General features: G+C 71.0%; 51 protein-coding genes (2 of these 51 only partly in view). 25 read left to right on the top strand and 26 right to left on the bottom strand.

The window, feature by feature from the left end:
- The 4 genes from nirB to ACIOHP_RS09430 all read left to right on the top strand — a co-directional run.
- Window positions 1-1986, top strand: partial view of a nitrite reductase large subunit NirB gene (gene nirB, locus ACIOHP_RS09415; RefSeq protein ID WP_401884967.1) — the 3' portion only. 621 nt of this gene lie to the left of the window's left edge; the window shows 1986 of its 2607 coding nt (coding positions 622-2607); its start codon lies off the left edge, out of view; its stop codon occupies window positions 1984-1986.
- The gene (gene nirD, locus ACIOHP_RS09420) at window positions 1983-2333 is read left to right on the top strand and encodes a nitrite reductase small subunit NirD (protein WP_046260233.1); all 351 of its coding nucleotides are present in this window, start codon (window positions 1983-1985) and stop codon (window positions 2331-2333) included. The genes nirB and nirD overlap by 4 nt, the downstream gene beginning before the upstream one ends.
- A gap of 59 nt (window positions 2334-2392) precedes the next feature.
- Entirely contained in the window at window positions 2393-2974 is a 582-nt protein-coding gene (locus ACIOHP_RS09425; protein WP_401884969.1) for a TetR/AcrR family transcriptional regulator, read from the top strand.
- 77 nt (window positions 2975-3051) lie between these two features.
- Window positions 3052-3819, top strand: coding sequence for an SDR family NAD(P)-dependent oxidoreductase (locus ACIOHP_RS09430; RefSeq protein WP_401884972.1), 768 nt, complete (start codon window positions 3052-3054; stop codon window positions 3817-3819).
- 28 nt (window positions 3820-3847) lie between these two features.
- Here ACIOHP_RS09430 and ACIOHP_RS09435 read toward each other — a convergent pair whose 3' ends face one another.
- Together ACIOHP_RS09435 and ACIOHP_RS09440 are read right to left on the bottom strand one after the other, a co-directional pair.
- On the bottom strand, window positions 3848-4291 hold the full coding sequence (locus ACIOHP_RS09435; protein WP_401884974.1) for a hypothetical protein: 444 nt from the start codon (window positions 4289-4291) through the stop codon (window positions 3848-3850).
- Between the two features lie 11 nt (window positions 4292-4302).
- A complete protein-coding gene (locus ACIOHP_RS09440; protein WP_401884976.1) occupies window positions 4303-5232 on the bottom strand; it encodes an oxidoreductase in 930 nt (309 codons plus the stop codon).
- 212 nt (window positions 5233-5444) lie between these two features.
- On the opposite strand from ACIOHP_RS09440, the gene ACIOHP_RS09445 reads away from it, so the two are divergent.
- Both ACIOHP_RS09445 and ACIOHP_RS09450 read left to right on the top strand, forming a co-directional pair.
- The gene (locus ACIOHP_RS09445; protein WP_401884979.1) at window positions 5445-6605 is read left to right on the top strand and encodes an alkaline phosphatase PhoX; all 1161 of its coding nucleotides are present in this window, start codon (window positions 5445-5447) and stop codon (window positions 6603-6605) included.
- A 390-nt stretch (window positions 6606-6995) separates the two neighbouring features.
- A complete protein-coding gene (locus tag ACIOHP_RS09450) occupies window positions 6996-7388 on the top strand; it encodes an excalibur calcium-binding domain-containing protein (protein WP_401884981.1) in 393 nt (130 codons plus the stop codon).
- Between the two features lie 127 nt (window positions 7389-7515).
- On the opposite strand, the gene ppdK is transcribed toward ACIOHP_RS09450, so the two are convergent.
- Together ppdK and ACIOHP_RS09460 are read right to left on the bottom strand one after the other, a co-directional pair.
- Window positions 7516-10236, bottom strand: a complete 2721-nt coding sequence (gene ppdK, locus ACIOHP_RS09455; protein WP_401884985.1) for a pyruvate, phosphate dikinase — start codon at window positions 10234-10236, stop codon at window positions 7516-7518.
- Between the two features lie 406 nt (window positions 10237-10642).
- On the bottom strand, window positions 10643-11839 hold the full coding sequence (locus ACIOHP_RS09460) for an ROK family protein (protein WP_361540496.1): 1197 nt from the start codon (window positions 11837-11839) through the stop codon (window positions 10643-10645).
- 120 nt (window positions 11840-11959) lie between these two features.
- Between ACIOHP_RS09460 and ACIOHP_RS09465 the strand changes: the two genes are divergently transcribed.
- From ACIOHP_RS09465 to ACIOHP_RS09475, 3 genes are all read left to right on the top strand, one after another.
- Window positions 11960-13369, top strand: a complete 1410-nt coding sequence (locus ACIOHP_RS09465) for an MGH1-like glycoside hydrolase domain-containing protein (RefSeq protein WP_401884988.1) — start codon at window positions 11960-11962, stop codon at window positions 13367-13369.
- Window positions 13366-15309: a glycogen debranching N-terminal domain-containing protein gene (locus ACIOHP_RS09470; protein WP_361540502.1), complete on the top strand. Its 1944-nt coding sequence runs from the start codon at window positions 13366-13368 to the stop codon at window positions 15307-15309. Before ACIOHP_RS09465 ends, ACIOHP_RS09470 begins: the two co-directional genes overlap by 4 nt.
- Before the next feature lie 203 nt (window positions 15310-15512).
- Window positions 15513-17168 (top strand): CDP-alcohol phosphatidyltransferase, encoded by a 1656-nt coding sequence (locus tag ACIOHP_RS09475; RefSeq protein WP_401885271.1) that lies wholly within the window; start codon window positions 15513-15515, stop codon window positions 17166-17168.
- A 215-nt stretch (window positions 17169-17383) separates the two neighbouring features.
- Here ACIOHP_RS09475 and ACIOHP_RS09480 read toward each other — a convergent pair whose 3' ends face one another.
- Both ACIOHP_RS09480 and dusB read right to left on the bottom strand, forming a co-directional pair.
- Complete coding sequence (locus ACIOHP_RS09480) at window positions 17384-18112, bottom strand: helix-turn-helix domain-containing protein (RefSeq protein ID WP_401884991.1); 729 nt, start codon at window positions 18110-18112, stop codon at window positions 17384-17386.
- Between the two features lie 142 nt (window positions 18113-18254).
- Window positions 18255-19409 carry a tRNA dihydrouridine synthase DusB gene (gene dusB, locus ACIOHP_RS09485; protein WP_401884993.1) on the bottom strand — a complete coding sequence of 385 codons (1155 nt, stop codon included), beginning with the start codon at window positions 19407-19409 and terminating at the stop codon, window positions 18255-18257.
- 97 nt (window positions 19410-19506) lie between these two features.
- Between dusB and ACIOHP_RS09490 the strand changes: the two genes are divergently transcribed.
- Window positions 19507-20952 carry an MFS transporter gene (locus tag ACIOHP_RS09490; protein ID WP_401884996.1) on the top strand — a complete coding sequence of 482 codons (1446 nt, stop codon included), beginning with the start codon at window positions 19507-19509 and terminating at the stop codon, window positions 20950-20952.
- 178 nt (window positions 20953-21130) lie between these two features.
- On the opposite strand, the gene ACIOHP_RS09495 is transcribed toward ACIOHP_RS09490, so the two are convergent.
- Window positions 21131-22009, bottom strand: coding sequence for a helix-turn-helix transcriptional regulator (locus ACIOHP_RS09495; protein ID WP_401884998.1), 879 nt, complete (start codon window positions 22007-22009; stop codon window positions 21131-21133).
- Window positions 22010-22110: 101 nt separating this feature from the next.
- Here ACIOHP_RS09495 and ACIOHP_RS09500 point away from each other — a divergent pair, with 101 nt between their 5' ends.
- Both ACIOHP_RS09500 and ACIOHP_RS09505 read left to right on the top strand, forming a co-directional pair.
- On the top strand, window positions 22111-23541 hold the full coding sequence (locus ACIOHP_RS09500; RefSeq protein WP_361540514.1) for an MFS transporter: 1431 nt from the start codon (window positions 22111-22113) through the stop codon (window positions 23539-23541).
- Between the two features lie 85 nt (window positions 23542-23626).
- Window positions 23627-23833 (top strand): hypothetical protein, encoded by a 207-nt coding sequence (locus tag ACIOHP_RS09505; protein ID WP_361540517.1) that lies wholly within the window; start codon window positions 23627-23629, stop codon window positions 23831-23833.
- Between the two features lie 410 nt (window positions 23834-24243).
- On the opposite strand, the gene ACIOHP_RS09510 is transcribed toward ACIOHP_RS09505, so the two are convergent.
- The 5 genes from ACIOHP_RS09510 to ACIOHP_RS09530 form a co-directional block, all read right to left on the bottom strand.
- Window positions 24244-24834: a TetR family transcriptional regulator gene (locus ACIOHP_RS09510; RefSeq protein WP_361540520.1), complete on the bottom strand. Its 591-nt coding sequence runs from the start codon at window positions 24832-24834 to the stop codon at window positions 24244-24246.
- Window positions 24835-24859: 25 nt separating this feature from the next.
- A complete protein-coding gene (locus ACIOHP_RS09515; protein ID WP_401885001.1) occupies window positions 24860-25873 on the bottom strand; it encodes an aldo/keto reductase in 1014 nt (337 codons plus the stop codon).
- 56 nt (window positions 25874-25929) lie between these two features.
- Window positions 25930-26541 carry a LysE family translocator gene (locus ACIOHP_RS09520; RefSeq protein ID WP_401885003.1) on the bottom strand — a complete coding sequence of 204 codons (612 nt, stop codon included), beginning with the start codon at window positions 26539-26541 and terminating at the stop codon, window positions 25930-25932.
- A 67-nt stretch (window positions 26542-26608) separates the two neighbouring features.
- A complete protein-coding gene (locus ACIOHP_RS09525) occupies window positions 26609-27520 on the bottom strand; it encodes a DUF4394 domain-containing protein (protein ID WP_401885007.1) in 912 nt (303 codons plus the stop codon).
- Between the two features lie 140 nt (window positions 27521-27660).
- Window positions 27661-29043, bottom strand: a complete 1383-nt coding sequence (locus tag ACIOHP_RS09530; RefSeq protein WP_361540532.1) for a glycine--tRNA ligase — start codon at window positions 29041-29043, stop codon at window positions 27661-27663.
- 186 nt (window positions 29044-29229) lie between these two features.
- On the opposite strand from ACIOHP_RS09530, the gene ACIOHP_RS09535 reads away from it, so the two are divergent.
- The 4 genes from ACIOHP_RS09535 to ACIOHP_RS09550 are packed head-to-tail and all read left to right on the top strand — an operon-like array spanning window position 29230 to window position 32364.
- Window positions 29230-30189, top strand: a complete 960-nt coding sequence (locus ACIOHP_RS09535; RefSeq protein ID WP_361540535.1) for a zinc ABC transporter substrate-binding protein — start codon at window positions 29230-29232, stop codon at window positions 30187-30189.
- Entirely contained in the window at window positions 30186-30986 is an 801-nt protein-coding gene (locus ACIOHP_RS09540) for a metal ABC transporter ATP-binding protein (RefSeq protein ID WP_361478050.1), read from the top strand. The genes ACIOHP_RS09535 and ACIOHP_RS09540 overlap by 4 nt, the downstream gene beginning before the upstream one ends.
- Window positions 30986-31888, top strand: a complete 903-nt coding sequence (locus tag ACIOHP_RS09545; RefSeq protein ID WP_401885012.1) for a metal ABC transporter permease — start codon at window positions 30986-30988, stop codon at window positions 31886-31888. The genes ACIOHP_RS09540 and ACIOHP_RS09545 overlap by 1 nt, the downstream gene beginning before the upstream one ends.
- 59 nt (window positions 31889-31947) lie before the next feature.
- Complete coding sequence (locus ACIOHP_RS09550) at window positions 31948-32364, top strand: Fur family transcriptional regulator (RefSeq protein ID WP_266892635.1); 417 nt, start codon at window positions 31948-31950, stop codon at window positions 32362-32364.
- A gap of 128 nt (window positions 32365-32492) precedes the next feature.
- Here ACIOHP_RS09550 and ACIOHP_RS09555 read toward each other — a convergent pair whose 3' ends face one another.
- From ACIOHP_RS09555 to ACIOHP_RS09575, 5 genes are all read right to left on the bottom strand, one after another.
- Window positions 32493-33344 carry an isoprenyl transferase gene (locus tag ACIOHP_RS09555; protein WP_361478058.1) on the bottom strand — a complete coding sequence of 284 codons (852 nt, stop codon included), beginning with the start codon at window positions 33342-33344 and terminating at the stop codon, window positions 32493-32495.
- Between the two features lie 70 nt (window positions 33345-33414).
- Window positions 33415-34164, bottom strand: coding sequence for a DNA repair protein RecO (recO, locus tag ACIOHP_RS09560; protein ID WP_361540543.1), 750 nt, complete (start codon window positions 34162-34164; stop codon window positions 33415-33417).
- Window positions 34165-34301: 137 nt separating this feature from the next.
- Window positions 34302-34928, bottom strand: coding sequence for a DUF1266 domain-containing protein (locus ACIOHP_RS09565; RefSeq protein ID WP_361540546.1), 627 nt, complete (start codon window positions 34926-34928; stop codon window positions 34302-34304).
- A 25-nt stretch (window positions 34929-34953) separates the two neighbouring features.
- Window positions 34954-35169: a hypothetical protein gene (locus ACIOHP_RS09570; RefSeq protein ID WP_361540549.1), complete on the bottom strand. Its 216-nt coding sequence runs from the start codon at window positions 35167-35169 to the stop codon at window positions 34954-34956.
- Between the two features lie 336 nt (window positions 35170-35505).
- A complete protein-coding gene (locus tag ACIOHP_RS09575; protein WP_401885017.1) occupies window positions 35506-36393 on the bottom strand; it encodes a hypothetical protein in 888 nt (295 codons plus the stop codon).
- 151 nt (window positions 36394-36544) lie between these two features.
- On the opposite strand from ACIOHP_RS09575, the gene ACIOHP_RS09580 reads away from it, so the two are divergent.
- Window positions 36545-38020, top strand: coding sequence for an alpha/beta hydrolase (locus ACIOHP_RS09580; protein WP_401885021.1), 1476 nt, complete (start codon window positions 36545-36547; stop codon window positions 38018-38020).
- Here the strand turns inward: ACIOHP_RS09580 and ACIOHP_RS09585 are convergent.
- Window positions 38008-39156, bottom strand: a complete 1149-nt coding sequence (locus ACIOHP_RS09585; protein ID WP_401885023.1) for an abortive phage infection protein — start codon at window positions 39154-39156, stop codon at window positions 38008-38010. The genes ACIOHP_RS09580 and ACIOHP_RS09585 overlap by 13 nt on opposite strands.
- Window positions 39157-39306: 150 nt before the next feature.
- Between ACIOHP_RS09585 and bla the strand changes: the two genes are divergently transcribed.
- Complete coding sequence (gene bla, locus ACIOHP_RS09590; RefSeq protein WP_401885274.1) at window positions 39307-40173, top strand: class A beta-lactamase; 867 nt, start codon at window positions 39307-39309, stop codon at window positions 40171-40173.
- A 92-nt stretch (window positions 40174-40265) separates the two neighbouring features.
- Here the strand turns inward: bla and ACIOHP_RS09595 are convergent, their stop codons facing one another.
- Complete coding sequence (locus ACIOHP_RS09595) at window positions 40266-40715, bottom strand: protein-tyrosine phosphatase family protein (RefSeq protein ID WP_401885026.1); 450 nt, start codon at window positions 40713-40715, stop codon at window positions 40266-40268.
- Window positions 40716-40816: 101 nt separating this feature from the next.
- Here ACIOHP_RS09595 and ACIOHP_RS09600 point away from each other — a divergent pair, with 101 nt between their 5' ends.
- Window positions 40817-41752 carry a dihydrodipicolinate synthase family protein gene (locus ACIOHP_RS09600; protein ID WP_401885028.1) on the top strand — a complete coding sequence of 312 codons (936 nt, stop codon included), beginning with the start codon at window positions 40817-40819 and terminating at the stop codon, window positions 41750-41752.
- Between the two features lie 15 nt (window positions 41753-41767).
- Here ACIOHP_RS09600 and ACIOHP_RS09605 read toward each other — a convergent pair whose 3' ends face one another.
- The 5 genes from ACIOHP_RS09605 to leuA form a co-directional block, all read right to left on the bottom strand.
- A complete protein-coding gene (locus ACIOHP_RS09605) occupies window positions 41768-42448 on the bottom strand; it encodes a response regulator transcription factor (RefSeq protein WP_361540570.1) in 681 nt (226 codons plus the stop codon).
- On the bottom strand, window positions 42445-43647 hold the full coding sequence (locus tag ACIOHP_RS09610) for a sensor histidine kinase (RefSeq protein ID WP_401885032.1): 1203 nt from the start codon (window positions 43645-43647) through the stop codon (window positions 42445-42447). The genes ACIOHP_RS09605 and ACIOHP_RS09610 overlap by 4 nt, the downstream gene beginning before the upstream one ends.
- A gap of 85 nt (window positions 43648-43732) precedes the next feature.
- Window positions 43733-45820 (bottom strand): MMPL family transporter, encoded by a 2088-nt coding sequence (locus ACIOHP_RS09615; RefSeq protein ID WP_401885034.1) that lies wholly within the window; start codon window positions 45818-45820, stop codon window positions 43733-43735.
- A 175-nt stretch (window positions 45821-45995) separates the two neighbouring features.
- Entirely contained in the window at window positions 45996-46691 is a 696-nt protein-coding gene (locus ACIOHP_RS09620; RefSeq protein WP_401885037.1) for a TerB family tellurite resistance protein, read from the bottom strand.
- 262 nt (window positions 46692-46953) lie between these two features.
- Window positions 46954-48675, bottom strand: a complete 1722-nt coding sequence (gene leuA, locus ACIOHP_RS09625; protein ID WP_307030839.1) for a 2-isopropylmalate synthase — start codon at window positions 48673-48675, stop codon at window positions 46954-46956.
- Window positions 48676-48994: 319 nt separating this feature from the next.
- On the opposite strand from leuA, the gene ACIOHP_RS09630 reads away from it, so the two are divergent.
- From ACIOHP_RS09630 to ACIOHP_RS09645, 4 genes are read left to right on the top strand one after another with little or no spacing between them, the layout of a single operon-like run.
- The gene (locus ACIOHP_RS09630; protein WP_361540584.1) at window positions 48995-50065 is read left to right on the top strand and encodes a M4 family metallopeptidase; all 1071 of its coding nucleotides are present in this window, start codon (window positions 48995-48997) and stop codon (window positions 50063-50065) included.
- Window positions 50066-50086: 21 nt separating this feature from the next.
- Window positions 50087-50353 carry a protealysin inhibitor emfourin gene (locus ACIOHP_RS09635; RefSeq protein WP_401885040.1) on the top strand — a complete coding sequence of 89 codons (267 nt, stop codon included), beginning with the start codon at window positions 50087-50089 and terminating at the stop codon, window positions 50351-50353.
- A gap of 60 nt (window positions 50354-50413) precedes the next feature.
- The gene (locus ACIOHP_RS09640; RefSeq protein ID WP_401885042.1) at window positions 50414-51748 is read left to right on the top strand and encodes a GH1 family beta-glucosidase; all 1335 of its coding nucleotides are present in this window, start codon (window positions 50414-50416) and stop codon (window positions 51746-51748) included.
- Entirely contained in the window at window positions 51745-52983 is a 1239-nt protein-coding gene (locus ACIOHP_RS09645) for an MFS transporter (protein ID WP_401885044.1), read from the top strand. Before ACIOHP_RS09640 ends, ACIOHP_RS09645 begins: the two co-directional genes overlap by 4 nt.
- A gap of 65 nt (window positions 52984-53048) precedes the next feature.
- Here the strand turns inward: ACIOHP_RS09645 and ACIOHP_RS09650 are convergent, their stop codons facing one another.
- Complete coding sequence (locus ACIOHP_RS09650; RefSeq protein ID WP_401885048.1) at window positions 53049-53903, bottom strand: NAD-dependent epimerase/dehydratase family protein; 855 nt, start codon at window positions 53901-53903, stop codon at window positions 53049-53051.
- A 118-nt stretch (window positions 53904-54021) separates the two neighbouring features.
- On the opposite strand from ACIOHP_RS09650, the gene ACIOHP_RS09655 reads away from it, so the two are divergent.
- Complete coding sequence (locus ACIOHP_RS09655; protein WP_401885052.1) at window positions 54022-54882, top strand: helix-turn-helix transcriptional regulator; 861 nt, start codon at window positions 54022-54024, stop codon at window positions 54880-54882.
- 13 nt (window positions 54883-54895) lie between these two features.
- On the opposite strand, the gene era is transcribed toward ACIOHP_RS09655, so the two are convergent.
- Complete coding sequence (gene era / locus ACIOHP_RS09660; RefSeq protein ID WP_307030828.1) at window positions 54896-55858, bottom strand: GTPase Era; 963 nt, start codon at window positions 55856-55858, stop codon at window positions 54896-54898.
- Between the two features lie 164 nt (window positions 55859-56022).
- Here era and ACIOHP_RS09665 point away from each other — a divergent pair, with 164 nt between their 5' ends.
- Window positions 56023-56467: the beginning of an ammonium transporter gene (locus ACIOHP_RS09665; RefSeq protein WP_401885055.1), read on the top strand. 878 nt of this gene lie beyond the right edge of the window; only the first 445 of its 1323 coding nucleotides appear in the window; the start codon lies at window positions 56023-56025; its stop codon lies off the right edge, out of view.

Here is a 56467-nt window from a genome sequence, read left to right on the forward strand (position 1 = left end):
AGCGTCCACACGGGCGTCGGCACGCAGGAGATCGTGGTCGACTCCGAGGGTGCCGTCACCGGCATGAAGCTCTCCGACGGCTCCGAACTCGCCACCGATCTGGTGGTGTTCTCCGCCGGTGTCCGCCCCCGCGACCAGCTGGCCCGCGACTGCGGCCTCACGGTCGGCGAGCGCGGCGGCATCACCGTCGACGAGCAGTGCCGCACGGTCGCCGACCCGCACGTCTTCGCGATCGGCGAGTGCGCGCTGGCCGCCGACGGCCGGGTGTACGGCCTGGTCGCCCCCGGTTACGAGCAGGCCGAGACGGTCGCGGCGACCATCGCCTCGGACGAGGCCTCGTTCCTCGGCGCCGACCTCTCCACCAAGTTGAAGCTGCTCGGCGTGGACGTGGCCTCCTTCGGTGACGCGCACGGCGCGACCGAGGACTGCCTCGACGTCGTCTACTCCGACTCCCGCTCGGGCCTGTACAAGAAGCTCGTCATCGGCCGCGACGGCACACTGCTGGGCGGCATCCTGGTCGGCGACGCCGAGGCGTACGGCACGCTGAAGGCCTTCACGGGTTCGGTCCCGCCGGTCTCGCCCGAGTCGCTCGTGCTGCCCGCCGGCGCCGGGGAGTCCGTCCAGCTCGGCCCGAGCGCCCTGCCGGACGACGCGATCATCTGTTCCTGCAACAACGTCCGCAAGGGCACCATCCGCGGCGCGGTCACCGAGCACAACTGCACCACCGTGCCCGAGGTGAAGAAGTGCACCAAGGCCGGTACGACCTGCGGCAGTTGTGTCAAGGTCCTCGGCCAGCTGGTCACCGCCGAGCTGGAGGCGTCCGGCGTCGTCGTCGACAAGGGCCTGTGCGGCTGCTTCTCGCAGACCCGCGAGGAGCTCTACGAGATCGTCCTCGCCCTGCGCATCAACACCTACCAGGACCTGCTGGACCGCTACGGCCGCGAGGGCGCCCGGGGCGGCGACGGCTGCGAGACCTGCAAGCCGGCCGTGGCCTCGATCATCGCCTCCCTCGCCTCGACCATCGGGGCCGACGTCTACGTCCTGGACGGCGAGCAGGCCGCGCTGCAGGACACCAACGACCACTTCCTGGCCAACCTCCAGAAGAACGGCTCGTACTCGGTCGTCCCGCGTATCCCCGGCGGTGAGATCACCCCGGAGGGCCTGATCGTCATCGGCGAGATCGCCCGCGACTTCGGCCTCTACACGAAGATCACCGGCGGTCAGCGGATCGACATGTTCGGCGCCCGCGTCGAACAGCTCCCCCTGATCTGGACCCGGCTGGTGGACGCGGGCTTCGAGTCCGGCCACGCGTACGGGAAGTCGCTGCGTACGGTCAAGTCCTGCGTGGGCCAGACCTGGTGCCGCTACGGCGTCCAGGACTCGGTGCGCATGGCGATCGACCTGGAGCTGCGCTACCGGGGCCTGCGCTCCCCGCACAAGCTGAAGTCGGCGGTGTCGGGCTGCGCCCGCGAGTGCGCCGAGGCCCAGTCCAAGGACTTCGGGATCATCGCGACCTCGGGCGGCTGGAACCTGTACGTCGGCGGCAACGGCGGCGCCACCCCGCGCCACGCGGACCTGCTGGCCCAGGACCTCAGCGACGCCGAACTGATCAGGCTGATCGACCGGTTCCTGATGTTCTACATCCGCACCGCCGACCGGCTGGAGCGCACCTCCACCTGGCTGGAGCGGATCCCCGGCGGCCTGGACCACGTCCGGGACGTGGTGGTGGAGGACTCCCTCGGCATCTGCGAGGAGCTGGAGTCGCTGATGACCTCGCACGTCGCCCACTACCGCGACGAGTGGTCCGACACCATCAACGACCCCGAGAAGCTCTCCCGGTTCGTGTCCTTCGTGAACGCGCCGGACACCCCCGACCCGGTCGTCGGCTTCGTCCCCGAGCGCGACCAGATCAAGCCCGACCTGCCCCTGCTGTCCATCGGCATGCGCCCCGCTGAAGACGTCCTGGAAGGAAGCGCCCAGCGATGACCCTGGCACCCGAGACGACCGCCCTGAAGATCCAACTGCGCCTCGACGACAGCTGGTTCACGGTCTGCGACCTGAACGTCCTGCTGCCGGGCCGCGGCGTGGCGGCCCTGCTGCCCGACGGCCGGCAGGCGGCCCTCTTCCGTGACCGCGCGGGCGAGCTGTACGCCATCGACAACCGCGACCCGTTCGGTGGCGCGGCGGTCCTCTCCCGCGGACTGACCGGCACCCACGAGGGCCGGCCGTTCGTCGCCTCGCCCCTGCTGAAGCAGCGCTTCGACCTGCTGTCGGGGCAGTGCCTGGACGACGAGACGGTACGGATCCCGACGTACCAGGTCCGGGTGTCGTGACCCGCTCGCGGACCACCCTTTCTTGACCGACCGTTCTCATTGGATCTAGGCTGCGACACGTGGCCAGGACCAAGGCGTTCGATCCGGAGGCCGCGCTGCAGGCAGCCCTGGAGCTGTTCTGGCGGCGCGGCTACGAGGCGACGTCCATGTCCGACCTCGTCGAGCACCTCGGCATCGGCCGCGCCAGCCTCTACGCGACCTTCGGCAACAAGCACGAGCTGTATCTGAAGGCGCTGGAGCGCTACCAGGAACAGCTCCCGGACCTGCTCGGGGAGCTGTCCCGGCCGGGTCCGGTGCTGCCCGCGGTACGGGCGCTCGTACGGCGTTACGCGGACGAGGCCACCGCCGAGAACCTGCGCCTGAACGGCTGTTTCATCACCAACACGGCGACCGAGCTCGCCCCGCACGACCCGGCCGCCGCGCGGCAGGTCGAGCGGAACTGGGACCACGTGGAGACAGTGCTGCACTCGGCGCTGGTCCGCGCCGGGGCCCAGGGCGAGCTCGGGGCGGGCCGCGATCCGCTCGCCCTCGCCCGCATGCTGCTGGTGCTGCTCCAGGGCCTCAAGGTGGTGGGCAAGGCGTCGCCGGACCCGGCGCGGGTGCGGGACGCGGCGGAACAGGCTCTGACACTGCTGGACTGAGGGCCGTCGCTCACCGAGGGCGGCCGTTTTTTATTTGGCGCGATACTGAACCGTTCGGTCAAGAATAAGGGGAGATCATGACCAGCACGCGTTTCCAGGACAGGACCGTTCTCGTGACCGGCGCCGGCTCCGGCATCGGCCGTGCCGTCGCGCTGGCGTTCGCCGCCGAGGGGGCGCAGGTCGTCGTGGCCGGGCGGCGGCGGGAACCCCTCGACGACACGGCGGCCCTGATCGAGGAGGCGGGCGGCAAGGCGCTGGCGCTCACCGCCGACGTGTCCCGTGCCCCCGACGTCCGGGCCGTCGTGGCCGCCGCCGTGGACCGCTTCGGCTCCCTCGACGTGGCGGTCAACAACGCGGGCGTCTTCCGGGGCGGGCAGCCCCTGGCCGACCTGTCGGAGTCCGACTGGACCGAGCAGCTCGACATCAACGTCACCGGTGTCTTCCACGCCCTCCGGGCCGAGGTCCGCCAGATGCGGACCCAGCCCTCCGGCGGCGCGATCGTCAACATCGCCTCCATTTTCGGCGTCCACGCCCGCCACCCCGGCGCCACCGCGTACGCCGCCACCAAGGCCGCCGTCTCCGTCCTCACCCGGGGCGCCGCACGCGACCACATCGGCGACGGGGTCCGTATCAACGCGGTCAGCCCCGGTCCCGTGGAGACGGAGATGTCCCTGCTCCCCGGCGAGACGGAGGCCGAGCGCGCCGAGCGCATGGAGAACTCGGTGCCGCTCGGCCGCGCCTCCGCCACGGCGGAGATCGCCGCCGCGGTCCTCTATCTGGCCTCGGACGACGCCTCGTCCGTGGTGGGCGCGGACCTGGTGGTGGACAGCGGCAAGACGGCGTGACGCTTCGCCGGAAGTGCCGCACACCCGGCTAGGACATGAGGTCCCGGGTGTGGGACAACGCTTGCTCGATGGCCATCAGGAGCCTGTGATCTCCCTCGACGATGCGCAGGTCGCTCTGCCAGGCATCGACGGCCCACCATCCGTGGCCGGTGAGCTCGGGGACCGGCCGGCGGCCCTCCTTGAGGTCGGCCGGCGGCTCGGGCAGGCGCATCAGCAGGGTGCCCGTCCCCTGGGCGGCGACGGCCGCGACGCCCTTGTGGGCCAGGAGCGGAATGCCATAGGCGGCGTTCAGGGGCACGCCCGGAGCCAACTCCGCCAGCCGGTCCAACAGATCGGGGTGCGCGTGCAGCTGCCACTCACCCAACGTGTAGTCGTCCGGGCGGCTCGGTGGAGCACCCTGTGCCCGCAGGTAGTCCAGCAGCGGGGTGTTGAGGTGGTGCTTCGGCAGACGTGCCGGAAGGTCCGGTCGCATGGCGGGTGACCCTAGGCCTTGAGGGCGTCGTACGACACTCCCGTGAGCCGCTCGGACGCGGCCCAAAGCCGTTCGCCCGCCTGGTCGTTGCGGGTCCAGGGCGCTCGCCAGGACGGCCCCGGCGATCCGCGCCAGCCCGCGAGGGACGGGCCGGTGAAGGAGTCGGGAGACACCTCGGGAGCGGTGGCGGCATGGAGGGTGGGGAGGGCGCCCGCCTGCGCCGACTGGGCGAAGAACCTGTTGCCGACGGCCATGAAGCGCTCGGTGAAGCGGCGGCCCGCCATTCGGGGTCCGGCCGCCTGGAGGTTGGTCGCCGCGTATCCCGGGTGGGCGGCCGCCGCGACGACGTCCGAACCGTGCGCGGCGAGCCTGCGCGCCAGTTCGTGGGTGAAGAGCAGGTTGGCGGTCTTGGAGCGGGCGTAGGCGACCCAACGGCGGTACCGCCGCTCGCTGTTGAGGTCGTCGATGTCGATGTTGGCCAGGGCGTGCGTCGTGCTGGAGACGGTCACCACCCGGGCGCCCGGGGTGTCGAGCAGCGTGGGCAGCAGCAGCCCGGTGAGTGCGAAGTGGCCGAGGTGGTTGACGCCGAACTGGGTCTCGAAGCCGTCCGCCGTGGTGCCGTACGGCAGGGCCATCACGCCCGCGTTGTTGATGAGCAGGTCGAGTCGGTCGTACGGCAGTGTCCGCGCGAACTCCCTCACGGAGGCGAGGTCTCCGAGGTCGAGCCTCGCGAACTCCACCTGGGCACCCGGCACTTCGGTGACCAGCCGGTCCCCCGCCTCGGTCCCGCGCGCCTCGCTCCGGCAGGCGAGCACCACCCGGGCGCCCTTGCGTGCCAGTTCGCGCGCGGTGACGTAGCCGATGCCGCTGTTGGCACCGGTGACGACGGCGGTGCGGCCGTGCTGTTCGGGGATGTGCTGCTCGTTCCAGCCGGAGGACATGCCCGGGCTCCTTCCCGCCGCGTCGGCGCTTGCCGCCAGCCTGCCCCCGATGAGGCACGCCGTCGACAGGACGCCGCGAAACCTTGGACTCGCCATGGAGCACGCGTTCATGGCCTGTCCATGACACGGCTACCAAGTTCCCCTAGGTTCCCACCCGCACGCTCCCGCCCCCGACCGGTGGCGGGACGGTCACGGCACCTCTTGGAGCGACAGTGGAACGTCGTACCTTCCTCCGTGCGACCGCCATCGGCGGCACCTCCGCCGTCTTCGGCGGCACCCTGTGGCGCGGCGCCGCGTACGCCGCACCGGCCCAGCCCGGCACGGGCCCCTACGGGGCGCTCGGCTCCCCGGACGCCAACGGCATCAGACTCCCGTCGGGCTTCACCAGCCGGGTCATCGCCCGCTCGGGCCAGACGGTCACCGGAACGTCGTACACCTGGCACAACGCCCCGGACGGCGGCGCCTGTTACGCGGACGGCACGGGCTGGATCTACGTCTCCAACTCGGAGATCAATCCCTCCGGCGGCGCGAGCGCGGTGCGGTTCTCGTCGAGCGGCGCGATCACCTCGGCGTACCGCATCCTGTCCGGCACCCGGCAGAACTGCGCGGGCGGCAGGACCCCGTGGAACACCTGGCTGTCCTGCGAGGAGGTCGACCGGGGGTACGTCTACGAGACCGACCCGTGGGGCACGAACGCGGCGGTGCAGCGGCCGGCGATGGGCCGTTTCAAGCACGAGGCCGCCGCGGCCGACCCGGTCCGCCGGGTGATCTATCTGACCGAGGACGAGACGAACGGCCGCTTCTACCGCTTCGTGCCGACGACTTGGGGCAGCCTGTCCGCCGGCACCCTCCAGGTCCTGGTCGCCGGCACCGCCACCTCGGGCTCCTACACCTGGACGACCGTCCCCGACCCGGACGGCTCCCCCACCTCGACCCGCACCCAGGTCTCCGGCTCCAAGTCCTTCAACGGCGGCGAGGGCTGCCACTACGCCGACGACAAGGTCTGGTTCACCACCAAGGGCGACAACCGCGTCTGGCAGCTCGACCTCACCTCGAACACCTACGAGCTGGCCTACGACGACTCCCTGGTCACCTCCGGCACGGCCCCGCTCACCGGCGTCGACAACATCACCGGCGCCTCCTCCGGCGACCTCTACGTCGCCGAGGACGGCGGCAGCATGGACATCTGCCTGATCACCCCGGACGACGTGGTGGCACCGTTCCTGAGAATCGACGGCCAGTCCTCCTCGGAAATCACGGGCCCGGCATTCTCCCCGGACGGCACCCGGCTGTACTTCTCCAGCCAGCGAGGCACGACGGGAAGCTCATCGGGCGGAATCACGTACGAGGTGACGGGGCCGTTCCGCTCATAGGCGCGTGAACACCCCACCGCTTCCGGACCCGCCCCCAAGCGGGCCCGGAAGCGCTACGCCCTGCCCGCCCTCGCCCTGCCCATCGGCGCCGGCATAGGCAGCGACGGCGAGGACATCAAGGACGACGCGAAGCCGGTGACGGCCAAGCCGCAGCCGACGGTCACCGCGGAAGCGACGGCGCAGGACGACTCCGACGGCGTCGGCTGCGACAGCTGAACTTTGTCGGCGGATCGCAATGCCCTTACGTGCGACCGCACTTGAGCGGTCACTGAGCGCTTCCGTTCGGTCGCGTCACGTTCGCGTCACGGGTTCTTCACACCACTTCCACCATCACGGTCTCGCACTACCTTCGGGCACCTCTTGTCACCACCAACCCCGTAAGGACCCGCCGTGAACCTGCTCCGCAAGCCCGGCGCCATCGTCGTCGCCGCGCTGGCCCTCGCCGTCCTGCCCTCAGCCGCCTGGGCGCACGACGGCGACCATCCGTTCGCCAACTGCACCGAGGCGTACGAGAACGGCTACGCGAACATCCCCGAGAGCGACGAGCACTACGGCACCCATCTGGACCGGGACGGCGACGGTATCGGCTGCGACAGCCCGCCCGCGGACTTCACCCCCGCCGAGGACCAGGAGGCGGACACCGCGGCCCCGAAGGACACGGACCTCGCCGAGACCGGCGGGGACGACAACACGCCGTACTTCGCGGCCGCCGGCATGTCCGTCATGCTCGCCGGGGCGGGCGTCCTGGTCGTGGTGAACAGGCGGCGCGCGGACCACCACTGAAGGCAGCCCGAAGGGGCGCCACCCCCGCACAGGGTGACGCCCCTTCCTGGTGATCCGGAACCGGCGCCCATCGGTACTGAGGGTCGGGGACAGGCGTCGGTTCCGGGGTTCTGGTGGCCGTGCGGCCCTAGCGGTGGTCGCTGCCCGCCGACTCCGAGGCCGCGCGGCCGGCCTCCAGGCGGGCCACCGGGATACGGAAGGGCGAGCAGGAGACGTAGTCCAGGCCGACCTCGTGGAAGAAGTGGACCGACTCCGGGTCACCGCCGTGCTCGCCGCAGACGCCGAGCTTGAGGTCGGGGCGGGTCTTGCGGCCCGCCTCCGCCGCCAGCTTGACCAGCGAGCCGACGCCGTCCCTGTCGATCGTCTCGAACGGGCTGACGCCGAAGATGCCCTTCTCCAGGTACGCCGTGAAGAAGGAGGCCTCCACGTCGTCCCGGCTGAAGCCCCACACCGTCTGGGTGAGGTCGTTCGTGCCGAAGCTGAAGAACTCCGCCGCCTCCGCGATCTGACCGGCGGTCAGCGCGGCGCGCGGGAGCTCGATCATCGTGCCGATGGTCAGCTTGAGCTCGGTGCCCGTCGCCGCCTCCACCTCCGCGATGACCTGGTCGGCCTCCTCGCGGACGATCTCCAGCTCCTGGACCGTGCCGACGAGCGGGATCATGATCTCCGCGCGGGGGTCGCCCTTCGCGGCCTTCCGCTCGGCCGCCGCCTCCGCGATCGCCCGTACCTGCATCGTGAACAGGCCCGGGATGACCAGACCGAGGCGTACACCGCGCAGACCCAGCATCGGGTTCTGCTCGTGCAGCCGGTGGACCGCCTGGAGCAGCCGCAGCTCGTTCTCGTGCGGCTCCTGACGGGACTCCGCGAGCGCCACACGCACCGACAGCTCGGTGATGTCCGGCAGGAACTCGTGCAGCGGCGGGTCCAGGAGCCGGACCGTCACCGGCAGGCCGTCCATCGCCGCGAACAGCTCCACGAAGTCCTGCTTCTGGAGCGGGAGCAGCTGCTTCAGCGACTCCTCGCGCTCGGTCTCCGTGTCGGCCAGGATGAGGCGCTCGACCAGTTCACGCCGGTCGCCGAGGAACATGTGCTCGGTGCGGCACAGGCCGATGCCCTGGGCTCCGAAGCGACGGGCGCGCATGGCGTCCTCGGCGTTGTCCGCGTTGGCCCGCACCCGCAGCCGGCGCTTGCGGTCGGCGAACGCCATGATCCGGTGCACGGCCTCGACCAGCTCGTCGGCGTCCTGCGCACCCGCGTGCATCCGGCCCTCGAAGTACTCCACGACCGGGGAGGGGACGACGGGCACCTCGCCGAGGTACACCTTGCCGCTGGACCCGTCGATGGAGATGACGTCGCCCTCCTCGACCACATGGCCGCCGGGCACCGTCATCCGCCGCCGCTTGGTGTCGACCTCCAGCTCCTCGGCACCGCAGACACAGGTCTTGCCCATGCCGCGCGCGACCACGGCCGCGTGCGAGGTCTTGCCGCCGCGCGAGGTCAGGATGCCCTCGGCGGCGATCATGCCGTCGAGGTCGTCGGGGTTGGTCTCCCGGCGGACCAGGATGACCTTCTCGCCGGAGCGCGACCACTTCACCGCGGTGTACGAGTCGAAGACCGCCTTGCCGACCGCCGCGCCCGGCGAGGCCGCGATGCCCCGGCCGACCGTCTGGACCTTCGTGTCCTCGTCGAAGCGCGGGAACATCAGCTGGGCCAGCTGGGCGCCGCTGACGCGCTGGAGCGCCTCGGCCTCGTCGATCAGGCCCTGGTCCACGAGCTGCGTGGCGATACGGAAGGCCGCGCCCGCCGTGCGCTTGCCGACGCGGGTCTGGAGCATCCAGAGCTGGCCGCGCTCGATGGTGAACTCGATGTCGCAGAGATCCTTGTAGTGGTTCTCCAGGGTCTCCATGATCTGCATCAGCTGGTCGTACGACTTCTTGTCGATCGACTCCAGCTCCGCGAGCGGGACCGTGTTGCGGATACCGGCGACGACGTCCTCGCCCTGGGCGTTCTGGAGGTAGTCGCCGTAGACGCCCTGGTGGCCGCTGGCCGGGTCGCGGGTGAAGGCGACGCCGGTGCCGGAGTCGGGGCCGAGGTTGCCGAAGACCATGGAACAGACGTTGACGGCGGTGCCCAGGTCGCCGGGGATGCGCTCCTGGCGGCGGTAGAGCTTGGCGCGGTCGGTGTTCCAGGAGTTGAAGACCGCCTCGATGGCGAGGTCCATCTGCTCGCGCGGGTCCTGCGGGAAGTCCCGCCCGGCCTCGGTCTTGACGATCTTCTTGAACTTGGTGACGAGCTTCTTGAGGTCGGCCGCCTCCAGGTCCGTGTCGACGTGGACCTTCTTGGCCGCCTTCGCCGCCTCCAGCGCCTCCTCGAAGAGCTCGCCGTCGACGCCGAGGACCGTCTTGCCGAACATCTGGATGAGACGGCGGTAGGAGTCCCAGGCGAACCGCTCGTCGCCCGCCTGCTCGGCGAGGCCCTTCACCGACCTGTCGGAGAGGCCGATGTTCAGGACCGTGTCCATCATGCCGGGCATGGAGAACTTGGCGCCGGAGCGGACCGAGACGAGGAGCGGGTTGTCGGCCTGGCCGAGCTTCTTGCTCATCTGTGTCTCGAGGGCGTCGAGGTGTGCACTCACCTCGTCACGCAGTGCCACGGGCTCCGCGCCGCTCTCCAGGTAGACCTTGCAGGCTTCGGTCGTGATGGTGAAGCCGGGAGGAACGGGGAGTCCCAGGTTGGTCATCTCGGCGAGGTTCGCGCCCTTGCCACCCAGGAGGTCCTTGAGGTCCTTGTTTCCCTCGGTGAAGTCGTAAACGAACTTCGCTACGTGGGGTTCTTTGTTTTCCGACACGGTTCTCGACTCCCTCGAGGACGCGGTGGCTGCCCTGACGACGGGGAACATACCCAGATCGAAGGCGTCTGGGGAGGTCCACTTGCGCGTCATGTGCCTGTAACCACTCGTCCGCCAGCGGATTGAAAGTCAAAGCTTGGCAAGCGACGGGGCCCCGATGTTTTCACTTCTTGAACACAGGGACCCTCGAAGTGGCGGCATATCGCTCATCTGAGCGGCATTCAGCACGCCTGATTTCGATCGATGAACGATCAAGGGGTGGCACCGAGTGCCACCCCTTGGAGAAGTGCAGTCGCTCAAGATCCGCTCATCTGAGCGCTACCCCTATCAAGGGTGGCGAGAATCACGCTGCCACAGGCGCCCGGATTTCACCATGCGGACGGGTCTCCGGACCGAAATATGCCGGTCACACGCCAAGCGCGGCCAGCCGCTCCTCGACCCGCTCAGGGGCGTAGAGGTACTCCACCACCAGCGCTCCCGCCCCCACCAGTCCGGCCCGCTCCCCCAGCCGTGACGTCACGACGTCCAGATGAGCGGTCGAGCGCGGCAGCGCCCGCTGATAGAGCAGCTCCCGCACCCCGGTAAGGAAGGCAGTTCCGGCCAAATCGCCGGCGATCATCAGAACCCCGGGATTCAGCAGCGTCACCACGGTCGCCAGGACGTCCCCGACCTGCCGCCCCGCCTCCCGGGCGAGCGCGGCCGCCTCCGGATGACCGGCGGTCAGCAGGTCCCGCACATCCGCTCCGGAGGCCGCGGGCACCCCGGCCTCGGCCAGCCGCCGCGCCACGGCGCCACCACTGGCGACGGCGGCCAGACAGCCGCGGGAACCGCACCGGCACAGCGCGTCCGCGCCCACCCGGATATGGCCGATGTCCCCGGCGCCCCCGTCGATGCCCCGGAAGATCGAGCCGCCGACGACGACCCCGGCACCGATACCGGTCGAGACCTTGACCAGCACGAACGCCGAGCAGTCGGGACAGGACGTGCGCTGTTCGCCGTACGCCATGAGGTTGGCGTCGTTGTCGACGAGGACCGGCACCGCGGGTGCCCCCGTGTGCTCGGTGAAGGAGCGGGCGAGGCGGCCTCTTATGTCGTAGCCGTCCCAGCCCGGCATCATCGGTGGCTGGACCACTCGGCCACTCTCGCTGTCGACCGGCCCCGGCACCGCGAGTCCGATCCCGCAGACCTCGCCCGCGCGGTGGCCCGCCTTCTCCAGCAGCTCGGCGAACCAGCGGCCCAGCTCCCCCAGCACCGCGTCCGGCCCGTCCTCGATGACGAGCGTGCCGCTGTGCTCGGCGAGAAGCTCGCCGGTCAGCGACAGGACGGCCGCGCGGGCGTGCCGGGTGTCCAGGTCGGCGGCGAGGACGACGGCATGGGCGTCGTCGAACTCCAGGGTGATGGAGGGGCGCCCGCCGAGCGGGGAGTCCACGGGACCACCGGCACCCTCGCGCAGCCACCCCGCGCGGAAGAGACGGTCCAGGCGCTGGCCGACGGTGGCACGGGACAGCCCGGTGGCCTGCTGGAGCGCGCCGCGCGTGATCGCACGCCCGCTTCGTACCAGTTCGAGCAGATCGCCGGCGCTTCCCTGACCCCGTCCGGTCATGCGCACCCCCTTGTGTTTCCCAACTCTGCATTACATATTGAGTTTTGCGTGTTAAATAGACGTAACCCTACGGTAGCCACGACCGAACCGGTCGGCCGGACGTCTTTCGGGGAGCCCCGAGTGGATCGCACTGCCCAGCTCACAGCCCGTCTCACAGAACGTGAGTTTGTATACGATCCACCCCCGACCCGGAGTTCGCTGCACAGCAGGGCCGCCCGCGTACTGGAGGACAACTGGACCGGCACCTCCACGGTGCCCTCTCGCGGCCTGTATCCGCACCAGTGGTCGTGGGACTCGGCGTTCATCGCGATCGGCCTGCGGCATCTGTCGCCGCTCAGGGCACAGACGGAGCTGGAGACACTCCTCGCCGCCCAGTGGGACGACGGGCGCATCCCGCACATCGTCTTCAACCCCTCCGTGCCGCTCGACGCGTACTTCCCGAGCCCCGACTTCTGGCGCTCCTCGACCGCGGGGCGCGCTGCGGGCGCCCCGCGCACCGTACAGACCTCGGGCATCGTGCAGCCACCGGTGCACGCGCTGGCCGCGTGGCTGGTGCACTGCTCGGACCCGGGTCTGTCTCGGGCGCGCGGCTTCCTCACCCGGATGTACCCCCGGCTGGCGGCCTGGCACCGCTATCTGCTGCACCGGCGGGACCTGGGCGGGGGGTCGCTGGCGTCCGTCGTGCACCCCTGGGAGCAGGGGATGGACAACAGCCCCTGCTGGGACCTGCCGCTCTCCCGCGTCACCCCCGCCCCCGCCCGCTCCTTCCGGCGCGCCGACCTCGACCACGGGTCGGCGGAGGACCGGCCGACGGATCTGGACTACGGGCGGTACGTGCGGCTGGCGACGGACTACCGGGACGGGGAGTACAGGGACGGGATGGACGGGAGACAAGGGGGCGGTCGCAGCGAATTCGCCGTCGAGGACCCCTCCTTCAACGCCCTGCTCATCGCCTCCGAGCACGCCCTCGCCCGGATCGCGCAGGAGCTGGGCGCGACCGGCACGGCCCGGCACGCGCGCGCCGAGCGTCTGACGGCGGCGCTGATCGACCGGCTGTGGGACCCGGCCGAGGGCATGTTCTTCTGCCGGGACGTGCGGGGCGGGGGGCTGATCCCCGAGCGCAGTGTGTCCGGGCTGATCCCGCTCCTGCTGCCGACGCTCCCCCGGGACATCGTCGAGGCGCTCGTCCGTACGACCGCCTCCAAGCACTTCGGCCTGGGCGGCACCACCCGCCTCGTGCCCAGCTACGACCTTCTCGGCGAGGCCTTCGACCCGCACCGCTACTGGCGCGGCCCGGCCTGGTTCAACACCGGCTGGCTGATGGAGCGGGGCCTGCGCACCCATGGTGAGCGAGGCCGCGCCGACGCACTGCGCCGGGCCGCCCTCGACATCGCGGACACCTCGGGGTTCGCCGAGTACGTCGACCCGTACACCGGTGAGGCCTGCGGCGCGACCGGCTTCGGCTGGACCGCCGCGCTCACGCTCGACCTGCTGCACACCGGCACATCCAAGGGAGGGGACCGGCAATGACGGACCGGCATCATCTGCTCGTGCACGGCGGGACGTTCGCGGCCGTGGGCGACGGCGGGGACATCAGCGGGGTCCGGGGCGGCGCCTCCCCGTCCCCGGAAGGCTTGTTCGTACGCGACGCCCGCCACCTCAGCCGCTGGCAGCTGACGGTCGACGGCGCCGTGCCCGAGGCCCTCACCCCCGTCGCCGACGGGGACACCGCGCGCTGCGTCCTCGTCCCGCGCGGCGGCCGCCAGGAGCCGCCCGCGTACACGATCTTCCGCGAACAGGCCGTGGGCGACGGCTCGTTCGTCGAGTCCCTGCGCGTCACCAGCAACCGCCCGGCGCCGACCACGGTCCGGCTCGCGGTCACCGCCGACGCCGATTTCACGGACCAGTTCGAACTCCGCTCCGACTACCGCACCTACCCGAAGACAGGAGCCACCCGCTCCCGCGAAGTCCTCGACGCGGGCGTCGAGTTCACCTACCAGCGCGGCGAATGGCGTTCCCGTACGACGGTGACGGCCGAGCCGGCCCCGGACGGCGTCGAGGAGACGGGCACCGGAGCCCGGCGCCTCGTGTGGACGCTGGAACTGGAGCCGCACGGCACGGCGGAGCTGACGCTGCGGGTGATGGCACGGCCGCACGGCGACAAGCGAGCCCTGCGGGTACCGCAGTCACCGGCCGCGCTGAACGCACAACTCCTCGCCCTGGAGGGCGAGTTCGTGGAGGGTGTCGCCTTCCCCACCGGCTGGCCCGAACTGGCCGCCGCGTGTGCCCGTGGCCTCGCCGACCTCGCCTCGCTCCAGGTCCCGGCGACCGGACCGGACGGCGAGGAACTGCGCGTCCCGGCCGCCGGCGCGCCCTGGTTCCTGACCCTGCTGGGCCGCGACGCGCTGCTCACCTCGCTGTTCGCCCTCCCCTACCGTCCCCAGCTGGCCGCCGCCACCCTCCCCGCGCTCGCCGCGGCCCAGGCCACGGAGGTCGGCGCGGACTCGGTGGCGCAGCCCGGAAAGATCGTGCACGAGGTGCGGCACGGGGAGCTGGCGCACTTCGGCCAGGTGCCGTACGGGCGTTACTACGGCTCGGTGGACGCGACGCCGTTGTTCCTGGTGCTGCTCGGGGCGTATGTGGAGCACACCGGGGACGTCGCGATGGCCCGGCGTCTGGAGTCCCATGCCCGGGCGGCGATCGGCTGGATGCTGGACCACGGCGGGCTGACCTCGCGCGGATACCTCGTGTACCGCGCCGACCAGGGCGGGCTCGCCAACCAGAACTGGAAGGACTCGCCCGGGGCGATCTGCTGGGCCGACGGGACGCGGGCGAGCGGGGCGGTGATGGCGGCCGGGGCGCAGGGGTACGCGTACGACGCGCTGCGGCGTACGGCGTGGGTGGCGCGGACGGTCTGGGCGGACGAGACGTACGCGGCGCTCCTCGAACAGGCCGCGGGTGATCTGCGGGACCGTTTCCAGCGGGACTTCTGGATGCCGGAGCGGACGTTTCCGGCGTTGGCGCTGGACGGCGAGGGACGGCAGGTGGACGCGCTGGCCTCGGACGCCGGGCATCTGCTGTGGTCCGGGCTGCTGGACAAGGAGTACGGGGAGGCGGTGGGGCGGCGGTTGCTGGAGCCGGACTTCTTCTCCGGGTGGGGGGTGCGGACGGTGGCGGCCGGGCAGTCGGCGTATCACCCGCTCTCGTATCACCGGGGGTCGGTGTGGCCGCACGACAACGCGCTGATCACGCTGGGGTTGGCTCGGTACGGGCTGCATGACGAGGCGCGGGTGGTCGCGCATGCGTTGGTCGACGCGGCGACGGCCACGGGGCATCGGTTGCCGGAGGTTCTCGCGGGGTACGGGCGGGACTCGCATCCGGAGCCGGTGCCGTATCCGCACGCGTGTGTGCGGGAGTCTCGGTCTGCGGCGGCGCCTCTTGCCTTGTTGACCGCGGTCGGGGGTGCCTAGAACGGTCGTGTGGCGGGTGCGGGTCCGTTGTGGCTTGTCGCGCAGTTCCCCGCGCCCCTGGGTGGGTGCGGTGGCCCTTGGTCTGCTGTTTGCTGCCTGTTTGCCCAGTGCTGTGAACGGCGCTTGAGAGCGAGCCGTACGGGATTGTGCCAAGTTCCGTACGGAAGGACCCTCGGGTGGCCGTCACTCTGCGCACGCGGCAACTGCCGGACACACCCGCGCCTTCTGCGCGTCCGCCGATCCTCCGGTGGACGGTCACCGCACTTGCCGCGCTGCTCGTCCTCGGGGCGCTGCTGTTGCCGAACGCCCTGGGCGCGCTGAAGCCGAATCGGTTCACCCGTATCCCCGCCGAGGCGATCCTCGGGGCGGCGGTGGCGTTGTGGCTGCCGCGGCGGCCTCGGGTGGTCGTGGCGGTGGTGGCCGGGGTGGGGCTCGGGGTGCTGACCGTGCTGAACGTGCTGGACATGGGGTTCCGGGAGTATCTGGGGCGGGGCTTCAATCTGGTGCTCGACTGGGAGTTGCTGGACGACGCGCAGTCGTATGTCGCGGATTCGATGGGCGGGACGTTCGCGGTGCTGGCCGCCGTCGGGGCGGTCGTGCTGGTGCTGGTGCTGGTGGGGGTCATGGCGCTGGCGATGGTGCGGCTGAGCAACGTCCTGGTGGCGAGCAGACCGGTCGCCGCGCGGGGCACGCTCATCGCGGCGCTGGCGTGGATCACCTGTTACGCGCTCGGGCTGCAGATCGCCGGGACGCCCATCGCCTCCGACCGGGCCGCCGACGCGCTGAAGATCCAGGCGCGGCGGGTGGCGGACACGGTCCGGGACGAGGCGGCGTTCGCGAAGGAGGCGAAGGCGGACACGTTCGGGGCGACGCCGGGTGCGCAGTTGGTGCCGGATCTGCGGGGCAAGGACGTGATCTTCACGTTCATCGAGAGTTACGGCCGCAGCGCGATCGAGGACCCGATCATGGCGCCGGGGGTGGACTCGACGCTGGCGGCGCGGACGGAGGCGTTGGACAAGGCGGGGTTCCATGCCAAGAGCGGGTGGCTGACGTCGGCGACGTACGGGGGCAGCAGTTGGCTGGGGCACTCGACGTTTCTGTCGGGCCTGTGGATCGACAACCAGCAGCGGTATCGCACGGTGACCTCCGGGGAGCATCTGACCCTCACCAAGGCGTTCCAGAAGACCGGGGACTGGGACACGGTCGGGGTGATGCCGGGGATCCAGAAGGGCTGGCCGGAGGCGAAGTACTACGGCCTGGACAAGGTCTACAACGCCTTCCAACTCGGCTACCAGGGGCCGAAGTTCAGCTGGTCGACGATGCCGGACCAGTATGCGCTGGAGGCCTTCCAGCGCCTCGTCCACGGCAAGAAGCGGGACAAGCCGCTGATGTCGGAGGTCATCCTGACGTCGAGCCACCAGCCGTGGGCGCCGATCCCGAAGCTGGTGGACTGGGACCGGCTCGGTGACGGCTCGGTCTTCGACGCGATCCAGAAGGCCGGCAAGAACCCCGGTGACATCGTCACGGACTCGACCAAGTCCCGTGAGGAGTACGGCAAGTCGATCCAGTACTCGGTGACGGCCCTCACGCAGTGGCTGGAGCGCTACGGCACCGACGACACCGTTCTCGTCTTCCTCGGCGACCACCAGCCCATCGCCCGCGTCAGCGGCGACCACGCCAGCCGGGACGTCCCGGTCTCGATCGTGGCCAAGGACCCGAAGATCCTGGACAAGATCGCGAACTGGAACTGGACGGACGGCCTGCGCCCCGCCCACAACGCCCCGGTCTGGAAGATGAGCTCCTTCCGCGACCGCTTCCTGACGGCCTACGGCTCGACCCCGCACCCGTCGAAGGACTGAGGTCCTCGCCCCCGCCGCCCCTACCCGTCCCATCCTCCAGGGGCTCCGCCCCTTCGACCCCGATCGGCCCGAAGGGCCTTGTCCTCAAACGCCGGACGGGCTGAGAAACCCAGCCCGTCCGGCGTTTGAGGACAAGGCCCCTTCAGGGCCGTAGCGGGGGTCTGGGGGCGCAGCCCCCAGGGATGGGACGGGTAGGGGCGGCGGGGGCGAAATCCTCAGGCGTCCGACGCCGTCTCGGGCTTCGTGTAGAGGATGTCGCGCGCCTGTTCCGCCGCTCGGGCGATGCTTTCGGAGACGAAGTCGAGGAAGCGGGCGATGTTTTCGAGGCGGACCGCGGCCGGGGTGTCGGGGCCGAGGACGGTGACGCCCTGGCGGGCGATCTCGACGATCTGGGCGGTGGAGCGGGCGCTGGCCATCATGGCCTGGTACCAGATGTCGTCGTCGACGACATAGCGCTCGCGGCGACGCTCGTCGCGTTCCCGGCGCACCATGCCCTGGCTCTCCAGGAAGGTGATCGCCTTGGAGACGGAGGCAGGACTGACGTTCAGGCGCTGGACGAGTTCCGCGGCGGTCAGGCTGCCGGTGTCGGTGAGGGTGATGCAGGCCATCACGCGGGACATCATCGTGGGCATGCCGGAGCCCATCATGACGGTGGTGAACGTCTCCTCGTACTCGCGCACCGCCTCGGCATCACGCCCATGGGCCTGCTCGGGCGCCCGCGCGTCCCGAGGCGCGGTCGGCCTGCGCCGATGGGCGCGGCGCTCGGTGGCGCGATGGGCCGCCTCGGCGCGGTAGGCGCTCGGACCGCCGTTGCGCATGACTTCCCGCGTGACCGTCGAGGTCGGACGCTCCAGACGGCGGGCGATCTCCGCGTAGGCGAGTCCGTCGGCCAGCCCCAGCGCGATCTGCTGACGCTCCTGCTGGGTGAGCCTGCCTCCCGGCATCGGGGCCTCCTTCGTGCTCCGCGGAAGCCTGAGCATAGTCGGCGGACGGTGCGTCGGGCGTGGCAGCCAATGCAACGATTCCACGCCGTTCACCTGCCGTTACGGCCACCGGACGCAACAGGCTCGCCGGTCTGCGCTCGTCTCAGCCGCCCGACGTGTCCAGTTCCGCGTCCTCGCCGATGCCCGCGCAGTCGTACGGGTCCTTGAGCCAACCGTCCGGCAGGACAACCCGGTTGTTCCCCGACGTACGTCCACGCGGCCCGTCGGCGCCCGTCGGCCAGGGCTGGTCGAGGTCCAACTCGTCGAGACCGGACCGGAGTTCCTCCAGGGAGGAGGTGATGGCGAGGCGCTTGCGCATCTCCGAGCCGACCGCGAAGCCCTTGAGGTACCAGGCGACGTGCTTGCGGAAGTCGATGACACCGCGGGCCTCGTCGCCGATCCACTCGCCGAGGAGCGTGGCGTGCCGGACCATCACGTCGGCGACCTCGCGCAGGGCGGGGCGCGCGATGTCGTCCGTACGGCCTTCGAAGACGGCCACGAGGTCGGAGAACAGCCACGGCCGCCCCAGGCACCCGCGTCCGACCACCACTCCGTCGCAGCCGGTCTCGCGCACCATCCGTACCGCGTCCTCGGCCGACCAGATGTCGCCGTTGCCGAGGACGGGGATCTCCGGCACATGCTCCTTGAGCCGGGCGATCGCGTCCCAGTCCGCGGTGCCGCCGTAGTGCTGGGCGGCGGTGCGGCCGTGCAGCGCGATGGCCGTCACGCCCTCCTCCACGGCGATACGGCCGGCGTCGAGGTAGGTGATGTGGTCGTCGTCGATGCCCTTGCGCATCTTCATCGTGACGGGGAGGTCGCCGGCCCCGCTCACCGCCTCGCGCAGGATCGCGCGCAGCAGATTCCGCTTGTACGGCAGTGCCGAGCCGCCGCCCTTCCGCGTCACCTTGGGGACCGGGCAGCCGAAGTTCAGGTCGATGTGGTCGGCGAGGCCCTCGTCCGCGATCATGCGGACGGCCTTGCCGACGGTCGCCGGGTCGACGCCGTACAGCTGGATCGAGCGCGGCTTCTCGGTCGCGTCGAAGTGGATCAGCTGCATGGTCTTCTCGTTGCGCTCGACCAGCGCCCGGGTGGTGATCATCTCGCTCACGAACAGCCCCTTGCCACCGCTGAACTCCCTGCACAGGGTGCGGAAGGGCGCGTTGGTGATCCCGGCCATGGGGGCCAGGACGACGGGCGGCTGCACGGTGTGCGGCCCGATCTGCAGGGTCGTGTTCGAGGTGGGCGCGATCGTGGGCATTCCCCCATTGTGGCGTACGGCGACCCGTGCCCGGCCGACCGATCTTGTACGTACCATTAGTTAGACGCACTATCGATGTCGGCGTACGATGGAGCGCATGCCCGAGCCCAGCTTCCGCCGACGTCTGCTGGTCCTCGCGATCTGCTGCATGAGCCTGCTGATCGTGAGCCTCGACAACACCGTGCTGAACGTCGCCCTGCCGTCCATGCAGCACGATCTCGACACCACGACGTCGGGACTGCAGTGGACCATCGACGCGTACACGCTGGTGCTCGCCTCGCTCCTGATGCTGGCCGGCTCCACGGCCGACCGGATCGGCCGCAAGCGGGTCTTCGTCGCGGGCCTGATCGTCTTCACGATCGGCTCGGTGCTGTGCTCCATGGCCCCGAACCTGGAGGCGCTGGTCGCCTTCCGCATGGTGCAGGCGGTGGGCGGCTCGATGCTCAACCCGGTCGCCATGTCGATCATCACCAACACCTTCACCGACCCCCGTGAGCGGGCCAGCGCGATCGGGGCGTGGGGCGCGGTCGTCGGTATCTCCATGGCGGCGGGACCGCTGGTGGGCGGACTGCTCGTGGACACCGTCGGCTGGCGCTCGATCTTCTGGATCAACGTCCCGGTCGGTCTCGCCGCCCTTCTGCTCACCCTCCGCTTCGTCCCCGAGTCCCGCGCCCCCAGGGCCCGCCGCACCGACCCCGTCGGCCAGCTCCTGGTGATCACGCTGTTCGGCTCGATGACGTACGCGATCATCGAGGCGCCGAACACCGGGTTCGGCTCGGTCCTGCCGTACGCCGTGCTGGCGCTGGCCGCGCTGATCGGGCTGCTGGTGTACGAGCCCCGGCGTGCCGAGCCGCTGATCGATCTGCGGTTCTTCCGGTCGGCGCCGTTCAGCGGGGCCACGGTGATCGCGATCAGCGCGTTCGCGGCGCTGGGCGGGTTCCTGTTCCTGTCGACGCTGTACCTGCAGAACGTCCGCGGTCTCGACGCGATGCACGCCGGCCTGTGGATGCTGCCGATCGCGGCCCCCGCGTTCGTCTGCGCCCCGCTGTCCGGACGGCTGGTCGGCCGGCACGGACCGCGGCTGCCGCTGCTGGTCGCCGGCGTCTCGATCACCGCGAGCGGGGTGCTGTTCGCCGCGTTCGACGCGGAGACGTCCGATGTCACCCTGCTGATCGGGTACGTGCTGTTCGGCATCGGGTTCGGCTTCGTGAACGCGCCGATCACGAACACGGCGGTGTCGGGGATGCCCCGGTCGCAGGCGGGGGTCGCCGCGGCGGTGGCTTCCACGAGCCGGCAGCTGGGCCAGACGCTGGGCGTCGCCGTGGTGGGGGCCGTGCTGGTGGCGGGGGTCGGGTCGGCCTCGTACGCCGACACGTTCGTCTCCGCCTCGGTGCCGGCCTGGTGGATCATCGCCGGGTGCGGGCTCGCGGTGCTGGTGCTGGGTGCGGTGACGAGCGGGGCCTGGGCCCGTGGGACCGCTCAGCGGACCGCCGAGCGGCTGGAGTCGCTCGAGGTGCGCGAAGTGGCGAGGGTGGGCGCGTAGTTCGGCGGGTGCGGGTTCGTCGTGGCCGGTCGCGCCCGCGCGGCGGAGCCGCATATCGAGGCAGCCCCGCGCCCTTGAGCAGGTCCGGTGTACGTGGTGCCTGGCGCTGGACCTCACCGTCGCGCCGAAAGCCGGTACTGGCCCGCGTGCGACCGGAGCTGACCGTTGACGCGGTGAATCAGGCCGACCTGGCGACCGCGATCGCGTGCAGTTCCTCCAGCCGCCTCCGTGACTCCTCGTCCGCCGGCGTGTACGTGACCATGCGCGGCCCCAGGTCCGGCCCGAGCCACAGGTCGGTGTGGATGACGGAGACCCGGCCGACGTAGCGGTTGCGGAACTCCTTCTGCTTGCTGCGGTGCGAGACCACCTCGTGCCGGTCCCAGGCCTCACGGAACTCCGGGGACTCCGCGCGCAGCCGCTTCAGCAGCATCTTCCAGGCGGGCTCGGCGAGATGGTTGGCCATGGCGGCGCGCAGCCGGGCGGCCATGAGGCGGCGGGTCTCCTCCAGGTGCACGATCGACCCGGCCCACTCCTCGTTCGTGTAGCAGAGGACCATGCAGTTGCGGTCCTCCGGCGGCACCGCGTCCAGGTCGCACAGGAGCAGGCCGTAGGTGCGGTTGTGGGCGAGGATGTCGTAGCGGCTGTTCTGCACACAGGCCGGGAGCGGCTCCAACTGCTCGATCAGCTGGCGCAGTGCGGGCGTGATCGACGGGCAGCTGGTGGCCGGCGTCGGGTCCGCCGCCCCGGCGAGCTGGAAGAGGTGGGCACGTTCGCTCGGGTCGAGCAGCAGGCTGCGGGCGAGGGCGTCCAGGACCTGGACGGAGACCTGGATGTCACGGGCCTGCTCCAGCCAGGTGTACCAGGTCACGCCGACCGCGGAGAGGTGGGCGACCTCCTCGCGGCGCAGACCGGGGGTGCGGCGCCGGCGGCCGCGGGGCAGGCCGACCTGCTCGGGCGTGATGTGCTCGCGGCGGTGGCGCAGGAAGGCGGCGAGCTCGTGCCGCCGGATGTCCGCGGGAGCCGCCGCCGTCGTCGTCTCCTGGACCGTCATCGTCATGCCTCCAGCGTGCCGCCCCGCGGACCCTGTTTCCAGGTACTCCTTCTACCAGGATAAAGACACTCTGGTACCCGTCTGACGGGAAGCGGAGGCTGGTCTCCGTGAGTACCGAAACCACCATCCCAGGCCAGGTCCGCACCGCGAGCGCGCCACCCGTGCTCGGCGGCCTCGGACTCTTCACCGTGCTGCTCGGCGCGGCACTCCCCCTCATCGACTTCTTCATCGTCAACGTCGCCCTGCCCACCATCGGCCACGACCTCGCGGCGAGCGAGTCGGTCCTCGAACTCGTCGTCTCCGGCTACGGGTTGGCGTACGCCGTCCTCCTCGTCCTCGGCGGCCGGCTGGGCGATCTCTTCGGCCGCCGCCGGCTCTTCCTCGGCGGCATGGCGGCCTTCGGCCTGACCTCACTGGCCTGCGGGCTCGCCCCCACCGCGTGGACCCTGGTGGCGGCCCGGGTCGCGCAGGGCGCGGCGTCCGCGGCGATGCTGCCGCAGGTGCTGGCGACGATCCAGGCGGCGACGGCGGGACAGCGGCGGGCAAAGGCGATGGGCCTGTACGGCGCGACGGCCGGTCTGTCGATGGTGGCGGGCCAGATCCTCGGCGGCGTGCTGGTCGCGGCCGACATCGCGGGCACGGGCTGGCGCTCGGTGTTCCTGGTGAACGTCCCGGTCGTCCTCGTGGGCCTGTTCCTGGCCGCCCGCGCCGTCCCGGAGACCCGCTCCCGGAACCCGGAGCCGGTGGACGGCCCGGGCACGGTCCTGCTCGCCGCGTCCCTGCTCGCGCTGCTGGCCCCGCTGACCGAGGGCCGCTCCGCGGGGTGGCCGCTGTGGACGTGGCTGTCGCTGGCGGCGTTCCCGTTCGTGGCGGCGGCGTTCTACGCGGTGGAGCGCGGGGCGGACCGGCGGGGGCGGACGCCGCTGGTGCCGCCGAGCCTGTTCCGACTGGTGTCCCTGCGGCGCGGGTTGGTGATGATCGTGCCGTTCTCCATCGGCTTCAGCGGCTTCATGTTCGTGATCGCGGTGGCGCTCCAGCAGGGCGCGGGGCTCGGCCCGGTGCGGGCGGGGCTCGCGCTGGCTCCGATGGCGGTGGTGTTCTTCTTCGTCTCCCTCGCGGGTCCGCGGCTGGTGACGAGGTACGGGACGCGCGTGGTGACCGCGGGCGCCGGGATCCAGGCGGTGGGCGTGGGCCTGATGGCGCTGGTGGCGTGGCGCTCCTGGCCGGACCTGGGTCTGGTGGAGTTGCTGCCCGGAGCGGCGGTCGCGGGCGCGGGTCAGGCCCTTCAACTCCCGGTGATCTTCCGCATCGTGCTCTCCGAGGTGCCGACCGCGAGGGCGGGCGTGGGCAGCGGGGTCATGGTCACGACCCAACAGTCCGCCCTGGCCCTGGGGGTGGCGACGCTCGGCACCCTGTTCCTGTCCCTGACCCCGGGGTTGGGCATGCGGGACGCGCTGGTGACGACACTCCTGGTGCAGTTGGTGGGCGTGGCCCTGACCGGGCTGCTGAGCCTGCGGCTGCCCCGGACGGTCGGGTGAGGCGGTTCAAGGATCGACGAACTTGCCGTGAAGATATCGCTGTTGATGTTGGTCTTGCTGCACACTCCTAGCCGGAGGCGAGGCCATGTTGCAGATCAACACGAGCAAAGTGAGCCGCTGGGACCAACACGGACGCGAGCACGTCGTCCAAGTGCAGCGCAAAGGCGCGCAACGCACGATCAGATGCGACACCTGCGGCTGGCGCAAGAACGCGCAGTTCCTGCCGTGGCTGAAGGCGGAGGAGCACCTCTCTCAGGAACACCAGGCGACGGTGGACCCGGGCGGAGGCTGACCTGGGCCTGTGCCCGCGAAGGAGCTCGAGGAACTGATCGCCGACCCGCGGGGCCGCCCCGTCGACACCGCGTTCGCGGGCGGGCCGGCCGATCGTGCCCAGGGCGGAATGATCGGGACCACGTCCCGGACCGGCGACGTGCCCGTGGCGGACCGGTTCGACTACTGGGGCCGGTGCGGGTGTGGCCGGTCCGGGTGCTGCCGAGGCGGTGTCTGCGCTACGCACGGATGGTGCGGCGGTCCGACCCCGAGCTACGGCCGCCGATGATCGCCGCCGCGCACCACATCTCCCTCAGCCATCTGCACCGACTTCCCCCGCGTCTTCCGCGCCGCGTACGGGGTCTCGCCCACGGAACACCGGCTCCAGGCGCCGCACGAGGGCACGCGGACGCCGTACGAGGCCCCTGGCGCCTAGGCCCGCAGCCCCCGGACGAGCATGTCCACCACCGCCGCGAAGTCGTCCCACACCTCCGGCCGTTCCCACTCCCGGGCGTAACCGGGGTCGTGGAAGCGGCCGGTGGCGTGGAAGAGGGCGCGGGCCGTGGTGGCCGGGTCGGGGGTGGTGAAGGTGCCCGCCTCGACGCCGGCCCGCACGATCTCGGTCAGCTGGTCGGTCAGCTCGGTGAGGTGGGCGCCGACCACCTCACCGGCGTCCGCGGCCAGCACCGAGTAGGTGGCGAAGAGTTCGGGGTCGTCGCCCGCCTTGCGGCGCTTCGCCTCCAGGAGCGCCGCGAGCCAGTCGCGCAACCGGGTCTGGGGGTCACGGTCGGTGGCCGCGACGATGCCGGCCAGTTCCTCCGTCGTCCGGTCCAGCCAGCGCTTGGTCACGGCCTCCCGCAGCGCCGCCTTCGTACGGAAGTGCCGGTAGACACTGCCGTGGCTGACGCCGAGCGCGCGGGCCACGTCGACCACGGTCGCCTTCGCCGGGCCGTGGCGGCGCAGCACGTCCTCGGTGGCCTCGAGGATGCGCTCGGCGGTCAGGGTCTCGCTGGTCGGAGGCATGCGTAGACGGTACCCGGCACCGCGATCAGCGCTCGCTGTCGAGCATGGCCATCTGCGCGGGGGCGTACCGCTCGCCGGCCGCCGCGTCCACGGGTACGGCGGCCTCGATGGCGGCGAGGTCGGCCGCGTCCAGGGTCACGTCCAGGGCGCCGAGGGCCTCGTCGAGTCGCTCGCGGGTGCGGGCGCCGATCAGCGGCACGATGTCGTCGCCGCGGGAGACCACCCAGGCGATGGCGATCTGCGCGACGGAGACGTCCTTCTGCTCGGCGATCTTGCGCAGGGACTCGACGAGCGTGAGGTTGTGCTGGAGGTTGTCGCCCTGGAAGCGGGGCGAGTGGGCGCGGAAGTCGTTCGCCGCGAACCCCTGGCCGGGCGCGACATGGCCGGAGATCAGGCCACGCGAGAGCACGCCGTACGCGGTGACGCCGATGCCCAGCTCGCGCAGGGTGGGCAGGATCTCCCGCTCGGGGCCGCGGGAGATGAGCGCGTACTCGATCTGGAGGTCGGCGATCGGGGCGGTGGCGGCGGCCCGGCGGATGGTGTCGGCGCCGACCTCGCTGAGCCCGATGTGGCGGACGTATCCCTTCTCGACCAGTTCCGCTATCGCGCCGACGGTCTCCTCGATCGGCACGTCCGGGTCGAGCCGGGCGGGGCGGTAGACGTCGATGTGGTCGACGCCGAGGCGCTGGAGGGAGTACGCGGCGAAGTTCTTGACGGCGGCCGGGCGGCCGTCGAAGCCGTTCCAGGCGTCGTCCGGGCCGCGCAGGGCACCGAACTTCACGCTGGTCAGCGCGTTCTCGCGGAGCGCGGCCGGGGCGGTGCGCAGGGCCTCGGCGATCAGCAGTTCGTTGTGGCCCATGCCGTAGAAGTCGCCGGTGTCGAGCAGGGTCACGCCGGCTTCCAGGGCGGCGTGGACGGTGGCGAGGGACTCGGCGCGGTCCGACTCTCCGTACGCGCCGGACATGCCCATGCAGCCGAGGCCGAGGGCGGAGACCTGGGGGCCGGTGGTTCCGAGGGTGCGGGGGGTCTGTGTCGTCATGCCCTCCACCCTGACATGACAGCTGACAGATTTCAATATCTGTCAGCTGTCATCTGTCACCCACTCGTCGTGGCCAGCTTGGCCCCGAGCAGGACGAACGACCCCGCGAAACTGCGGCGCAGCCACGCCATCACCCTGGGCCGCCCGATCACATGACGGCGGACCGACGCCGCCAGCACCCCGTACGCGGCGAACACCACGAAGGTGGCCAGCATGAACACCCCGCTCAGCACCAGCATCCGAAGCAACGCGCCCGACTCCCCCGACGGCACGAACTGCGGCAGGAACGCGAAGAAGAAGATCGTCAGCTTCGGGTTGAGGACGTTGATCAGCACGGCCCGGACGACGACCCGCCCCGCGGAGACGGGAGCCGCGTCCCGCTCCACGGCGATCGCCTCCCGGTCCCGCAGCGTCGCCCACGCCATCCACAGCAGATACGCGACACCGGCGTACTTCAGCACCTGGAACGCCGTCGCGCTCGCGTGCAGCAGCGCCGCCACCCCGGTGATCGCCGCCACCATGTGCGGCACGATCCCCAGGGTGCAGCCGAACGCCGCGACGACACTCGCCCGCCGCCCGCGCGACAGCCCCGCCGCGAGCGTGTAGACGACACCGGTACCGGGAGTGGCGACCACGACGAGGGTGGTCAGCAGAAACGCGAGACTCATACCGCCACCCTGCCGTGGCCGCCACGTCCGCCTACAGGGCCAATCGAGCAGCCGCTACGGGGACCACTCAGCCCTGCTTCAACGGGATCGCCAGATCGACCACCTGCCACCCCTTCGGGAAGGAGCCGGTGGCCGTCGCCGTGCCGGTCAGCAGATCGACCCTGAAGGCACGCGAACCCGTCACCGCGTAGGCGGAGTTGGTCCCGGTCCTGGTCGAACTGTAGATGTCGAAGCCGGAGTCGCCCGGCGCGTCGGTGCCCTTCTGCCCGGTCGGGGCGAGGTTGCCCGCGTTGGCCGGGGACTGGACGGAGACGCGGTCCTGGGCGGTGTCGAGGTCGAACAGGGTGGTGGCCGTCGCGGCGCTCAGGTCGTTGTTCGTGTACGCCGCCCCCGTCACGCCCGTCGCCGTCGCCCCGGCCGTCGCGGGCGGCACCGGCGGGTTGGTGAGGGTGCCGTCGGTCGCGGTCGTACCCGCCGCGGGGGCGCCGGCCGGGTCGTCGATGTTGTGGCGGAGGTTCTGGCCGGTGTCGCTGATGACGCGGAGCCGGTTGGCGGCCGGGTTGAAGTCGACGCCGAAGTTCGTGCCCTGCGGGGCCACGCTCAGCTGGGAGACCTTGGTGGCCTTGGCGCCGATCTCGCGGATCGTGTAGATGCCACCCTTGTCGCCGACGCCGTACAACTTGCCGTTCTGGACGCGGTAGTCGATGCCGATCAGGCTGCTGTCACCCGTGAGGCCGCTGACCTTGCCGAGCGGGAGGGTGCGGTCGGGACGGTCGACACGGAAGCTGACGAGACGTCCGCCGTCGGTGAGGCCGATCGCGTTGAGCCGGCCGCCCGCGGCACCGGGGAGCCCGGCCGAGGTGCCGGACTGGGTGGAGATACCGGAAGGGGAGTCGCCCTGGTCGTTCGCCGCCACAAAGCCGACCGTGCCGACGGCCAGGGCCAGCGTGGCCACGCCGATGACTGCTTGCTTGCGCATGAGTGCCCCCGTGAGAGACCGCGTGGCCCCCTGCGGGCCGCGCATGTCCTCCCCTTCGGAGGCGATTGCGCCCTGGATGGGCGAAACCCCGGTTCCGTTACGTCTGTTACGGAACCGGGGTCTTCGTGCACCGCTCGTGACTAGCAGCCGATCAGGCGGCTCGCCAGGTAGCCCTCGATCTGGTCCAGCGACACGCGCTCCTGCTTCATCGAGTCACGCTCGCGGACGGTGACCGCGTTGTCCTCGAGCGTGTCGAAGTCGACCGTGACGCAGAACGGCGTACCGATCTCGTCCTGGCGGCGGTAGCGGCGGCCGATGGCGCCGGCGTCGTCGAACTCGATGTTCCAGTTCTGGCGCAGCGCCTGGGCCAGGCCCTTGGCCTTCGGGGACAGCTCCGGGTTGCGGGACAGCGGCAGCACCGCGACCTTCACCGGGGCCAGCCGGTGGTCCAGGCGCAGCACGGTGCGCTTCTCCAGCTTGCCCTTGGCGTTGGGGGCCTCGTCCTCGACGTAGGCGTCGAGGAGGAACGCCAGCATCGCGCGGCCGACACCGGCCGCGGGCTCGATGACGTACGGCGTCCAGCGCTCCTGGGCCTCCTGGTCGTAGAAGAAGAGGTCCTGGCCGGAGGCCTTGGAGTGCGCGTTGAGGTCGTAGTCGGTGCGGTTGGCCACACCCTCGAGCTCGCCCCACTCGTTGCCGCCGAACTGGAAGCGGTACTCGATGTCAGCGGTGCGCTTGGAGTAGTGGGAGAGCTTCTCCTGCGGGTGCTCGAACCACCGCATGTTCTCCTCGCGCATGCCGAGACCGGTGTACCAGTTCCAGCGCTGCTCCATCCAGTACTCCTGCCACTTCTCGTCCTCGCCCGGCTTGACGAAGAACTCCATCTCCATCTGCTCGAACTCGCGGGTGCGGAAGATGAAGTTGCCGGGCGTGATCTCGTTGCGGAAGGACTTGCCCATCTGCGCGATGCCGAACGGGGGCTTCTTGCGCGAAGTGGTCTGCACCTGGGAGAAGTTGGTGAAGATGCCCTGTGCGGTCTCGGGGCGCAGGTACGCGATCGAGCCGGTGTCCTGGGTCGGGCCGAGGTGCGTGGAGAGCAGACCCGAGAACTGCTTGGGCTCGGTGAACTGGCCCTTGTTGCCGCAGTGCGGGCAGTTGATGTCCGCGAGGCCGTTCTCCGGGAGGCGGCCCTTCTTGGCCTCGTACTCCTCCTCCAGGTGGTCCGCGCGGAACCGCTTGTGGCAGGAGGTGCACTCGGTCAACGGGTCGGAGAACGTGGCGACGTGGCCGGAGGCCACCCAGACCTCGGGGGCCAGGATCACGGACGAGTCGATACCGACGACGTCCTCGCGCGAGGTCACCATGTAGCGCCACCACTGGCGCTTCAGGTTCTCCTTGAGCTCGACACCCAGCGGTCCGTAGTCCCAGGCGGCCTTCTGGCCGCCGTAGATCTCACTGCAGGGGAATACGAAGCCACGGCGCTTGCTCAGGCTGACGATGGTGTCGATCTTGTCGGCGGCCACGGTGCTCTCTTCATTACGACGACGGGCGACGAAGCATCTCTGCGATGGAGCAGTGCTTCAGAGCGAATGCTTCAGGTTACCGGCGGTGCCTGCCCCTCAATCAAATCGGTTCGGTCTACGGGCCCTCACAGGCCTCCTACCACGCTTTGTTGACAACCGTTTCCATATTTGTTGAAAATGACTGTCATGAACGTACGACGACACCACATATCCGGGATCGCGATCGCGGCGGCCACCGCTCTCGGCCTCGGAGCCCTGTCCGCCTGCTCGACCGACAGCGCCGCGGCCGGCAACACGGACAAGTTCGACGTCGTCGCGTCGTTCTACCCGATGCAGTACCTCGCCGAGCAGATCGGCGGGGACCATGTGAACGTCACCACGCTCACCGAGCCCGGCCAGGAACCGCACGACCTGGAGCTCAGCACCCGGCAGACCGCCGAGCTCGGCGAAGCGGACGCGGTGCTCTACCTCAAGAGCCTCCAGCCGGCCGTCGACGAGGCGGTCTCCCAGTCCGAGGTCAAGACGAAGATCGACGCGGCGACGCTGACGAAGCTCGAGGACCACGGCGACGTCGAGCACGAGCACGGAGCCGGGGAAGAGCACGCCGGGGAAGAGGAGGAGCACGCCCTCGACCCGCACATCTGGCTCGACCCGGTGAAGTACCGCGAGGTCGCCGAGGGCGTCGCCAAGACCTTCGAGAAGGCCGACCCCGACCACGCGGCCGACTACAGGAAGAACGCCGCCGCGCTGACGAAGAGGCTCGACGCCCTCGACACCGCGTACGAGGACGGGCTGAAGAACGGCGCCACCAAGGTCTTCTTCACCAACCACGCCGCCTTCGGCTACCTCGCCGAGCGCTACGGCCTCACCCAGGAGGCCATCTCCGGCCTGGACCCGGAGAGCGAGCCCAGCCCGGCCCGGATCAAGGAGCTCCAGACCGAGGCCAAGGCCGACGGTGTGACCACTGTGTTCTACGAGACACTGGTGTCCGACAAGACCGCGAAGACCCTCGCCTCGGACGCGGGACTGAAGACGGATGTCCTCGACCCACTCGAGGGGATCACCGACAAGTCCAAGGGCGACGACTACTTCCAGGTCATGGAGTCCAACCTCTCGGCGCTCAAGACAGCACTGGGCGCCAAATGACCGTTACGGAGGCCCTCGTGAGCGAGCCTGTCATCGAGTCCGTCATATCGATGCGCGGTGTCCGCGCCGACCTGGGCTCACGCCCCGTCCTCCGCGGCATCGACCTCACCGTGCACCGCGGTGAGGTCGTCGCGCTGCTCGGCGCCAACGGCTCGGGCAAGTCGACGGCCGTGCGCAGCGTCATCGGCCAGGTGCCGGTCGCGGCCGGCGAGATCGAGCTGTTCGGCACCCCGCGCCGCCGGTTCCGTGACTGGGCGCGCGTGGGCTATGTCCCGCAGCGCACCACGGCCGCGGGCGGCGTGCCCGCCACGGTGACCGAGATCGTCGCCTCCGGCCGCCTGTCCCGGGCCCGCTTCGGCGTGCTGCGCAAGGCGGACCACGCGGCCGTGCGCCACGCCCTGGAGCTGGTCGGCATGGCGGACCGCGCCAAGGACTCCGTGAACGCCCTCTCCGGCGGCCAGCACCAGCGCGTACTCATCGCCCGCGCGCTGGCCTCCGACCCCGAACTGCTGATCATGGACGAGCCGATGGCGGGCGTCGACCTCGCCAGCCAGGAGGTGCTGGCGCGGACCCTGCGCGAGCAGGTGGCGCAGGGCGCGACCGTCCTCCTCGTCCTCCATGAACTGGGCCCCCTGGAGCCGCTGATCGACCGCGCGGTCGTCCTGCGCGACGGCTGCGTGATGCACGACGGACCGCCCCCGAAGGCCCTCGGCCAGCACGCGCTGCCCGGCCACGACCACGTACACCCGCACGCGGCCCACGACGCCGAACCGATCCGGACGGGGCTGCTGAGCTGATGGAATTCCTGAACTACGCCTTCATGCAACGGGCCCTGCTCGCCGCCGTCCTCGTCGGCATCACGGCCCCCGCGATCGGCATCTACCTGGTCCAGCGCCGCCAGGCCCTCATGGGCGACGGAATCGGCCACGTCGCGATGACCGGCGTCGGCCTCGGCTTCCTGCTCTCCTGGTCACCGGTGTGGACGGCGACCGTCGTGTCGGTCCTCGGCGCGGTCCTCATGGAGCTGATCCGCTGGTTCGGCCGCACCCGCGGCGACATCGCCCTCGCGATGCTCTTCTACGGCGGCATGGCCGGCGGCGTGATGTTCATCAACCTCGCGCCGACGGGCTCCAACGCGAACCTGACCTCCTATCTGTTCGGGTCGCTCTCGACGGTCTCCCAGGACGACGTGACCGCGATCTGTGTGCTCGCCGCCTTCGTGGTGTTGGTCACCCTGGGCCTGCGCCGGCAGCTCTTCGCGGTCAGCCAGGACGAGGAGTTCGCGCGCGTCACGGGACTGCCGGTGCGCGCCCTGAACCTGCTGACCGCGATCACGGCGGCCGTCACGGTCACGGTGGCCATGCGCGTGGTCGGCCTGCTCCTGGTGTCGGCCCTGATGGTGGTGCCCGTGGCGGCGGCGCAGCAGCTCACCCGCAGCTTCGCGGCGACCTTCGCGATCGCCGTGGCCATCGGCGTCAGCGTGACCATCGGCGGCACGGTGACCTCGTACTACCAGGACGTCCCGCCCGGCGCGACGATCGTGCTGCTGACCATCGGCGCGTTCATCGTGCTGACCGTCCTTGCGACCCCGCTGGCCCGGCGCCGAGCCCGTCGGGCGGTCGCGGCACAGCCCGGCGGCGACCCGGCGGAGTGCACGATTCCGGCCAGCCGGGAGGGGACCGGAAAGGTCGGCGTCTGACTCCGCCCAGAGCGGGCTGGCACAATGGCCCGGCAAGTGCAGACGTGAGGAGGCAACCGGTGACGACCGCTGGACCGCCCGTAAAGGGCCGCGCGACCCGACAGCGGGCCGCCGTGGCAGCGGCGCTCGACGAGGTCGACGAGTTCCGCAGCGCGCAGGAACTCCACGACATGCTCAAGCACAAGGGCGACTCGGTCGGCCTGACCACGGTCTACCGCACGCTCCAGAACCTCGCCGACGCGGGCGAGGTCGACGTTCTGCGCACCTCCGACGGGGAGTCCGTCTACCGCCGCTGCTCCACCGGCGACCACCATCACCACCTGGTGTGCCGGGTGTGCGGCAAGGCCGTCGAGGTCGAGGGCCCGGCGGTGGAGAAGTGGGCCGAGGCGATCGCGGCGGAGCACGGGTACGTCAATGTGGCGCACACGGTGGAGATCTTCGGCACGTGCGCGGAGTGCGCGGCGGCGCGGGACTGACGCTCGGACGCGGGTCAGGTTGCGGTCGAGCATCTCCCGCAGCCGGTCCGTGTCACCGAACAGGACGAACACGTCCCCGGCGTCCCGCCCCATGGCCATGACCATGAGGCGGGGGCGTACAGGCGCTCCTAGGAACCTTCCGGGCGGCCCTTCATGGCGGCCTCCATCGCCAGCAGGTCCTCGTTCGGGACGGCTCCGCCGAACCGCCGGTCGCGCGAGGCGAACTCGACGCAGGCCCGCCACAGGTCGCGGCGGTCGAAGTCCGGCCACAGGACGTCCTGGAAGACCATCTCGGCGTACGCGCTCTGCCAGAGCAGGTAGTTGGAGGTGCGCTGCTCACCGCTCGGGCGCAGGAACAGGTCCACGTCCGGCATGTCCGGGTAGTACATGTACTTCGTGAGGGTCTTCTCGGTGACCTTCGACGGGTCGAGCCGGCCCGCCTTCACATCCTCCGCGAGCGCCTTCGCCGCGTCCGCGATCTCCGCGCGGCCGCCGTAGTTCATGCAGAAGTACAGGGTGAGCTTGTCGTTGTCCTTGGTCTGCTCCTGGGCGACCTGGAGCTCCTTGGCGACCGACTTCCACAGCCTGGGCATCCGGCCCACCCAGCGCACCCGGATACCGAGCTCGTCGAGGGTGTCGCGGGTCTTGCGGATGAAGTCGCGGTTGAAGTTCATCAGGAAGCGCACCTCGTCGGGCGAGCGCTTCCAGTTCTCGGTCGAGAAGGCGTACAGGGAGATGGCGCCGACGCCCATCTCGACCCCGCCCTGCAACACGTCGAGCACCCGCTCGGCGCCGACCTTGTGCCCCTCGGTGCGCGGCAGGCCACGCTCCTTGGCCCAGCGGCCGTTCCCGTCCATGACGATCGCCACGTGCTTGGGGACGAGCTCGCCGGGCAGCTTCGGCGCGCGGGCGCCGGACGGGTGCGGCTCCGGCGCCTTGTACTCGCGGCGCTGCCGACCCAGGATCCCGCGTACGACCATGTGCTTCTCGTCTCCTTCGAACTTGCTTCTCGACGTCCGCTGTGACTGCTCGACGTCCGCTGTGACCGCTCTACGTCTTCTCCACGTAGCGCAGCGAGCGCAGCCCGCGCTCCAGATGCCAGTGCAGGTAGGCGGAGACCAGCCCGCTTCCCTCCCGGACATGGCGCGGTTCGCTCGCGTCCGCGGTCTCCCAGTCTCCCGTAAGCAGCGCGGCGAGGAGTTCCAGGGTCTGCGGCGAGGGTACGACGCTCCCCGCCACCCGGCAGTCCACGCAGACGGAACCGCCCGCACCGACCGAGAAGAACCGGTTCGGTCCGGGCAGACCGCACTTGGCGCAGTCGCTGAAGCTCGGGGCGTACCCGTTGACGGCGAGGGAGCGCAGCAGGAAGGCGTCGAGCACCAGGTTCGGAGCGTGCTCGCCTCGGGAGAGCGTCCGCAGGGCGCCGACGAGCAGCAGGTACTGCTGTACGGCCGGCTCGCCCTCGTGGTCGGTGAAGCGCTCGGCCGTCTCCAGCATGGCCGTCCCGGCGGTGTACCGCGCGTAGTCGCTGACGATGCCGCCGCCGTACGGCGCGATGGTCTCGCTCTGGGTGCACAGCGGCAGCCCGCGCCCGACCAGCTCGCTGCCGCGTGCGAAGAACTGCACGTCGACGTGGGAGAAGGGTTCGAGCCGCGCCCCGAACTTGGACTTGGTGCGCCGGACACCGCGGGCCACCGCCCGTACCCGTCCGTGACCGCGGGTGAGCAGGGTGATGATGCGGTCGGCTTCGCCGAGTTTCTGGGTGCGCAGCACGACGCCGTCGTCACGGAAGAGGCTCATCGGACGGCTCCCGGGATGGTGTGTTCCCTGGGGGCGCGCAGCGTGGTCCGGTCCGCCTCACCCAGCCTCTGGGTGCGCAGCACGATGCCGTCGTCGCGGAACAGGCTCATGGGTCCATTCTCCCGTACGCGCGGGGGTCAGCGGGCACGGTCGGGGTGGCTGATGGTGTCCCAGGGGGCCAGGTTCCAGGGGCTGTCCCTGTTGGCGGGGTCGAGGAGGGCACGGAGGTGGGCGTCGGCGGTGGTCTGCGGGGCGGGGGCGTCGGGGGTGCCGTCCAGCCCGTCCTTCCACACCTTCCGGCCCAGCAGATAGTCGTCGGCGTACTCCTGCCAGGAGGCGTACGCCGACACCACCGCCGGCACGATGTTCTTCAGGGCCGTCCAGGCCTCGCCCTCGGTGATCATCCCGCCGGCGAAACCGCGCCGGGAGATGTCGACGTACAGGGCGGCGTCCCAGGCGAGCGGTGAGACACCGAGGAGGCGCTGGGCCCGGGCCCGGTATCCGGAGCGGGCCAGCTCGTCGAGCCGGTCGGCCAGCCCGTCCCGCGAGGTGATCTCCCACTGCTCGGCCAGCCAGCGCCGGGCACCGTCGTCGTCGGGCCGCGTGAACGGGTACAGGGTGGTCCGCGAGGCGCCCCGGTCCCGGCTCACGGGCGCGCTCAGCGACACCATCCAGAGCTGGTGCGTGGTGAGCGGCGGCACGGGGGGACGGTCGGTGGCCTTCCGCCTCGCTCTCGTCCATCTGCGTATGCTCCACAGGCCCATGCGCCCGCACCCTACGACACCGGCGTCAAGGCACCTCACCCCGGCTGCGGGCGTCGGCATACGCGTCGGCCGCGCCGAGCCGCTCGGCGGGGGTGGCCCGGCGGACGGCGTCCGGGGCCGCGTCCCACTCCTTTCCGCCGCCGTATGGTCTGAGTTGTACGTACGGCCCTTCGTGCCCCATGACGATACCGACCTTTCCGCTCCGAGTGTCCACGACGTGGCTTCCGACGGGGGGTTTCATTTCCGCTCCTCTCTTCACCGTCACCTGGATCCCCCGCCTTTTCGAGTTTCACGCTTTTCCCCTACGGCGCCACGCTGTGCTCCTACACTCGGCAGGAGTCTGTGCACGCCAAGGGTGGGGTGGCACAGGGGCGTTGAACCGTGGCCAAGGGTTCACATGGCCCGCGGGCTTTCGTATACGGCCTTTATATGGGGCAGTTCGAGCAGGTTGCGCGAAGGCACGACGGAAAGCCGTGGCGAGAAAGCGGCGGCGGGAAAGTGACAGTCGAATTGCGCAGCGGATATCGATGCTCTACGCCACGCGGATCGGTTCGGCTTCATTCGAGCGCATTCGAGTTCACGGGAACTGCGGAGGGTGACCCAGCGCCGCGATCAGGGTGTCGATCCGTAGCCGCAGGTCGCGGGAGTTCGCGCCGGTGACGCGGACGGACACGGTGTCGGGCTCGCCGTCGTCGTCCTCGGGGTAGGGCCGGGAGTACGCGAGATGCACCTGCGCGGCGTGGAGACCGCCGTGGAGCGGATAGTCGTACCAGGCGGCGGTGTCCTCGGCGTCCGTCTCCTGGATCCCGAGGGCGATGGTGTCCCAGTCGGTGTCGTCGAAGTCGTAGTGGACATAGCCGGAGAGCAGCTCCAGGAAGGCGCGGAGGTTCTCGCTGCGGACGGACCCGTCGAGTTCGGACGAAACGGACGGACCGCCCGCCGGCCCCGCGAGCCCTCCGCTCACGGCATGCCAGTCGCCGGTGGTCACGTGCAGCCCGGCCCAGAGGTCCAGCTGCCGGACGGCGCTCCTGGGGTCGTAGGCGGCCTGGGGCAGCTGGGGGATGCGTTTGCGTCCGGTGGGGTCCAGTCGGTACGGAACCCGGAACGCGGTGTTCCAACGCTCGAGCTCGGGCGCGTACCGCTCCTCGGCGGCCCCGGCGTCGACCCCGAGATACCGCCCGATGTCCTCCCAGGACGCGCCGCGCTCCCTCTCGTACACAACAGACCGCGCCAACACCCCCTCCGCGACCTCCACCGCCCGCGCCCCCTCACTGACCCGACCCCCGAGCCCGGTGTGCACGTCGTGCCGCGTCCCCACGAGCGCCTGAGCGGCAGCCGCGAGGTCCACCGCTCGAGCGCAGAGGGCCAGGCGGGCGAGGGCTTGGAGAGAGTAGGCGGCTCGGTCTTCGTCGTAGGGGGTGGGTGTGCTGGAGGGGGTGGGGATCGAGGAGGAGTGCCGGGTCATGGGGGCAGGGTTCCACGAGGTTGCTTCGGGGCGCGGGGATTTTCGGCGGGGTGCCCGGCCGGGCGGAGTGCACACACCTGGGGAAAACCCCCGATCAACAAGGTAGTTGACCGGATGGGGGTCACGAAGAAGATCCGCGAGGCTCGGTCCCATGACGCAGATCAAGCGCAACGCCGCCCTCGTAGCCGTCACCGCCGTCGCCCTCGGGATGGTCACTCCGCTGGCCGTCGCGGTGGAGCAGGCGCCCGCCCTCGACTGGAAGAAGTGCGCCGGTACCGCCCTCGACCCCCGTCAGCAGTGCGCCACTCTCGAGGTGCCGATGGACTACGCCCACCCGGGCGGCCGGAAGATCGGGATCGCCGTCTCGCGGATTCCGAGCGAGAACCCGGACGCCCGGCGTGGGGCGCTGTTCCTGATCCCCGGCGGTCCGGGCGGGTCGAGCCTCAACGACCCCTCGAACAAGGGGCAGAAGCTGCCCCAGGAGGTGCGGGACGCCTACGACCTCATCGGGTTCGCCCCTCGTGGGCTCGCCCCGTCCACGTCCGTCGACTGCGGGCTGGAGCACGGGGACCTCGCGCTCTCCACACTGCGGCCGTGGCCCGCCCCGGACGGGTCCGTCGACGGCAACATGGTCACCGCCCGGCGGATGGCGGACGCCTGCGCGGCGAACGGCGGTGAGCTCATCCAGCACCTCGGCACCCGTAACGAGGCCCGCGACCTCGACCGGCTGCGGGCCGCGCTGGGCGAGCGGAGGATCTCCGCGTGGGGAGTGTCGTACGGGACGTATGTCGGCTCCGTCTACGCCCAGTTGTTCCCGGCGCGCACGGACCGGTTCGTGCTGGACAGCAACGACGACCCCGACCCGGCGAAGGTCTCCAGGGCCTGGCTCGCCGGGCACGAGCAGGGTGTCGAGGACACCTTCCCGGAGTTCGCCGAGTGGGCCTCGGAGCCCGGGAATCCGTACCGTCTCGCCGATACGGCCGCCGAGGTGCGGCCGCTGTTCCTGCGGCTGGCCGAGCGGCTCGACCGGGAGCCGATCCCCTGGCCCGGCGCCAACCCGGAGGAGCTGAACGGCAATGTGCTGCGCCAGACCATGCTGGACGCCCTCTACGACACCGACAACTTCCCCGCCCTGGCCACGCTGATGCTGGCCGCCCAGAGCGGCACCCTGCCGCCCGCGCCCGCCTCGCCGCCCGACGCGGCGCTGCAGAACGTCACCGCCGTCGGCGCCGGGACCCTCTGCAACGACGTCGCGTGGCCCACCTCGACGGCGGTGTACGAGAAGGGTGTCGCCGAGAGCCGGGCCAAGTACCCGCTGACCGCCGGCATGCCGCGCAACGCGATGGTCTGCGCCGCCTGGCCCTACGCGCCGAAGGAGCCGCCGGTCCGCGTCACCGACCGAGGGCCGTCGAACATCCTGCTCGTGCAGAACGCACAGGACGTCGCCACCCCCGTGAGCGGCGCCCTGAAGCTCCGCGAGGCCCTCGGCCGGCGCGCTGTCATGGTCACCGTGAACTCCACGGGCCACGGCTCCTATCTCCGCAACGGCAACGCGTGCGGGGACGAGACCGTGTCGAGGTTCCTCGCCACCGGTCAGCGTCCCGCCGCCGACACCTACTGCCGCTGACCCGCCCGGCGGTAGGCGCGGGCCACGGCGTGGAACGCCTCCTTGGGCTCCCGGTGCCAGCCGGTGTCCGGGTCGCCGGGGCGGTCCTGGACCGCCTTGGCGATGCCGTAGCTCGCCATGTCGAGGTCATGGCGGGGGTCGCCGGGGCGGTGCGGGGCGTCCGCGGTGAGGAACTCGAACACCATCGCCGCGTACAGGTTCATCGACTCGAAGACGGCCAGGAGGTCGAGCAGATAGGCCGCCTGGGTGCGTTCGCTGCGGACCGGGGGCGGGTCGCCCTTGATCTCCGGCGGCGTCCTGTCGTAGTCGACGATGTCCCAGCCCATGCCGCCCGCCTCGGGGGCGCCACGGTAGGCGCAGGTGCCGAACTCGGTGATGGCGACGGGCTTGCCCCAGCGCAGGTGCTGCTTCAACTCCCTTACGTAGTCCTTTCGTTGCGGGAAGTACGAGTAGTAGTCGATGCCCACCACGTCGAAGAGGTTCCAGTCGACGTGGTCGATCTCCGGGGCGCAGGCGTAGCTCAGCCGGCCGTGGAAGACCCTGCGGCCGAGTGCCGCCGCCTTCGCCGTGAAGCGGGCCAGGCGGCGCTGCATCCGCGCCCAGTCGACGGTGCCGTTCCGGAGGTTCTCGATGCGCTCGAAGACCGTGTCCCCCGGGATGATCCCGGGCACGAACAGCCAGAACTCGCAGCCCACGCTGAACTCGACGCTCGCGCCCTGCCGACGCAGCCGCTCCGCGAACCGGCCGGTCTCGGCGAGGTGGTCGAGGATGTCCCGTTCCGGGACGTCGCCGAGGGTGGGCTGGAGCCAGATGTGCAGTCCGAGCTCGGCCGCCTCGGCCGCGGTGGCGGTGAGGCGTTCGACGCCGTCGCCGGTGACGTCGACGGTGTCGGCGTGCAGGTCGTCGCGGATGGCCCGGAGGTCCGCCCGCATCCGCTCGGCGCTCCACGCGGTGGCCGGCGTCTCACCGGCGACGAGGGTGTAGACGACACCCCGGCGGGTCAGCCCTCCCCGGCCGCCGGCCTCGCCCCGCCCGGCCGCCCCCGCCCCGCCCGCGGGCAGCACCGCCCCCGCCACCCCGACCGCCGCCGCCCCGGCCAGGAACTGTGCCCGGTTGATCCCCTTGGTCTTCTCCATACGGCCACTGTGGCGAGCCCGCGCCCGCCCCGCCGTCCGCCGATGGTCTACGGCCCCGCAACCAAGGAATGCGTTCCGGCGTCGATCTACGGAGGGGGATCGTCCACGCCTGCCTGACAACGGCACGCCCACCGAACGAAGGAGAGCGCGATCTTAGCCCGACGTACCCTTCTCGCCGCCTCAGCGGCCACTCTCGTGCCGGCCGCCCCCGCGCACGCCGCCACTCCCCGGGTCACCGGACGCCTCCGCGAGCTGGAGCGGCGGCACGGCGCCCGTCTGGGCGTGTTCGCCCGCAACCTCGGCACCGGCCGGACCGTCCGGCACCGCGCCGACGAACTGTTCCCGATGTGCTCGCTGTTCAAGACCCTCGCGTCCGCGGCCGTGCTGCGCGACCTGGACCGCGACGGCGAGTTCCTGTCCCGCCGCATCCACTACACGGACGCCGATCTGCCGAAGGAGGGCTCCGACAAGACCCGGGAGCACCTGGCCGACGGCATGACGGTCGCCGAACTCGCCGAGGTCGCCATCACGTTCAGCGACAACGGCGCCGGCAACCTCCTGCTGCGTGAGCTCGGCGGCCCCACCGCCATCACCCGCTTCGCCCGCTCCCTCGGCGACCGGGTGACCCGCCTGGACCGCTGGGAGACCGAGCTGAACTCGGCCGAGCCCTGGCGGATCACGGACACCACGAGCCCGTACGCGATCGGCCGGACGTACAGCCGGCTGGTCCTCGGCGACGCCCTGAACCGTCGCGACCGCGAGCTCCTCACCCACTGGCTGCTGAACAACACCACGAGCGGGACCCGGCTGCGCGCCGGGCTGCCGAAGACGTGGACGGTCGCCGACAAGACGGGCGGCGGTTCCTACGGCACCAACAACAACGTGGGCATCGCCTGGACACCGCAGGGCACCCCGCTCGTGCTGGCCGTCCTGACGACGCTGCCGGAGCAGTCCGCCGCCCGCGACGACCTGCTCGTCGCCGACACGGCCAAGGCGCTCGCGGACGCGCTCGGCTGACGGTCCACCGCCGACGCGGTGGGCCACCGGTTCGACCGGGAGGCCCACCGCGAGGCCGGCGGGCCGTGGGCGTCCACCGGAAGTCCGGCGGCCTACGCCTCCGCGCCCGCCGCCCCTGAGAACCGCCGCACATACCGCCGCTGCCACGGCGTCTCCACCGCCCGCCGGTCGTAGTGCGCCCGCACATACCCGACGGCCTCGTCCGCCGGTACGCCGTCCAGGACCGCGAGACAGGCCAGCGCCGTCCCCGTACGCCCGCGTCCGCCCCCGCAGGCGACCTCGACGCGTTCGCCCGCGGCCCGCTCCCAGGCCTCGCTCAGCGCCGCGCGAGCGGCCGGCCGGTCCGCCGGGAGGCGGAAGTCGGGCCAGCGGATCCAGTGGAACTCCCAGGGGACCGCGGGCGGTTGGTGGCCCAGCAGGTAGAGGGCGTACGAAGGGATCGGCGCCCCCGGTGCGAGCGGGTACCGCAGACCACGGCCCCGCACCAGCCTGCCGGACGGCAGTCGCAGTACTCCCGCGGTGTTCTCGTCCCAGTTCTCCACGGGCCCATTCGACCATCCGCGGCCACCATCCGGGGAAAGAAGGGTGAGCGGACCCCCGGCCTGGTACCTGTACGCGAGAGCCACGAACACAGGGAGCCCTGATGACGATCCCCGCCCCGCTGACCGGTGTCGTACCGCCCGTCTGCACCCCCCTGACACCGTCACGCGAGGTGGACGTCCCGTCGCTGCTCCGCCTGGTCGACCATCTGGTGGGAAGCGGGGTGCACGGGCTGTTCGTGCTCGGTACGTCGTCGGAGGCGGCGTACCTGACGGACGCGCAGCGCCGGTTGGTGGTGGAGACGGTGACGGGCCATGTGGGTGGCCAACTCCCGGTGCTGGCGGGCGCGATCGACATGACGACGCCGCGGGTCCTGGACCACGTGGCTTCCGTGGCCGCGGCGGGCGCCGACGCGGTGGTCGTGATCTCGCCGTTCTACACGGGTACGCACCCCGCGGAGATCGCCCGCCACTACCGCCTGGTGGCCGCTGCGAGTCCGTTGCCCGTCCTGGCCTACGACCTCCCCGGTGCCGTCCACACCAAGCTCCCCGCGGAGTTGGTGCTGTCGCTCGCGGCCGAGGGGGTGCTGGCGGGCCTCAAGGACTCCAGCGGGGACCTGGGGGCGTTCCGCGAGGTCGTCGTCGGGGCCAGGACCCGGGGTGAGGTCAACGGCTTCAGCGTGCTGACGGGTTCCGAGCTGTTCGTGGACGCGGCACTGGCGGCGGGGGCGGACGGGGCGGTACCGGGGCTCGCGAACGTCGACCCGGAGGGGTATGTGCGGCTGGACCGGCTGTGCAGGGTGGGCGACTGGGAGCGGGCCCGGGTGGAGCAGGAGCGGCTGTGTTCGCTGTTCGGGATGGTGAAGGTGGGGGATCCGGCGCGGATGGGCGGGAGTTCGGCGGCGCTGGGGGCGTTCAAGGCGGCGCTGTATCTGCGGGGGGTCATCGCGTGCCCGGTGACGGCCGAGCCCCAGGTTCCGTTGTCGGAGGGGGAGGTCGAGGGGGTGGGGAGGTTCCTGGCGGGGGCGGGCTTGCTGTAAGGGGCCGCCGGGAGGCTAGCCCTCGCGCACACTCCCCGGCGTGACCATCCCCGACTCGTACGCCACGATCACCAACTGCGCCCGGTCCCGCGCCCCCAGCTTCCCCATGATCCGGCTGACATGGGTCTTCGCGGTCAGCGGACTCAAGCCCAACGCCTCGGCGATCTCGGCGTTGTTGAGCCCCCGCCCGACCAGCACGAGCACCTCACGCTCCCGTTCCGACAAGCACTCCGGACCACTCGAGAGCGCCGGTGCCGACGCCGGTGTCTGGCTCAGCAGCCGGGCGATCAGGCGGGCCGTCGGGCCGGGGGACAACAGCGACTCCCCCGCCGTCACCGTACGGATCGCGTCCAGCAGCTCCGCCGGTCTGGTGTCCTTCACCAGGAACCCCGAGGCGCCCGCGCGCAACGCCTCGACGATGTACTCGTCGGTGTCGTACGTCGTCAGGACCAGCACCTTCACCCCGGCCAGTTCCTCGTCCGCCGCGATCAGCCGGGTCGCCTCGATGCCGTCGAGGTCGGGCATCCGGATGTCCATGACGACGAGGTCGGGCCGTGCGCGTCGCGCCAGGTCGACCGCCTCCCGGCCGGTCGCCGCCTCCCCCACCACCTCCATGTCCCGCGCCGACTCGACGAGCATCGCGAACGCGGCCCGTACGAGGGTCTGGTCGTCAGCGAGCAGCACGCGGATCGTCATCCCGTCCCTTCCCCCACAGCAGTCGTCAACGGCAGAACGGCCGTCACCTCGAAGCCGCCTCCCGACCGCGACCCCGCGTCGAGTGTGCCACCCACGCTGCGGGCCCTCTCACGCATGCCGATCAGCCCGAAACCGGGACTGCCGGCATCGGCCCCCGGCCCCGTCCCCTCGTCGGCGACCGACACCCGCAGGGCACCCTGCTCCTCGTACAACGAGACTCGGACGGCCGGGTCGGGCCCCGCGTGCCGGACCGCGTTCGTCAGCGCTTCCTGGACGATCCGGTACGCCGCGGCGCCGACGGCGGGCGGCGCCTGCCGTACCCGTACCGTCTGCTCCACCCGCGCGCCCGCCTGGCGGGCCGCCTCCACCAGGTCGGACAGGCCGTCGAGACCGGGCAGCGGGCCGCGGTTGTCGGCCTTGACGTCCTGTTCGCGCAGGACCTCCAGCGTCGTACGCAGCTCTCCGCGCGCCGAACGACAGGTCTCCGCGATGTCCTCCAACGCCTTGGCGACCGTCTCGCGGTCGAGGCGTTCCGGGTCCGTGGAGAGCACGTGCGCGGCCACCGACGTCTGCACGCCGATCAGGGTGATGCTGTGGGCGAGCAGGTCGTGCAGGTCCCGGGCGATCCGCAGACGCTCCTCCGCCACCCGGCGCCGGGCCTCCTCCTCGCGGGTGCGTTCGGCGCGTTCGGCGCGTTCCACGATGGCTCCGACATAGTTGCGGTGGACGCGGACCGCTTCACCGGTGATTGCGGTCGCCAGGATCCAGCCGGAGATGCGCAGCAGCTCTACGCCCCGTTCCGGATTGATCAGGAGGAGCATGATCACGCTCAGGCCGACCAGGCTCGGCACCACGATCAGGGTCCGGCGCCGCGGTCCGGCCACCGCGAGGGCGTAGATGGCGACCATCGTCACCGCGATCAGCCCGGAGTGGGCGTTGTCCAGGGAGTGGTAGGTGCCCTCGACGACGATCAGCGCGACGAGCGTGCCCATCGGATAGTGCCGCCGCCAGGCGAGCGTCAGCGCCGAGAGAGCGAACAGGATCCAGCCGACGACGTCCGGTGTGTGCGCGTTGTCGCCCTGCGCCACGAACGCCAGCGGCACCGACACCAGCCCGACCCCCACCGCGAACAGCCAGTCGCGCGGGGCGGGCCGGACGAGCCGCCTGCCGGGGCGGGCGAGTTGCTCCTTGGCGGTCACCACGTGCTCCATCCTCGCCGATCCGGTCCGGGGCCGGACCCCGTGGGCGTGAGCCCGGGGGTCCGGCCGGCTGTGCGCGTGCGGTTCAGCGCATCCCCGCGGGCTCCGCGACCGGCTCGGGCGACTCGCTGTCCACCGTCGGTTGCTTCGACAGCGCGCCCGGCCACCACACCTTGCGCCGCAGCGCCACGCTCGCGCTGGTGACCAGGTATGTGCGGACCAGGAAGGTGTCCAGCAGCACGCCGACCGCGATGACGAAGCCCAGCTCCACCAGCTGCAGCATCGGCATGCTGGTCAGCACCGCGAACGTCGCCGCCAGGACCAGGCCGGCCGAGGCGATGACCCCGCCCGTCGTGCGCAGCGCGATCAGCGCGGCCTGCGCCGGTTCGGTGCCCTTCAGGGACTCCTCGCGCATGCGGTGCATCAGGAAGATGCCGTAGTCGACGCCCAGGGCGACCAGGAACACGAAGGACAGCAGGCCGAGCCCCGGGTCGGTGCCCTCGAAGCCGAAGACCGGGCCGAAGACCAGTCCGCCGATGCCGAGCGCCGCGCCCCACACCGCGACCACGGCCGCCACCAGGATCAGCGGCGCGACGACGGACCGCAGCAGGGCGATCAGGATCAGCAGCACGGAGGCGAGGACGAGCGGTACGACGACCATGCGGTCCCGGGCGTTGGTGTCCTTCATGTCGAGCTGTTGGGCACTGGGGCCGCCGACGTAGGAGCCGTCGAGGCGCTCGCGCAGCTCCTTGATGGTGGCGGTCTCTCCCGCCGACTGGGGCGCGGAGCCGGCGATGACGGAGAGCTCCGTCCAGCCGTCGCCGCTGCGGCCGCGGGTCGCGCTGTCCACGCCCGGGGTGTCCCGGGCCTCGGCCAGGGCGGCGTCGGCACGGTCGGTGGGGGCGATGACGGAGATCGGCTGGGTGCCGCGCTCCGGATAGGCCTTCCCCAGGGTCTCCATGGCGGCGACCGCCTCGGGCTTGCTGGTGAAGGAGTCCTCCTGCTTGAGGCTGCCGGGGAGGTTCAGCGCCCCGAGCGCCAGCGCGCCGAGCAGCACCGCGCCGCCCGCGAGGACCGTCAGCGGCCGGCGTCCGGCGGAGCTGCCCATCGCGGCGAACAGCGACCGGCGGGCCTTGGGCGTGCTGCCGTAGCGCGGCACCAGCGGCCAGAAGACGCGGCGGCCGAGCAGGACGAGGATCGCGGGCAGCAGGGTCATCATGGCGGCCAGCGCGCACAGGATGCCGACCGTGCCCAGCGGGCCCATGCCGCGGCTGGAGTTGAGATCGGCGGCCAGGAGGCAGAACAGGCCCGCGGCGACCGTCCCGGAGGAGGCGAGCACCGCCGGTCCGCAGCCCTTCAGCGCGGCGGCCATCGCGTCGTAGGGCCGCTCGACGCGCCGCAGCTCCTCGCGGTACCGGGAGACGAGCAGCAGGGCGTAGTCGGTGCCCGCGCCGAACACGAGGATCGTCATGATGCCGGAGCTCTGGCCGGAGACCGACGTCCCGAACCCCTGGTTCAGTCCGTAGGCGACCCCCATGGACAGGTAGTCGGCGATGCCCGCGACGGCGAGCGGCACCAGCCACAGGAACGGGCTGCGGTAGATGAGGATCAGCAGGAGCGCCACGACGGCGGCGGTGGTGTAGAGCAGGGGTCCGTCGAGCGAGTTGTAGACCTCGCCGGCGTCCGTCGCGAGCGCGCCTTCCCCTCCGACGTCGACGCTCAGGCCGTGCTCGCCCTGGGCGATGTCCCGTACGTCGCCCACGAGTCGGTCGCGCTTCTCCTCGTCCGCGCCCGGCTCGGTGCTGGCCACCGGGTACATCAGGGTGGTGCCGTCCTTGGACGGGACGCCCTCCGGCCGCGCGGTGAGCGGGTGCGCGTCCGCGATCTGGCCGATCTGGTCGGCGGCCGTCGCCCGGTCCGCCGCGGTGAGTCCGCCGTCGCGGTGGTAGACGACGACCATCTGGGTCGCCTCGCCGCCCGGCAGCCGGTCCTGGATCTTGGCGACCTGGGTGGAGTCGGCGCTCGCCGGCAGATAGTCGACGGCCCGGTCGCGCTGCACGTCCGCGAGCTTCGACGCGAACGGCGAGGTGAGCGCCAGCACGGCGATCCACAGCCCCAGCACGAGCCAGGGCACGGCACGGCGTGCCCGGATGGTTGTCGTTGCGGCCCCCATGAGTCGGGCCTCCCCTCGGTCGGGTGTCTGGTTCGGTTCCAGACTCCCGGCGGCCGGGGGCCGATTCGTCGGGCGGCAGGGCGAGTTGGGGGGTACTGCGGAGGGCGTCCTTCAGGTGCCGTTACTCCCTGGGGAGTAACGGCGGTGGTACGACGGCGGCGGCACCGCCCGCCTGCTACGACGGCGTGCGCGCCGCCACCAGCAGCCGCGTCACGTCGTCCGCGCAGATGGTGAGCGCGGCACCGACCGTCGCGAGGGCGTCCCGCTCCGCGGGGGTGTAGGGCCCGTCGGCGAGGGCGATCCGTGCGCCCTGGAGGAGGATCGACTCGCGGCCGGCGGGGGCGAGGTGCGGGGCCAGCGGGTCCAGCGCCTCGTGGAGCTCTATGGCCAGCCCTGCCCCGCAGGGCTCGCCGAAGACCCGTCCGGTGTCCGCGGCCAGCGCCTCGACCAGTGCCCCGAGCTGGTCCTCCGTGCAGTCGTCGAAGCCGGCGGCACGGACCGCGCAGGCGGCGGCTTCCAGCGCCGCACGGGAGCAGGTGCCGCCCGCGGCGAGCACCGCGAGGGCGACGGTGTGGACGGCGTCGCGGAGCATCGCGGAGAAGCGGGTGGTGGTCGGGTGGTCGAGGACGTCGGTGCCGAAGTGGCGCTTGCAGGCGGCGCACTCCACGACCGGTCCGGTCTCGCCGCGTGGCAGCACGGGCATGCCGAGGAGGGTGAAGCGGCGTCTGCCGGTCAGCCGCTGGTAGTTGCGGTCGCCGCCGCAGCCGGGGCAGAAGAACTCCCCGTCGCCCACGGGCGTCCACGCGGTGCGGGTGCCCAGCAGGCGCGCAGCCCTGACGGCCTGGCCGTTTCGTCCCCGTCCTGGCAGCACGTCGCACCTCCGCGTAACGGCACGGCAACATCGCCGTGCTGGCGTGATGTTAGCCACATCACGCACCCGGAGTCAGTACCCCCGACGAGACCTCTCCGTGACCTGCACAGGTCGATGGCCGGAAACAGACAGGCCCCGCCCGCTGTATGACAGCGGGCGGGGCCTGCGAACGCCGGTGCGGGAGACGCCTTCAGGGGCGCGGGGAACCGCGCGACCAGCCACGACGGCGCCGCAGCGGCAACACGCCCCCGAGCGGCACCCCCTAGCGCGCCGCTCGGTTGACCGCCGAGACGACCGCCTTCAGCGACGCACGTGTCGTGTTCGCATCGATGCCGATCCCCCACAGAACCTTGCCGTCGATCGCGCATTCGATGTAGGAGGCGGCCTGCGCGGAGGCACCCTCGCTCATCGTGTGCTCCTGGTAGTCCAGCAGCCGTACGTCGATGCCGATGGACTGCAGGGCGTCGAAGAAGGCCGAGATCGGACCGTTGCCGGAGCCGGTCAGGACGGTGTCCTGGCCGTCGACCGTGGCCTCCACCTTCAGCGTGTCCACGCCGTCGGTGTCGGTCGTCGACTGGTTGTTCTTGACCTGGACGCGGCCCCACGGGTTCTCGGGGTTCGGCAGGTACTCGTCCCGGAAGGTCGCCCAGATGTCGCCGCCGGTGACCTCGCCGCCCTCGGCGTCCGTCTTGGCCTGGATCAGCTTGGAGAACTCGATCTGCATCCGGCGCGGCAGGTCCAGCTTGTGGTCGTTCTTCAGGACGTACGCGATGCCGCCCTTGCCGGACTGCGAGTTGACCCGGATGACCGCCTCGTAGGAACGGCCGACGTCCTTCGGGTCGATCGGCAGGTAAGGGACCGCCCACTCGATGTCGTCGACGGTGACGCCCTTCGCGGCCGCGTCGGCCTCCATGGCGTCGAAGCCCTTCTTGATGGCGTCCTGGTGGGAGCCGGAGAAGGACGTGTAGACCAGGTCGCCCACGTACGGGTGGCGCGGGTGGACCTCCATCTGGTTGCAGTACTCCCACGTACGACGGATCTCGTCGATGTCGGAGAAGTCGATCTGCGGGTCGACGCCCTGGGAGAACAGGTTCATGCCCAGGGTGACCAGGTCGACGTTGCCGGTGCGCTCGCCCTGGCCGAACAGACAGCCCTCGACGCGGTCGGCGCCGGCCATCAGCGCCAGCTCGGCGGCGGCGACGGCGGTGCCGCGGTCGTTGTGCGGGTGGACGGAGATGACGACGTGCTCGCGGCGGGAGATGTTGCGGCTCATCCACTCGAAGCGGTCCGCGTGCGTGGACGGCGTCGAACGCTCCACCGTGGCGGGCAGGTTGAGGATGATCTCGCGGCCCGGACCCGGCTGGTAGACGTCCATCACCGCCTCGCAGACCTCCAGCGCGAAGTCCAGCTCGGTGTCGGTGAAGATCTCCGGGCTGTACTGGTAGCCGAACTCGGTCTCGGGGCCCAGCAGCTTCTCGGCGTACTCCATCACCAGGCGGGTGCCGTCGACGGCGATCTGCTTGATGTCGTCCTTGGAGCCGCGGAAGACCACACGGCGGAAGACGGGAGCGGTGGCGTTGTAGAGGTGGACGGTCGCCCGCTTGGCGCCCTTCAGCGACTCGACGGTCCGCTCGATCAGGTCCTCGCGGGCCTGGGTCAGTACGGAGATGGTGACGTCGTCGGGGATCGCGCCCGGCTCCTCGACGATGGAGCGCACGAAGTCGAAGTCGGTCTGCCCCGAGGCCGGGAAGCCGACCTCGATCTCCTTGTAGCCCATCTTGACCAGCTGGTCGAACATCCGGCGCTTGCGCTCGGGCGACATCGGGTCGATCAGGGCCTGGTTGCCGTCGCGCAGGTCCGTGGAGAGCCAGCGGGGGGCGACGGTGATCCGGTTGTTCGGCCAGGTGCGGTCCGCGATGTCGACCTGGTCGTACTGGCCGTACTTGTGGATCGGCATGGCACTGGGCTGCTGGCGGTTCGCCATGATGCGGGGGCTCCTCAGGATGTCCGGAAGGACGGCCGACGACGCAACGCCAAGCTCCGCGGGGAGGGAGTCGACCTGGACTACAGGCCCTCGCCGCGGCAGCTAAGAAGAAGCAGCCCGAAACGCATGATGCGAAGCATGTTATCCGAGCCGCTGTCCGTGCGGGGCGCTGTATCAGTATGCGGGACCGGGGGGATCAACAGGACAAAACGTGCGCCATACCACTCGGGGGCGGCGACCCGGGCTCCTTATCCGCACATTTCACCAATCATGGTTGCGGGTAGTGACAGCGGCATAACACAGTGCAATGGTGCCGGGCATGACGACCCACGGGGGCTCTGAGCCCGTCTTCTGCACCGTCGTACCACCGCATGTCCTCGACAAGCTCGCCCAGGCCGAGGACCCCGCGCTCGCCGATCCCGCCCGCAGGACCCTGGAACGCGACGCCTTCGAGCGCACCCACCGCCGGCTGACCACGGTCGTCGGCGCCCCCTCCATCGCCGCGCCGCCCGGCGCGGAGCCCGGCAAGCCGCAGCGCACCCTCTACGACGCCCGGCACCGCACCGACCTGCCCGGCAAGAAGGTCCGCACCGAGGGCTCGGAACCCGGCAAGGACGCCACGGTCAACCGCGCCTACGCCGGTCTCGGAGCCACCTTCGAGCTGTTCCTGGCGGCCTACCGACGCGACTCCATCGACGCGGGCGGCCTCCCGCTGGACGCCACCGTCCACTACGACGAGAACTACAACAACGCCTTCTGGAACGGCGAGCAGATGGTGTTCGGCGACGGCGACGGCGAGATCTTCCTCGACTTCACCATCCCGATCGACGTCATCGGCCACGAACTCACCCACGGCGTCACGCAGTACACGGCCAACCTCACCTACTTCGGCCAGCCCGGCGCCCTCAACGAGTCGATGTCCGACGTCTTCGGCTCCCTCATCAAGCAGCACACCCTCGGCCAGACCGCCGCCGAGGCCGACTGGCTCATCGGCGCGGGCCTGCTCGCCCCGCGCGTCACCGGCTCCGCCCTGCGTTCCATGAAGGCCCCGGGCACGGCGTACGACGACGACGTCCTCGGCAAGGACCCGCAGCCCGCGACCATGGACGACTTCGTCCGCACCGGCCGCGACAACGGCGGCGTCCACATCAACTCCGGCATCCCCAACCACGCGTTCTACCTCGCCGCCACCACTCTCGGCGGCCACGCCTGGGAACGGGCCGGACAGATCTGGTACGACGTCCTGACCGGCGGCCGGCTGAAGAAGGACGCCCTCTTCACGGACTTCGCCGCCCTGACGGTCGAGGCGGCGAAGGACCGCTACAAGGACGGCGAGGAGCTCCAGGCCGTACTGAAGGCGTGGGAGCAGGTCGGGGTGCGCACGGCGTAGTTCCGTACTAGACACGGTGCCATGCGTATTCGAGTGAGACGTACCGGTGGATTCGCGGGCATCGAGCGTCATGCCGAGGTGGACACCTCGGGCCGGCCCGACGCCCACGAGTGGCACACCCTGGCCGAGAAGGCGCTCGCCTCCGGCCGGGGCACGCCGCCCATCGGGGTGCCCGACGGTTTCGCCTACGAGATCACCGTGGACGGCACAACGGTGTACGCCGCCGACCCACGGCTGACCGAGGAGCAGCGCAGGCTGATCTCACGGGTGCTGAAGGAAGGGGCCTGACGGGAGGCGCGTAACCCCTTCTTCACGCCTGCCCGTTGACTTCCGTTACCAGCGGTACGGATGATCCGGCGCATGGCGAATCAAGAGCACCCGATACCCCAGTTCCCGGCCGGCTTCCTGTGGGGCGTCTCGACCTCGGCCCACCAGATCGAGGGCGCGGCGGAGCTGCGCGAGGCCTCCGTGTGGGACGCCTTCACGGCCGAGCCGGGGCGGGTGAAGGACGGCTCGACGGCGGCGGTGGCCGTCGACCACTACCACCGCTACCGCGAGGACGTGGCGCTCCTGGCCGGCCTGGGCGTGGACGCGTACCGCTTCTCCGTCTCCTGGCCGCGGGTGCGCGCCGAGGGCGGCCTGGACTTCTACGACCGGCTGGTCGACGAACTGTGCGCGGCGGGCGTACGGCCGGTGCCGACCCTCTTCCACTGGGACCTGCCGGTGACCTTCCAGGAGGGGGGCGGCTGGCTGGAGCGGGACACCGCGGCGCGGTACGCGGAGTACGTCTCGGTCGTCGCCGAGCGGCTCGGTGACCGTGTCAAGAAGTGGATCACGATCAACGAGCCCGCCGAACACACCCTGTTCGGGCACGCGTTGGGTGCCCACGCACCCGGCAAGCAGCTGATGTTCGACGCGCTGCCGGTCGCCCACCATCTGCTGCTGGCCCACGGACTGGGCGTCCAGGCCCTGCGCGCGGCCGGCGCCACCGACATCGGCATCGCCAACTCGCACGGGCCGACGTGGCCGGCGTCCCAGGAGGCCGCCGACGTGGAGGCGGCGGACTTCTACGACGTCCTGCTGAACCGGCTGTTCGCGGACCCGGTCCTGCTGGGCGAGTACCCCGCGGGGCTGGGCGAGTTGATGCCGGGTGACGTGGCGGCCGACCTGAAGGTCATCGGGGAGCCGCTGGACTTCTACGGCGTCAACTTCTACGCGCCGACCAGGGTGGGTGCCCCGCAGGGCGCGGACATCGAGTTCGGGGGCCTGACGATCCCGGCCGAACTCCCCTTCTCCGTGCGGGAGATCGAGGACGTCCCGGTGACCGACTTCGGCTGGCCGGTGGTGCCCGAGGCGCTGACGGAACTCCTCACCGGCTTCCGCGAGCGCTACGGCGACCGCCTCCCGCCCGTCGTCATCACCGAGAACGGCTGCTCGTACGAGGGGATCCACGACCGGGCCAGGATCGACTACCTGGACGGTCATCTCCGCGCACTGCACCGGGCGGTCGAGGCGGGTGTGGACGTACGCGGCTACTTCGTGTGGTCGTTGATGGACAACTTCGAGTGGGCCGAGGGCTACGCCCAGCAGTTCGGGCTCGTGCACGTGAACCTCGACACCCAGGAGCGGACACCCAAGGACTCGTACGGCTGGTACCAGGAGCTGCTCCGGGCCCAGAGGTGACCACGGCCCTCACCGAGCCGGTCGACCGGGTCGGCCGGGGCTGGACGACGGCGCTGTCGCTGGCCAACGTGGCGATCTGGGTGGGCTGGTACGGCCCGCTGCAGATCCTGCTGGCCCGGCAGGCGGAGGACTTCGCGCCCGGCGCCGGGATGTCGAAGGAGACGCTGCTGGGGTGGGTGACCGGCGTGGGCGCGGTGGTGTCGCTGGCCGCCAACCCGTTCTTCGGCGCGCTGTCGGACCGCACCACGGCCCGTCGGGGCCGCCGTACGCCGTGGATCGTGGCCGGTGCGGCGGGCGGCGCGCTGTCGCTGCTGCTGCTCGCGGGGGCTGGCGGGCTGTGGCTGATGATGCTCGGCTGGTGCCTGGTCCAGCTGACCCTCAACGCGGCCTTCGCGGCGGTGACCGCGGCGGTGCCGGACCGGGTGCCGCGGTTGCAGCGGGGTGCGGTGGGCGGCTGGCTGGGGGCGGCGCAGATCCTCGGGGCGGTCGCCGGTACGGGACTGGCGACGGCGGCGGGCGGGATCGCCGCGGGGTACGCGGCCTGTGCGGCCTTCACGCTGGCGGGCGTACTGCCGTACGTGCTCCGGTACGAGGATCTGCGGCTGCCGGTGACGGACCGCCCGGCGTGGTCCGCGAAGAGCTTCCTCCGCGGGTTCTGGCTGAGCCCGCGCCGCTACCCGGACTTCGGCTGGGCCTGGCTGACCCGCTTCCTGATCAACCTCAGCAACGCGCTGGTGATCCTCTACCTCCTCTACTACCTGCGGGACCGGCTGCACCACGACGACCCCGAGCAGGGCGTACTGATCCTGACCACGGTGAACAGCGTGACGCTGCTGGCCACGGTCGTGGTGGGCGGCGTCCGGTCGGACCGGTCGGGCCGTCGCAAGCCGTACGTGCGGTGGTCGGGGGTGCTGATGGCGGCGGCCACGGCGCTGCTGTCCGTGTGGCAGACCTGGCCGAGCGCGATCGTCGTGGCGGCGCTGCTGGGTGTGGGCCTCGGGGTGTTCATGTCGGTCGACTTCGCGCTGATGACGGACGTCCTGCCGAAGGCGGGGGACCGCGGCAAGGACCTCGGCGTCATCAACGTGGCCAACTCCCTGCCCCAGGTCGCGGCCCCCGCCCTCGCCGCACCGATCGTGACGTACCTGGGCGGATACCGGGTGCTGTATCTGGTGGCGGCGGTGGTCGGGTTGGCGGGGGCGGTGCTGGTGGGGCGGATCAAGGGCGTGGATTGACCCGTTCGGGAGCCTGTCGGGCGCCGCGCCCCTCCACAGGGCGCCCGGCAGGCCGGCGACCTCGGCTACAGGGCGCCCGCGTCCCTCGCCGCGTAGACCGACGGATAGAGCGGTCGGTAGCCCAGCTCGCGGCGGATGCGGTCGGTGGAGGTCAGCTGGAAGAACGGGTCCGGGTCGGTGCGCTCGTACAGTTCGGCCGGTACCTCGACGCCGTTGAGCTGGTGCAGCTCGACCGCCGTGACGGGGGCGTCGTCGCCGATGTTGTAGATCCGGCCGGCGATTCCCGGTGCGTGCAGGATGCGCAGCAGCGCCTGAGCGACGTCCGCGTGGTGGCCCATGTGCAACCGCTGGGTCGCCGCCCAGTCGCCGGCCCACATCAGGGACTGGGCGAGGTGCGGGTCGCCCTCCCCGTAGACGAAGGGCAGCCGGCCGATGCGGACGTCCAGGCCCTCCATCGCGAGCAGCTCCCGCTCGGCCTGTGCCTTGGACTCGGGATAGGCGCCCCACATCGTCCCGCCCGGCCGGCTCTCGTCGTCCTCGGTCAGCGGCCGACCCCGCCCGCGCCCGTACACGAGGCCCGTGCTGACCTGCACGAAGCGCCCCACCCCGGCGGCGAGCGCGGCACACCCCAACTCGACTGCCGCGTCCCGGTTGACGGCCCAGGCCTCCTCGTCGGGGACCCCGCGGAAGGACGCCGCGATGTTGATCACCGCGTCCACCCCGGCGACCGCCTTGCCGAGCGTCTCGGGGTCCCGCAGGTCCCCCACGACGACCTGGGCACCCCGTTCCGCGAAGGGTTCGCCGCGCGAGGCGTCCCGTACGAGAACCCGTACGTCCTCCCCCGGCCGACTCTGCGCCAACAGCCGCGGCACGAAACGCCGGCCGACCTGACCTGTCGTAACCGTCACCAACGTCAGCATGTTCTGCTCCTCTCGTCCCCACCACCTTGGGACGGTGGCGCGGGCGCCGGGAGAGACCCGTCGATCAGGGGACCGGCAGTCCCTGGATAACCCGGACGGGTTGCCGCAGGCTGGAGAGGTGAACCGACCCGAACTCGCCGACTTCCTGCGTCGCGGCCGTGCCCGTCTGGACCCGTCCGACGTGGGCCTCACGGCCGGCGCCCGCCGCCGCACGCCGGGGCTGCGCCGCGAGGAGGTGGCGTCGCTGGCCGGCATGTCCGTGGACTACTACACCCGCCTGGAGCAGGCCCGGGGCCCGCGTCCGTCCCGCCAGATGCTGACGGCGCTGGCCCGCGCGCTGCGCCTCACCGACGTGGAACACGACCACCTGTTCCACCTGGCCGGCGAGGAACCGGCACGCCGCGAGACGGCGTCGGCACATGTCCGTCCCGGCCTGCTGCTGATCCTGGACCGGCTGCACGACACACCGGCGCAGGTGGTGAACGACTGTGGCGAGGTACTGGCCCAGAACGCGATGGCCAGGGCGCTGGTCGGCGACGTGATGTCCCGCCCTCGGCGTGAGCGCAACCTGAGCCGCTGCTTCTTCCTCGACCCGACGGCTCGCACGCTCTTCCCCCCGGAGGACCACGCCCACCACGCCCGCGTCCAGGTGGCGAACCTGCGCGCGGTGGCGGCCGCCCGTCCCGACGACCCGGAACCGGCCGCGCTGGTCGCCGAACTGCGTTCCTCGAGCGGTGAGTTCGCCCGCCTCTGGGACGAACACGAGGTGTCCCTGCGACACCGCGCCACGAAGCGCTTCCTGCACCCGCTGGTCGGCCTCCTGGAACTCGACTGCGAGGTCATGCTCAGCCACGAACACCACCACCTGCTCGTCGTCCACACCGCCCGCCCGGGCACGGAGGCATACGAACGCCTCCAGCTGCTGCGGGTGGTGGGTCTGCAGAACATGACCCCGAACGGCGTCCCGCACGGGGGCTGACCAGGAGAAGAGCTCAGAAGCCCAGCTTGCGCAGCTGGCGAGGGTCGCGTTGCCAGTCCTTCGCGACCTTCACGTGGAGGTCGAGGAAGACCGGTGTACCGAGCAGCGCCTCGATCTGCTTACGGGACTTGATGCCGACTTCCTTGAGGCGCTTGCCCTTGGGGCCGATGATGATGCCCTTCTGGCTGGGCCGCTCGATGTAGACGAAGGCGTGGATGTCGAGGAGGGGCTTGTCGGCGGGGCGGTCCTCGCGGGGCAGCATCTCCTCCACCACGACCGCGATGGAGTGCGGAAGCTCGTCCCGGACTCCCTCGAGCGCCGCCTCGCGGATCAGCTCCGCGATCATGACCTGCTCGGGCTCGTCCGTGAGGTCACCCTCGGGGTACAGCGCGGGCCCCTCGGGAAGCAGCGGCACGATGAGGTCGGCCAGCAGATCCACCTGCTGGTCCGCGACCGCCGAGACCGGAACGATCTCGGCCCACTCGAACCCGAGCTCCTTGCCGAGCTGGTCGATGGCGATGAGCTGCTCGGCCAGCGTCTTGGAGTCCACCAGGTCCGTCTTGGTGACGATCGCGATCTTCGGCGTCTTCTTGATCGACGCCAGCTCCTTGGCGATGAAGCGGTCACCGGGACCGAGCTTCTCGTTCGCGGGAAGGCAGAACCCGATCACATCGACCTCGGCCCACGTCGTCCGCACGATGTCGTTCAACCGCTGGCCCAGCAGCGTGCGCGGCTTGTGCAGCCCAGGCGTGTCCACGAGGATCAGCTGCGCGTCCGGCCGGTGCACGATCCCCCGTACCGTGTGCCGCGTGGTCTGCGGCTGGTCAGCGGTGATCGCCACCTTCTGGCCGACCAGAGCGTTCGTGAGGGTGGACTTGCCCGCGTTGGGGCGGCCCACGAAGCAGGCGAAGCCCGCACGGTGGCCGGACTCGGCGGACTGCTCGGATGACTGGCTGCGAACGCTCATGGCGCCCATTGTCCCTGATCCCCGGAGCCCCGCCGCACAACCGACCGCACCCACCCCCGACGGTGAGGTCCCGGTAACCCGTACGCAACGAAACGTGACGGAAACACATCGGTACACATCCGGTAACGCACGCCGGTGACCCTCTGACGAGCCCCCACCTCGATGGAGACCCCGTGACTCTCGCCGCCCCCCTTGCCGCCGGGCGTATCGACACCGGCGACACCGCCTGGCTGCTCGCCGCCACCGCCCTCGTCCTGCTGATGACCCCGGGCCTCGCCCTGTTCTACGGCGGCATGGTCCGCACGAAGAGCGTCCTCAACATGCTGATGATGAGCTTCGTGTCGATCGCGCTGGTGACCGTCGTATGGCTGGCCGCGGGCTACTCCCTCGCCTTCGGCGACGACATCGGCGGCGGACTCCTCGGCGGCCTCGACCACGCCGGCATGTCAGGCCTCGGCCCCGACAGCGTCCAGGGCACCGTCCCCACCCTGCTCTTCGCCACTTTCCAGCTGACCTTCGCGATCATCACCGCCGCGCTGATCAGCGGCGCGATCGCGGACCGCGCGAAGTTCGGCGCGTGGCTGGTCTTCGTCCCGGTCTGGGCGCTGCTCGTATACG

The sequence above is a fragment of the Streptomyces sp. NPDC087859 genome, assembly GCF_044742595.1.
In the GTDB taxonomy this organism is placed as follows: domain Bacteria; phylum Actinomycetota; class Actinomycetes; order Streptomycetales; family Streptomycetaceae; genus Streptomyces; species Streptomyces canus_F.

What these genes read in the sequence shown, in the direction of transcription:
- nirD (WP_046260233.1), top strand. Translation starts at nt 1,983, where the DNA reads ATGACCCTGGCACCCGAGACGACCGCCCTGAAGATCCAACTGCGCCTC.
- ACIOHP_RS09430 (WP_401884972.1), top strand. Translation starts at nt 3,052, where the DNA reads ATGACCAGCACGCGTTTCCAGGACAGGACCGTTCTCGTGACCGGCGCC.
- ACIOHP_RS09435 (WP_401884974.1), bottom strand. Translation starts at nt 4,291, where the DNA reads ATGCGACCGGACCTTCCGGCACGTCTGCCGAAGCACCACCTCAACACC.
- ACIOHP_RS09440 (WP_401884976.1), bottom strand. Translation starts at nt 5,232, where the DNA reads ATGTCCTCCGGCTGGAACGAGCAGCACATCCCCGAACAGCACGGCCGC.
- ACIOHP_RS09460 (WP_361540496.1), bottom strand. Translation starts at nt 11,839, where the DNA reads ATGACCGGACGGGGTCAGGGAAGCGCCGGCGATCTGCTCGAACTGGTA.
- ACIOHP_RS09470 (WP_361540502.1), top strand. Translation starts at nt 13,366, where the DNA reads ATGACGGACCGGCATCATCTGCTCGTGCACGGCGGGACGTTCGCGGCC.
- ACIOHP_RS09480 (WP_401884991.1), bottom strand. Translation starts at nt 18,112, where the DNA reads ATGCCGGGAGGCAGGCTCACCCAGCAGGAGCGTCAGCAGATCGCGCTG.
- dusB (WP_401884993.1), bottom strand. Translation starts at nt 19,409, where the DNA reads ATGCCCACGATCGCGCCCACCTCGAACACGACCCTGCAGATCGGGCCG.
- ACIOHP_RS09490 (WP_401884996.1), top strand. Translation starts at nt 19,507, where the DNA reads ATGCCCGAGCCCAGCTTCCGCCGACGTCTGCTGGTCCTCGCGATCTGC.
- ACIOHP_RS09495 (WP_401884998.1), bottom strand. Translation starts at nt 22,009, where the DNA reads ATGACGATGACGGTCCAGGAGACGACGACGGCGGCGGCTCCCGCGGAC.
- ACIOHP_RS09505 (WP_361540517.1), top strand. Translation starts at nt 23,627, where the DNA reads ATGTTGCAGATCAACACGAGCAAAGTGAGCCGCTGGGACCAACACGGA.
- ACIOHP_RS09510 (WP_361540520.1), bottom strand. Translation starts at nt 24,834, where the DNA reads ATGCCTCCGACCAGCGAGACCCTGACCGCCGAGCGCATCCTCGAGGCC.
- ACIOHP_RS09515 (WP_401885001.1), bottom strand. Translation starts at nt 25,873, where the DNA reads ATGACGACACAGACCCCCCGCACCCTCGGAACCACCGGCCCCCAGGTC.
- ACIOHP_RS09520 (WP_401885003.1), bottom strand. Translation starts at nt 26,541, where the DNA reads ATGAGTCTCGCGTTTCTGCTGACCACCCTCGTCGTGGTCGCCACTCCC.
- ACIOHP_RS09525 (WP_401885007.1), bottom strand. Translation starts at nt 27,520, where the DNA reads ATGCGCAAGCAAGCAGTCATCGGCGTGGCCACGCTGGCCCTGGCCGTC.
- ACIOHP_RS09535 (WP_361540535.1), top strand. Translation starts at nt 29,230, where the DNA reads ATGAACGTACGACGACACCACATATCCGGGATCGCGATCGCGGCGGCC.
- ACIOHP_RS09540 (WP_361478050.1), top strand. Translation starts at nt 30,186, where the DNA reads ATGACCGTTACGGAGGCCCTCGTGAGCGAGCCTGTCATCGAGTCCGTC.
- ACIOHP_RS09545 (WP_401885012.1), top strand. Translation starts at nt 30,986, where the DNA reads ATGGAATTCCTGAACTACGCCTTCATGCAACGGGCCCTGCTCGCCGCC.
- ACIOHP_RS09555 (WP_361478058.1), bottom strand. Translation starts at nt 33,344, where the DNA reads ATGGTCGTACGCGGGATCCTGGGTCGGCAGCGCCGCGAGTACAAGGCG.
- recO (WP_361540543.1), bottom strand. Translation starts at nt 34,164, where the DNA reads ATGAGCCTCTTCCGTGACGACGGCGTCGTGCTGCGCACCCAGAAACTC.
- ACIOHP_RS09565 (WP_361540546.1), bottom strand. Translation starts at nt 34,928, where the DNA reads ATGGGCCTGTGGAGCATACGCAGATGGACGAGAGCGAGGCGGAAGGCC.
- ACIOHP_RS09570 (WP_361540549.1), bottom strand. Translation starts at nt 35,169, where the DNA reads ATGAAACCCCCCGTCGGAAGCCACGTCGTGGACACTCGGAGCGGAAAG.
- ACIOHP_RS09575 (WP_401885017.1), bottom strand. Translation starts at nt 36,393, where the DNA reads ATGACCCGGCACTCCTCCTCGATCCCCACCCCCTCCAGCACACCCACC.
- ACIOHP_RS09580 (WP_401885021.1), top strand. Translation starts at nt 36,545, where the DNA reads ATGACGCAGATCAAGCGCAACGCCGCCCTCGTAGCCGTCACCGCCGTC.
- ACIOHP_RS09585 (WP_401885023.1), bottom strand. Translation starts at nt 39,156, where the DNA reads ATGGAGAAGACCAAGGGGATCAACCGGGCACAGTTCCTGGCCGGGGCG.
- ACIOHP_RS09600 (WP_401885028.1), top strand. Translation starts at nt 40,817, where the DNA reads ATGACGATCCCCGCCCCGCTGACCGGTGTCGTACCGCCCGTCTGCACC.
- ACIOHP_RS09605 (WP_361540570.1), bottom strand. Translation starts at nt 42,448, where the DNA reads ATGACGATCCGCGTGCTGCTCGCTGACGACCAGACCCTCGTACGGGCC.
- ACIOHP_RS09615 (WP_401885034.1), bottom strand. Translation starts at nt 45,820, where the DNA reads ATGGGGGCCGCAACGACAACCATCCGGGCACGCCGTGCCGTGCCCTGG.
- leuA (WP_307030839.1), bottom strand. Translation starts at nt 48,675, where the DNA reads ATGGCGAACCGCCAGCAGCCCAGTGCCATGCCGATCCACAAGTACGGC.
- ACIOHP_RS09630 (WP_361540584.1), top strand. Translation starts at nt 48,995, where the DNA reads ATGACGACCCACGGGGGCTCTGAGCCCGTCTTCTGCACCGTCGTACCA.
- ACIOHP_RS09635 (WP_401885040.1), top strand. Translation starts at nt 50,087, where the DNA reads ATGCGTATTCGAGTGAGACGTACCGGTGGATTCGCGGGCATCGAGCGT.
- ACIOHP_RS09640 (WP_401885042.1), top strand. Translation starts at nt 50,414, where the DNA reads ATGATCCGGCGCATGGCGAATCAAGAGCACCCGATACCCCAGTTCCCG.
- ACIOHP_RS09650 (WP_401885048.1), bottom strand. Translation starts at nt 53,903, where the DNA reads ATGCTGACGTTGGTGACGGTTACGACAGGTCAGGTCGGCCGGCGTTTC.
- era (WP_307030828.1), bottom strand. Translation starts at nt 55,858, where the DNA reads ATGGGCGCCATGAGCGTTCGCAGCCAGTCATCCGAGCAGTCCGCCGAG.